Source organism: Bacillus sp. NMCC46 (genome assembly GCF_002998465.1).
GTDB lineage: Bacteria > Bacillota > Bacilli > Bacillales > Bacillaceae > Bacillus.
This window is the reverse complement of sequence record NZ_PVQZ01000004.1, coordinates 345,288-389,911: the sequence shown is the minus strand read 5'-3', so window position 1 is coordinate 389,911 and position 44,624 is coordinate 345,288. Positions and strand designations below refer to the sequence as shown.

Sequence of the window (44,624 nt, the reverse complement as noted above, 5' to 3'; positions counted from 1 at the left end):
CTCAAGCCACATCAGCCGCAGTCAGGGCAGTCGACGTCTACAAGACGTCACAAAAGTCCTTTGACGCCTTAAAAACATCACAAAAAGGCTTATATGGCCTCACCGCCACCAACGGTTTCAGTGAAGCAATTACAGGTAGAGACATGTTTGGAAATAAGGTCTCGAAAGAACAGCAGGAAGCGAGTATGAATGCGGCGCTGGGGATGTTTTTGCCGTTTGGGACGAAAGAGTTTCATGGTAAAATAGGTTTTAAGAGTGCTGATAGAATTCAAACTGGTGGTAGGGAACTTTCAATAGATGCATATCTAAAACAACTTGATAAGGCAGAAGAAATGTATGAATCTTTTAGAAAGACAAAAGCTGATATTAAGCCTATAGCTAAAAATACTGGAATGCCCGAACACAGGATACAAAGAATAAAGGATCATTTATTTATAAAAGAACATATAAAAGAACATGGGGTCGGGCGTTTTGACTCAGATTATCAAATTGCACAAGCGTGGGATAGGTTGCAAAAAGGTACTTATAAAAAGAATGATATTGATTTATTAAATCATGAACTTTTTGAATCAAAGTTTGAAGGGATATTCAAGACTGATTACAGGACTGCACATGATAAAACAGTTGAATCTGGGCGTCCTTGGTACCCACCAAAGGAGGAATAAAATTGGCTGCGTATGTTTTATTATTGAAGGAATATGAAGATGAAAAAACTGTAGTTTACAAATTTGGGCCTAATGAAGAGACAATGGGGAAAATTGAGTTAAGTAAAATTACAAGGAAGTTTAGAGAGTTAGAAAGCTTACCAGATTTAAATCTCCCCAATGAATTTTATTTTGATCGAGCGGCTCAAAGATTGGCAGTATGCTTAGTAAGAGAAGGTGGCATATTTCCTGAAAGAACAGCTTTTGAATCTTAGAATTTATAAAAAAACTTGATTGGTAGAATCCTTTCAAGTTTTTTATTTAGATAAGCAAAATTAGCTTGGTTACAGTGGTAAGTGCTGCTTTGACCAGATTTTTGGTAAAATTCTTAATTGTATACATTAAGAAGAAAGGTAAATTTATGAATAATAACCAAAAACCAAAAATCGAAACCTTAAAAAGAAAAAGCAGAAGAAAACACTTAATGATCGAATTAAGCTATATGACACTGCCAGAAAATCCATTTTTAGTATAGAAGAAAATCAATTATATTGTCAGAAGGTATTTACTTTCCTTCAATCGAGAGAAGATAAAATTCAAATACACGGAAACCACTATCGAGAGCATATTGAGAAGTCTGCACACATGTTAAAGGAAATGGTCAGCCAGGTGAAAGTAACTCCTACACAAGGTAGATTAATATTTTTTCGAGAGCATGAAATTGAAGCGGTTTTATTGAACTTGAATGAAGTTTTCAGCCATTTAAACCAGCTTCTTGAGCAAACGAAATTTTTAAGTGGATACGGAGATTTTATTTTAGTCGCAGAGGATTTTCGTTTTGGTTTATGCATAGAGAGAACGGAATATTATTACGAGTTTAGTACGTGGGGGCTAATATCATGAATTTATTTATGATGCCTCCAAAACGACAATGATTAAAAACTATATCCATTATTAATAATCCCTCTGCATTTCCCAGGGAATATTCGCTACAGCATTCCCCTCAAATTTAAGCAATTCACTATCTTTACCTTTCGCATTCGTATAAAATAAGAGAGTGAAAAATTGAAGAAATGCTTGATACATGAAGGGCATGTAAGCTGTGAGCTGCATGACATGATGAGATGTATGAACGTGAAGGCTGCAAAGCTGTTCTTCCTCACATATGAGATCTTGTAAGCGTAACCATTATTTGTCACTTCATTGCGATGGTGTTGAGGGGTGTGTCAGGATGAGAAATCCGTATGTGAGAACGGCTTCTAGTCTTTATATCAATTATTTTTTATTAGGTATGGTCAATATTATTTTGGCTTCAAATATGCCATTTTTAATCAAACAGTTAGATACCAATAGTGCGGGAATTAGTTATATGATTTCGGCGCTCGGCATTGGCAGGGTGCTCACGTATGGTCTATCGGGCGTGCTGTCAGATCGTTTTGGGCGAAAGCCGGTCATTTTGGTTTCGGGTGTGCTGATGGCGGTGTTTCTCATCGGAATCCCATTGTCTCCGAATTATCAAATTGCGTTTGCGTTTGCGATTTTGGCAGGAGTGGCGAATTCGGCGATGGATGCAGGAACGTATCCAGCGTTAATGGAGGCTTTTCCTCAAAACTCGGGATCTGCGAATGTGATGGTGAAGGCCTTTATCTCGATTGGGGCAACCATTTTACCACTGGCGATTTTCTTTTTAGCAGAGCATGATTTGTTTTATGGAATGGCATTTTTTGTTCCTGCTCTGATCTATCTTGTGAATGTCTTGATGCTGTGGAGCTTGCCATTTCCGAATCATCGCAAGGTGGAGCAAGTCCAGGTAACGGAGCATGACGGACTTCCGCGCTTCTCGACAGAGCCTACGTTTTGGAGAGAAGGGATTGCACTCATTGTGATCAGCTTTACGTCAAATGGGCTGTATGCGTTGCCACAAATTTGGCTGCCTACTTACGGTGAGACCATATTGGGGATGGCTTCAGGGAGTGCTGTGAAGCTGCTTAGTTACTATAGCATGGGCGGGCTGCTGTCTGTCTTATTGCTCGCATTTCTTTTGCGACGTTTTGTCCGTCCAGTCACTGTGCTGCTGATCTATCCAATCATTACACTTGTCTCCATCTGTGTACTATTGGTCGTGAAATCCCCAGTCATCGGAACTGTCAATGCCTTTGTATTGGGATTCTCAACAGCCGGTGTTTTTCAGCTGACGTTAACGGTGATGGCTGAATTCTTCTGGAAGAACAAAGGAACGATGACAGGGATTATCTCCACAGCCGGCGGGGTGTCGGCTATTGTCATTCCGGTCGTAACAGGTTTAATTGAAAGTCACTCGACCATTTTACAAATCTTTCTGTTCGATGCGGTGGTGGCAGTTGCCGCTATTATCGGTGCACTGTATATTCTGTATCGATACCGCCAAATCATGGTCCATGAATAAAAAAGACGACCTCCGCTCAGGAAGTCGTCTTTCTTTTGTTTAGAAACGGTCATTTTCAAAAAGAATTTGTTTCACTTGATCAACTGGCATATCTTCACCAGTAAAGAGTTTGTAAGCAAGTGCACCTTGCCATAGCATCATGCCAAGACCGTTAATGGTTTTGGCACCAGCTTCCTGTGCTTGCGCAAGGAGCTTTGTTTTTTGCGGGTTATATACGACGTCTGTCACGATTAAATCTTCACGCAGGACATCAAGCGTATCATCGATGATGCTGAGCTGATCTAGTGGTTTCATGCCAAGGCTTGTCCCATTTGCTAAGATTGCACTTTCAGCTACTTCACGGCGGAAAGCGTCTTTGTCTTCAAGTGGGAAAATGTTCGCTTTGACACCAAATGATGTCATTTCGTTGTTGATGTAATTTACATTTTCTTCTGCTTGAACAAAGTATTGATCATTACGAGCAAAAATACTAATTTCACGAATACCTGATTGTGCAAGCTGAATGGCAATCGGTGTTGCAGCTCCGCCAGATCCGACTAGTGTAACCTTTTGTCCAGCTAATTCAACGCCATGTTCAATCAAGTTTCTCACGTAACCAAGACCATCTGTGTTGTAGCCAATCAGTTTGCCATCTTTGTTTACGACGGTGTTACTTGCACGTGTGTATTTTGCAGAATCATCTAGTTCATCTAAGTAGTCTAGCACTTTCATTTTGTTCGGCATAGAAACGTTAAACCCAGCTGCACCCATTGCTTTCATACCGTTGACAGCTGCTTCTAGTTCCTCATTCCCTACTTCAAATGCGAGGTAAGCGTAGTTGATTCCTGTTAGTGTATAGCCAAGGTTATGCATACGTGGTGACAGGCTGTGTCCGATTGGTGTAGCAAGAAGGCCTACTAATTTTGTTTTTCCATCAATATTACGTTCATGTATGTTTGTCATGATTGACATCTCCTTTAATTATCTAAACAATTTTTTCATGCGTCCAAGAACAAAGACCGCTAACAATACGCTAATAACCGCAATGATCATATCGAAAAATAACGTCATTTTAATATCGTACGTGCTGACCAAACCGCTTGTAATGAGCGGCACAAGAATAAACGCTGAGCTTGCCGCAATGTTGACGTATGATGAAGCCGTTGCTTTGTTTGTAGGGAATAATTTCATCATAATACTCATCGCCAGCTGGAAGATCCCTGCTGTAAATAATCCTAAGAAAAAGGTGCTGACAATGACAATGCTATACGTTTCAATTTGAAATAGTGAAAGCATGGCAAGAAATGCTCCAACTGGATAAATGATTGCGACCATAATCGGCGAAATGAATTTATCTAATACAATTGAGAGCAGTAGAACTGACACAAGGGCACCAATACTAAAATAAGAAAGAAGCTGTGTCGCTTGTCCTGCGCCAAGCCCAATCAATTTCAATCCGAGCTGTGGAAGCCACGTTTGCCATACGACAAACAATGCAGTAGACGTGAATCCCATGAGCACGACGGCTAAGCCTTCACCCAACATTTTAGGTTCTTCCTTCATTTGTTCCTGCACTGGAAGGTCATCTTGTGTAGAGACTTGCTTATGGTTCGGGAACGGCATAAAGATCAAGTAAATCCCTACAAGTAAATAAAGAAGTCCTAGCCCAAAGAACGCCCAGCCCCAGAAGATGTCATGTGCAATAAGGAACGCCAAGATAAATGGAAGAACAGTCGCTCCAATTGAAACGGACGCCTTCACTAAAACAGAAGCTGAACTTGCCTTTTTAGGAAACGATTCTGTCAAAGCAGGATATGTTCCCGAATCAAGTAATGAGTTTGCAATCCCGGCTGAAATCGCAAAGATAAATGCCAATGTATAATTCGTTGTCGTTGGAATACCGATTAAGAATAATAAGTAAAGAAAGTTCCCTGTAATAATGACAGGCTTACGTCCCCAGCGGTCTGCTAACCGGCCAGAGAAAAAGAGAGCAATCAGTTTACCAATTCCGATCGCCGATACAAGCAAGCTGATTTTCGTAATATCTACATGGTAGCGTTCAGATAAGCTATCCATATTGGACGCTACAATGATATTGATCATGCCGAGCATGAAGTAATTTAAATACATGCCGAGTGACGATTTAATATAAGGATTTTTCATGTTCCCACTCCTATATTTGCAACCCTTTTAGGGTTAAATCTTTTTATGTCGGTTGTTCTTTTTATGAATGTACATAAAGCCCATCACAACACCCCTTATGTGATTGATGAAAAAATAATGAATATTCATCTGTTCTTCAATTAAGTATATCGTTCTACTAAAATAAAAAAATAAAAACAGCCTTGATTAGAAAGTGAATCTTCATAATTTGATCAGAATCAGAAAAGTCCACTTTTAACTGATGTTGATAAAAACAACGATACACAGAAATAGGTATAACGATATACTAAAAGAAGCAACGAGATAAATATACTCCTGTGTTTAAAATGTGTCAAGTTTATGACTTTGTGATTTAAAAAAAGAAAAATGAAACAAAGAAATGATTGACTTGCTCAATAAAAAAAGAGAATTGCTATACACAATTCTCCTTTTCACGATGAGGTAGAGCTTTCTCTGATATGAAGTTGAGGCTTTAAGATCAATCGCTGCAGCTCTTCATCCTGCTCGTTCATTTTATGATATAAAAGGTTCGCTGCTTTTACCCCGATGGACCGTGGGAATGAAGAGACAGTGGTGAGCGGCGGGTGATACATTTCCGCTTCAGGGATGTTATCGAATCCAACTACATCGATATCTTCACCAGGCTTGATGTCACGTGATGTCAGTCCTTGAATGACCCCAAACGCAACTAAGTCACTAAAACAAAAAATAGCGGTAGGAGGATCGGGCTGATCGATGACTTGGGCGAGTGCTTCTTTCCCGCCTTCACGAGTCGGTTCCATATCAATAATAAGAGATTCATCAATTGTTAGGTTTGCCTCGTCGTGGGCTCTTTTGAACCCTTTCATTCGGTCAATCCAAGTCGAGGAGGACTTGATGCCGCCTAAAAAGGCAATGCGCCGATGTCCCTTTTGAAGAAGATGATGGACCGCCATCCAAGCGCCTTGTTCATAATCAGCACCGACATAGTCACAATGCACATCTGCTAATTCACGATTTGCCAGTACTTTTGGGGTGCGAATTTGATTTAATTGTTTGACCGTCCGAGCAGAGCTTTTCGAAGCTGGGTTTAAAATGATCCCGCCAACTCGGTGCTCTACCATGGTGGAAATGAGCCGTTCCTGCTTATCGACACTGTCAAAGGTTGTCCCAAGTAAAACGGTATAGCCCAGTGATTCAAGTGTGGTTTGCACGCCGATTAAAAACTCAGAAATAAACGTGTTTGAAATATCCGTGACAATCACACCTACAATATTTGAACTTTTTGACCGCATGTTAGCAGCGACGCGGTCATACACGTATCCTAATTCCTCCATAGATTGCAGGACCTTTTTTCGAGTGGCTTCAGAGATTCTTGGGTTGTTTCGAACAACGAGTGAGGCCGTTGAAGTCGATACACCGGCATGACGGGCGACTTCCTGTAATGTGACACGCTGTTTGTTCATTTTTTTCATTTATCTTCACCAACTTCAATGGATTGCCTAACTTGGTTCATGGTCAGGATGGATTTCTCCATCAAACGAGCCGAACATCTTTTGATTTATTATACCTTAATGAGGGGTGTTGATGAAGTGATGTCAGGTAGAGTGACAGAAATCATAAAAGATTTCCATTGACAGCTTTCTTCTAGAGGCGTAAAATATGAAATTATTCAGAAATAGCATCATTTTAAGTAAATAACGAAGGCTATGATTGCTGTGGGTCACACTATGGCAGGAGCAGCTTCTGGAGAGACCGCATGTATGTGCGGCGCCGAAGGGTTCACAATCTCAGGCAAAAGGACAGAAGAGTACGAAATATTGTATTTGTAATGCATGGATGACGCCGTGTATTGCTTTTCTCTATTTTGCTATTCTTTTATGACCGTGAGATTGGAGCGCATCCAATCTCTTTTTTTATGGACTTTTTGAGGGTTCATTATTTCAGTATAAGATCGTGTCGTAGGAGGGCGTTAGCATTGGAACAACAAGAATTAAAACGAGATTTATCAAACCGCCATGTTCAGTTGATTGCAATTGGCGGAACCATTGGAACTGGGCTGTTTTTAGGCTCTGGAAAGGCCATTCAATTGGCAGGTCCATCGATCATTTTTGCTTATTTAATTGTCGGAATGGCGATCTTTTTTGTCATGAGGGCACTTGGTGAATTACTCTTATCGAAGGCGGGCTATCAGTCATTAACCGATATTGCAGAGGACTATCTCGGTCCTTGGGCTTCCTTTGTGACAGGGTGGACGTATTGGTTTTGCTGGATTATGACAGCGATGGCGGATGTCATTGCTGTCGGAGTGTATGTGCAGTACTGGTTTGACATCCCGCAATGGATTCCTGCCATCATTTGTTTGTTGATTTTACTAGGGTTTAATTTATTAACGGTGAAGCTTTTCGGAGAAATGGAATTTTGGTTTGCGTTGATTAAGGTCATTACGATTCTATTACTGATCGGCGTTGGAATTGTCCTTTTAATCATGGGTTTTCAAACAGATGCAGGTCCGGTGACGGTGACGAATCTTTGGTCACACGGCGGATTATTCCCGCATGGTGTCACAGGCTTCTTACTGTCATTCCAGATGGTAATCTTTGCGTATGTGGGAGTGGAACTAGTCGGTGTGTCCGCAGCAGAAACAGCCAATCCGCAAAAAAACATCCCGTCTGCGATTAATAAAATTCCTTTAAGAATTCTATTTTTCTATGTGGGTGCCATCTTTGTTTTACTATGTATCAACCCATGGACTGAGCTCAGTGCATCAGAAAGTCCTTTTGTGAAAACTTTTGGGCTGATTGGGATACCAGTAGCAGCGGGACTTATTAATTTTGTTGTCTTGACGTCTGCGGCTTCAGCTTGTAATAGCGGTATGTTCTCAACAAGCCGAATTTTGTATAATCTCAGTCATCAAAAACAGGGCCCGGCTTCCTTTGGACGTCTGAACAAGCACGCTGTTCCAAGTAATGCACTATTCGTTTCAACGATTGTGGTATCGGTCGGTGCTCTTTTAAGCAAGCTGATTCCCGAACAAGCCTTTGGTATTGTCACAACCATCAGCGCCATTTGTTTCATTTGGGTATGGAGTATTATTTTAATTTGCCATTTGAAATATAAAAAAACACGGCCTGAACTGCATGCGGCATCTACTTTTAAAGCACCGTTCACACCTTTTGTGAACATTTGTGTTCTTGTGCTCTTTGCTGCCATTCTTGTAATCATGCTGTTTGCGGATGCAACACGTCCGGCGCTCTTATTAACACCGGTTTGGTTTGGTTTCTTATTATTGATTTATGCACGAAAGAAACGCCGTGCGTCATAATGGACGGAAAAAAGCACAGCCTTTGCATTAGGCTGTGCTTTTGTTCATTTAACGATTTCTAATCCTGAACATATAATTTGCATTCAAAATGATTAAAACAAGTCCAATCACCATGATTGAGAAGAGCTGAGAGTGATTGGCCCCAAGGGAATACACAATCAAAATAAACATGGCACCGATCAACAGGATATTCATCAATTGATATGTGTGAAACAGTCCGCCAAGCATCACATGCTTTTCACCTTCGTCAGAAATAGCGAGCAGCTTTTTACTATAATCTTTGTCAGATGGGCTTGGTAGGTTGCGATTAGGGTAGACAAGCTTTAGAACGGATATCGCTACATAAGAACTGATAATGGTGACGATAAATAAAGTAACATTGACCAGAATCAGCCAAATAGGCTGCTCGGTTACGATGGCCATACCGATGGCAATAATGGACAAAATGGTACTCACCGTATTGGCTAACGTCAAATCAGTAAAGGTTCGATACTGTTTTGCTTCCAGTTCATCCTCCTCATCACCAGATACCGAAAGTGATACTCTTTTTTTCATACGTGAAATCCCTGAAAAACAATAAATAATCAATAGAATCGTCAATCCGCTGATGACAAGAGTCGCTTCGAATGCAACATCAAGAAGTGTCATCTCAAATTCGGCTGCCAGCAGACAGTAAGCGCCGAGAAAGCCAAGGAGAGCACCTAAGAGCATTTTGTATACAGTTTTCATGTGAGTTCATCCTCCTCGAATAGAAAAATACGTTCAATGGGTTCCTGAAAAATTCGTGAAAGCTTAACAGCGAGCAAGAGAGACGGCATTAATTCATCTCGTTCCATCAAGCTGATGGTCTGACGAGAAACCTTTGCACGCTTTGCAAGCTCAGTTTGGTTCAACCCATCACGCGCACGAAGCTCTTTTAGCCGATTTTTCATTCTGTCACCTCAACTTTGATCGAAATCTTTCTTTGATTGTAAAGTATTGTATTCAATTTGACAAGTATAGTTGTCAAATTGATAAAAATAATTGTCAGAAAGATCATCTTTAATCAAAAGGTGAACCATGATACGCTAAAGGAAAGAGAAACAGAAAACAGGTGATGTCCGTGTTCATTGACCAATTAAAAAATGACTTACATCAATCACAACCGTTATTTATTGGAGAAGAGACAGCGTTCAAAGCTGCGGTCCTTGTCCCTTTGGTGCAAGTAAACGGGGAATGGCATATATTATTTGAGGTGCGATCGCTGACCATGAGAAAACAGCCGGGTGATATTAGCTTCCCTGGTGGCAAACTCGACGGCAGCGAAACAGCACAGGAAGCTGCATTGCGGGAAACATATGAGGAGCTGGGCATTCCGCCAGAATCGGTGGAGATTCTTGGACAGCTCAGTCCTTACATTGCTTCTCCATCCTTCGTGGTCTACCCATATGTCGGGATCATTGATGAACAAAAAGTGAAACACTCCTTCAATCAAGAAGAAGTAGAAGAGACCTTTACCGTGCCTCTATCATGGCTCAGCCAATATGAGCCGTACTTACATCATGTATCCGTTCAGCCAACACCAGGTGAGGATTTCCCTTATGAAAAAATCATGAATGGTGAGAAGTACCGCTGGGGGAGCCGATCGATAGAGGAATGGTTTTATGATTATGAAAACTACACCATTTGGGGATTAACAGCCCGCATATTAAAGCATTTTGTGACCGTTGCAAAAAGAAATTCCTAGAGATTCGCTCTCTAGGAATTTGTTGTTTTCAGCCGTTCTTTCACTGTTTGTTTTCCTTTACCAATTGGAATAGGAGCTCTCGCTTGGCTCAGTCCGTAGGAAGGCATGTTCATATAGACGGATTCATACGAGCCGGCTTGAATTTGATAGGTTTCATGATAAATGCCCACTGCGTCATTGTTCTGAGCCTTCTGATGGAAGTTCTTCCAAGCCGCCAAATGTTTTTCCATCTTCGCATAGGCAAGGAGGTCATCTGTTGATTTCCAATATTGGATCATCGCTGTCGTGCGTAAGCCAAAGTAATTCTCTGTCCCGAGGAAACCAAGCTCATCTTGATGGGTATACAGCTCTTTGATCATGCCAGGCATCGCCATGAACACAGGCAGCCATTGATGAACTGCCCAGCGTTTGTTGATCCGCATGCCGATAATGAACACAACAATCGAGTCAGAATTCTCTGTTGTAAACCTGCCAGCACGTATGTCTTTTTTCATTCATTTACCCTTCCTTCTTCATCAAATGGGATGTTTCCACGCACCAATCAATTCCCGCTTGAGCCACTCTTTTTCCGTAATCTAAAGTAAACAGCCAATACTTCGCATCCGCTTCATCTGGATAAAGCTCTTGAATGTTTTTTTCAATCGAAACATAGGTCTCATAACGGATACGAAGCTGCCTTTCATAATCCTGTAGAAGCACCAGCTTTTTCTCAAACGAAAGATATTGACCGAAGAATAACTTTAATAACACTTCATTTCGTTCTGCTGGTAACTGATCGAGCGGCTGCGCTAACCACTGCCTTAACGTCTTCAGCCCTTTTTCAGTCAAATGATATTCCCGCTTGTCTGAGCGGCCAGACGTAGAAGCGGGTGAAACCTCAGCAAGACCTTCCTCGACTATAAACTTTAAAGCTGGATAAATTTGTCCATAACTAATTTTCCAAAAATGATGCAAGCTCTTATCAATTAATTGCTTCACTTCGTACCCTGACTTACAATCTGTCGTTAAAATACCTAAAATTGCATACGTCGTATCATTGTATTTTTTCATATCAGCACACCTATCTAAAAGATATATCAATTAGATATACAATAAATTTGAAATGAATAAAAAGCAAGAAAATAATAATTGATAGATTTATATTTTTGAAATACAGGAGATAAATCATAAATATGGTAATATATACTTGATGTGTAAAGTGCTTGCGCATCTATTCATAAAAGAATGGAGGGTGTACAAATGAAGTTGAGGAACATAGGAATATTGTTCATGATTGTTGCACTATTGATTGGTGTTGGAAGTTTTGGAGGAAACAAAGCATCTGCTAAAAAAGAATCACTGAATCAATCTTATGCATATGCTTATAAAACAAAGGACAATGTCAGTTGGCTGAAGGTGACTGAAAAGAAAGGCAAGGTCACGGGTTACCTAAACGGTAAGGGTGTTAAGATTGATCCAATTGAACCTTTTATGGTGAAAACAAAATACAAACTAACCGGGAAAACCACCAAAAAAGGATACAAACTTAAAGTCCAACAAAAGAAGAAAACAATCGTATATGACATCTATTTTTCTGGAAAAGATCTCATGGTCAAAAAGCAAGGAGCAAAGAAAAGTAAACGCTATCAAGCTGTTGATGAGAAGAAATTAAAAGAATACAAAAAAGCCATAGATAAGCGCTATGATGAGTACGTCGATACAGCAGAAGACCGTTACTATGAGATCATAGGGAAATACACAGATAATTTAAATAAAGCCTACGGCTATCTGTATACAGCAAAAAACAATTCATATCAAATTTTCCTTGATATCGAAGAAGCCGTTTTTGAAGGGGATTTTTCAGGAGCTATTACAATCTCCAAAGCCACAGGGAAGAAAAGTAAGCCATTGAAAAAAGAAAAATATCAAGCAGTTGGAACCACAGGTTTTAAAAACTTTTGGGTATATCCCACACCAAAAATAAAGTGTGGCTTGTCTAAGATGATAGGGTCATCTGATGTAGAGGCTTCCTATATTGAGTTACCGATTTGGAAAAAGAATGAAAAAATGAAACTGAAAGCTGTGAATAAGAAACAATATCAAAAGCAAGAAGAAGCATTTAAAAATGCCGCAAAGAAAAAAGCAAAGAAAAAATAATGATAATAATTAAGTCAGATAGGACATTTGAGACTATCTGACTTTTTCGATTTAAATTTCCTCTAAAGTAAAATGAGGTCGTTTTGATGACATTAGACTTGTAAAAAAATATTTTTTAAATTCAAAAATATATGTTGACGCTTACATTAACTCAATATATACTAAAATCAAATCCAATATTGATAAATTAGACATGTGACTGGTCATGCAGGCAGGATCTAAAAACGATGAATTTCTTTAATTTGTCGTTTTAGGTCCTTTTTTTATTGCTGAAATATAGGTCTCATGTATGAGAAAAGGGGGAGAAAAAATGGATTACACACAGGTTGCCAAAGACGTTTTACAGCATGTAGGTGGCAAAGAAAACATTGCGCACCTTGAGCACTGTTCAACAAGACTTCGCTTCACACTGATTGATCAGAAGAAGGCAGATGTACCGGCTCTAGAAAAAACGCCAGGTGTCATAGCTGTCAGAATGTCAGGTCAATGCCAAGTGGTCATTGGGAATGACGTCATCGAAGTGTATCAAAAGTTAACAAGTTTAATAGGTAGCAGCTCATCAGGGAAAGACGCGCCTTCCAATCAGCCAAAAGAAAAAAGAAAAGCAGGCACAGTTCTGTTAGATTTCATTGTAGGTGTCTTCCAGCCGCTTGTTCCAGCTATCGCAGGCGGAGGGATTTTAAAATCATTTCTTCTCCTTTTCTCTTTATTAGGCTGGATGGATGCAAAGGGCCAAACCTATCAAATATTGAACATGGTAGGGGACGCACCTCTTTACTTCCTCCCTTTACTAGTCGCTGTAACGACTGCCAATAAACTAAAAGTAAACCCACTGGTCGCATTATCAGCAGTCGGTGCGCTCCTTCTTCCGAACATGACGGCTATGCTTACTGAAGGTGCGCAATTGATGACATTCGACGTAAAAAATATAGCTTATGCGTATCAAGTGTTCCCAGCAATCCTTTCTGTATTGCTTTACGCTCAAATGGAAAAATTCTTTACACGATTTTCACCAAAACCAATTCGGATTTTCTTTGTCCCAATGATGTCATTGGTCATTACTGTACCAGTTACGTTACTTCTATTAGGACCGATTGGTTTTACAGCAGGACAAGGTTTTTCATCCATCATTCTTGCAATGTTTAATACAGTAGGCTGGGTAGCTGTCGCAATTTTAGCAGCAGTCCTCCCATTCATGGTCGCATCAGGTATGCACAAAGCAATGGTCCCTTATGCAGTCACAACAATGGGGACCCTTGGGAAAGAAGCGCTTTATTTACCTGCATCACTTGCACATAATATTGCTGAAAGTGGAGCGTGTTTCGCTGTGGCACTACGCACAAAAGACAAGGTACTCAGATCAACAGCCATTTCGGCAGGGATTTCAGCATTTTTTGGCATCACAGAGCCTGCTTTGTATGGTGTGACACTTCAAAATAAGCGGGTCCTTGGAAGTGTCATGATTGGTTCGTTTGTTGGCGGAATCTTCATTGGATTAGTTGGTATACAAGCCTTTGTACTTGTTGGCCCTGGATTAGCAAGTATGTCGATGTTTATCTCAGATGAGCTCCCGCGAAATCTGATGTTTGCTGTCATTGGAGCAGTCATTTCGTTTATTGTCGCCTTTATCGCTGCTTTTGTATTAGGTAAGGATAAAACAGTAGAAGAAAAGACAAATGATCAAGCTGCATTTGCTGAACAAATTGGAGCAGGTGAAACATTCAAAAGCCCTGTGATTGGTCAAATGATCTCTCTATCTGAAGTAAAAGATGATATTTTCTCTTCAAAGGTCATGGGTGAAGGAATTGCCATAGTACCTTCAAAAGGAGCGCTTTATGCACCAGTAGATGGCGAGGTGACCTTGCTGTTCGAAACAAATCACGCACTTGGTATGAAAACGGACCAAGGGGTTGAAGTATTATTCCACATTGGCATCGATACCGTTCAGCTGGAAGGACAGTATTTTCATCCAAAAGTGCAGGCAGGAGAACGTGTTCAAGCAGGAGATTTACTGATTGAATTTGATGTAGAAAAAATCATAGCAGCAGGATATGATCCAGTTACACTTGCTGTAATCACAAATACAGATCAATATGATATAAAGGTACAGCCATTACAAGAGGTCAATCGTCAAGATACATTGATGGTTGTCACACAATTAGGAGGCTAATCATATGACAACAATTAAAGGTTTTCCAAAAGGATTTTTATGGGGCGGCGCCATTGCCGCCAACCAGGCAGAAGGCGCCTGGAATATAGATGGAAAGGGACCATCAGTTGCAGATATTGCAATGTATCGTTCCAATTTAAGTGTAGAAGATTATGAAGGACATCTTGCTGTTACTTCTGAAAATATAGATCGTGCAATAAAGGATCCAGACGATAAAAAGTACCCAAAACGCAGAGGTGTTGATTTCTATCATCACTATAAAGAGGATTTGGCTCTATTTGCTGAAATGGGCTTTAAAACACTTCGCATTTCTATTGCATGGAGCCGGATCTTTCCTACTGGAGAAGAAGCTGAACCGAATGAAAAAGGGCTGCAATTTTATGATCGTGTATTTGCCGAAATGAAAAAACTCAACATAGAACCGATTGTGACACTCTCTCATTATGAAATGCCTTTAGCCCTTAGTGTGAAATATAACGGCTGGGTTGAAAGAAAAGTGGTCGATCTCTTTGTGAAGTTCGCCAATGTTTGTTTCGAACGTTATCAACATGATGTGAAATATTGGCTCACTTTTAATGAAATTGATAGTATACACCGCCACTCATTCATTACTGCAGGAATTATTCCTGATCGTTGCCCCGAAGGAAAAGTAGAAGAGGCGGTGTATCAAGCGCTTCATCATCAATTTGTCGCATCTGCTCTTGTAACAGCAGATTGCCATCGTATTATCCCAGGCAGCCAGGTTGGGTGTATGCTGACAAAATTGACAACGTATCCGCATACATGTCATCCGAATGATGTGGAACAAGCCTTGAAACAAAACTTAGAAAACTACTTCTATGCAGATGTTCAGGTGTTTGGCGAATATCCGCCACTGATTACACGTATGCTTGAGAGAAAAAATATTCATATTCATATGAAAGCAGATGATCTAACCATTCTAAAAGAAAACACAGTAGATTTTATCTCATTTAGCTACTATATGTCTTTAACTGAATCAGCCCAAGAAGGATTAGAACAGACAGAAGGGAATACGATTCGTGGAGTCAAAAACCCTTATCTTCCTTCAACTGACTGGGGCTGGCAAATTGATCCGGTTGGTCTGAAAATTTCTTTAATCGAATTGTATGATCGCTATCAAAAACCTCTTATCATTGTCGAGAACGGAATGGGTGCAAAGGATGTAGTTGAAAGTGATGGCTCTATCCATGACGACTATCGTATTAACTATTTTAAAGAGCATTTCCGTCAGATGAGAGAAGCGATTGAAGAAGGCGTCGATCTCTTTGGATATACGAGCTGGGGCTCAATTGATATTATTAGTGCAGGTACATCACAAATGTCAAAACGCTATGGCTTCATTCACGTAGATCAAGATGATGATGGCAACGGAACCTTAAAACGATCTCGAAAAGACTCATTTTATTGGTACCAAAAAGTCATTGAGACAAATGGTGAATCGCTTGATTGAACACCACAATCATGAAAACAGGTGATGACGATGTTTAAAATCAAAAAAGTTTTAAACTCGAGTGTGGTCCTGGCTGAAGATCAGAACCAACAGGAGATGGTTTTGTTTGGCCGAGGGATTGGCTATGGACAGAAACCGGGTCAAATGATAGAAGAGAAAAAAGCGGACCAAGTCTTTATGTCAGTCGATAACATGAGAGCAAAAGAATTTCTTCAACTGTTAGATTCAATGCCTCAAGAGTTTATCGATTTAACTCAGCACATCGTCCAATATGCAGAAAAACGGTTAAATTCAAATCTAAATTCAGGTGTTTATTTTACCTTAATGGATCATTTGAATTTTGCTGTCGAACGACATAAAAAGAATATTAATATTACGAATCGCGTGTACTGGGAAATCAAAAATTACTATACTGAAGAATTTGAAGTAGGGAAGTACGCACTTGAGTTAGTCAATGATACATTGGGCATACAATTACCAAAAGAAGAAGCCGCCAATATCGCCTTTCACTTAATTAATGCATTAGGTGAAGAATCTGATTCGAAAGATGGCATGAAATATGCCAAAATGATCGGGAGTATTGTCAATCTTGTGCGCTATACATTGAATATGAAGATGGACCAAGAGAATATTCATTACAGTCGGTTCATTACACATGTGAAGTTCTTTGTAGAAAGATTTTATGCAAATAAATTACTCTCAGATCAAGAAAATGAGTTGTTTGAACAAATTGCACACTTGTATCCTCAAGCGATGGATGTTGCTTTTAAAATCAAAGATTATATTAAACAGGTGCATAGTATCGTCATTCCTAATGATGAGCTTACTTATCTTGCGGTACATATACACCGCCTCATATCTTATCAGCAATTAAAATAATGGTGGAACCACTTGCCTTGTGATCAGGCAAGTGGTTCTTTGCTATGACCAATTTTTATATTAAGTTCCGATAGGTCGTTCTGTTGTACCAGCATTCGTCTCATTTAACGAATTGAAAGACGCTGTTTGTCCGAAAACAACGATGGTTAAAGCGATGATCAATAAACTCATTTTTTTCATTAGAATTCCTCCAGTCAAGTATAGGATGGTTCCCGTGATAGGCTTCCTTTAAAAAGAGATAGGCTTGATGAATGTCACCCAATTCCTCAAAGTGTTTTGCAGCTAGAGCACTTAATTCACAGGCACCTTCAGCATCCTTTAATTCTTTTAGAATGCTGATTTCATCGAAACAGGCTTGAGCTTTTTGAGCCATATCTTCAGTAAAATATAGATGGTAAAGCAAATTCATTTTTGCTGTATAGATGGGGCATTTCTCTGATTCATGTTTTTGGTTGACCAATTCGAAGTAATAGAGAGCTTGTGTTCTTTCATCAATAGAGAGCAGCTCTTTGATTAACATAAACATGGAGTGATGGAAATAGCACGATGAGAGGTAGTTTTCATCACTTAGAGCCTTTTCTAGGGCATCGATACATTTTTTCGATTCTCCAGCTTCGGCATACAGAATACTGATATTATGAAAAAGCTGTGAAGTTAGAAAATGATCATTTAGACTGTCAGCGATGTGTATTGCTTTTTTGTAGTAGTTTTCTGCTCTTATGAAGTCGCCAATGTCCATATAATTAGCAGCGGCGATGACAAAGGCTGTCGCTAGTCTTCTTTCATATCCTTCATGACTTTTGAAAATATCTATAGCATTCTGAATATAGTGAAGAGAAATTAGGCTTTGACGAAGTAGCATATATAAGTTTGCGATTTTCGTATGAAATTCTGCTACTTCTATTTCATCCGGAATGTTTTGCAGTTTTTTCTCGGCAATTTTAAACAGTCCAATGGCTGATGCATAGTCCCTGTTATATGAAGCGTAAAGGGCTTTGTATAGGTAAAAATAGTATTCAATTAAATCGTTTGTTTTAGAGGGGCAATCTAGCTCTGTCTGTTCATTCAGTTTTTTACCTCTCCGTTCATATAACATGAGTTTATACTTGCCTTCTAGCAATGAATAATAAGTCAAGACCTCCTGATTCTCTTCCATTTCTTGAAGTAATTGCTTTAATTCTGTGTACATTGCGTTAGCACTGTGTACATCATGCTTGCGAATCGCAATTCGCCAATCATTTAAACGGTTCCCCACCTGTTCAGCAGAAATGATAGCCATGAAATTTCACCTCTTTAAGATCCTTTCACCTGTTTCACTAAAAAACGATATCACAATTTTTGGAAGAATATAATCATTTCTGCGAGGTGATTGCCAAGAGGTAATAAAAAGGACCTAAGGTCATGTGATGTACGAAATTGTAATGGTGATTGAATGTTTTTACAAATGATTAAAATCTTTTTTTAGTCGTCTAAAAAAGGGATATATACATTGGGTTTTATGATTATGTTCGAAAATATCACTGGTATATTACAAATAAAGTGATTTTAGGTAAACGACGGGTCGGTTGGAAGGTCGATCTATTAAAGAAAATCAGTTATGATGATGCTAGATCAAATTTGGAATAGAAACTAATAGAAGCAGACAAAAGTAAATGCCAATCACAAACACTAGTCTATTAGAAAGGACGTTGATATGAAAAAAAGATTTCAAATCTTAAACTGGCAAATCACAGTGATCATGACGACGCTGTTACTCGTTTTAGTGACTCTGTATATGTCAAAGAGATACTTTTATAGCAAAGAAATAGAGTTGCTGACAGAATCTTGTCAACAAGTAGGCGGCAAAATCATATTAGAAACAACTCGTTTTTCGATGGATTATTCGTTTGAGTGCCAGAAAAAATAGAACAGGCAGCTTTCTGCCTGTTTTTACTCCAATTAAAAACCTAAATTTTGCAGCCATTGATTTAATCTAAATTCTCGATTCTCGGCAGTTGAGTCATCATATCTCCCTAAATGTAAGCTGGCTGTTATTTCTCCGTCATTCATAAACATGATTCTTTCAGAACGAAGAGCAACCTTTGGGTCATGTGTGACAAGCAGTAGTGTTGCTCCTTCAGAATGGATTTCCGAAAATATATTCATCACTTCCTTCGTTGCATTAGAGTTAAGAGCACCTGTTGGTTCATCAGCGAAAAGAATGTCTGGTTCATTCATAAGCGCTCGACAGATAGAGGCTCTCTGAAGCTGACCTCCTGATACTTCTGACAAATATCGATCTGCTAAATGATCAATATCAAGTTTTTCCATTAAATATTTAGCTCGTTCATTCATTTCTTTTCTTGGCTTTTTCTTTGTTAAGTAAGCGGCAGCAATGATGTTGTCAAATAGATTAAGATTTTTTAGTAAGTGGCTGTGTTGAAAGACAAATCCCATATCTGTTAAGCGCAGAGCAGTTAACTGTTTGTCTGTCATTTCTGATAGTAAACGGCCTTTATATTTGATCTCTCCTGTTGAGGCTGTCTCTATCCCGCTAAGCTGATAAAGCAAGGAAGTTTTCCCGCATCCGGAAGGCCCCATAATGGTCACAAATTCCCCAGGCTTTATCGATAAATGGATATCTTTAAGAATGATTTGTTTCTGTCCTTTTAAAGAATCGATTTGCAAAGACAATCGCTTTGTTTCAATCAAGTGTTCCATGTGAAACATCTCCTTATGAAAGTGTATGACGTGTAGTTTGATTAGTAAAAAACGTCTTCAATAACGAAGCGGTTAAAGCTAAGCTGACAATCAACAGTGTGATTGGGTACACAACTGACACCCATTGTGGTGCCAGCCACTGCAGGCTTGATGCCCCTAAGGATGCTCCACCTACACTCATCAAAGCTGGTCCAATCGTATGGGCAGCGATCGTACCAATAAAGGTGCCCAAAGAGATAACGACGATAAAACTTGTGATATATTGTGCTGTTACATCTTTTTTAGAAAATCCAATCATTCTTAACATGTGGTTTCGACTTGAATCTTTCGTTTTTAACATGTGCAGAAACATGAATAGCATCAAACTGGCGGTTCCAAAAGCAGCTAATGTAGACAAAAGTGCAACGATTTTTACTAAAGAGGCTGTGCTGCCGATTGTTTGATGAACGTATTCTTTCATATCTGTCACTTTTGCAGGAGATATCCCTTTTTCAAATACTGTCTTTTTCTCCGCAATTTCTACTCCTTGTTTTAGTTGGATTTGAATGGTTTTCCAAAGGGCTGATTGAGAAAATGGCTGTGATATTGCTTTTGCTGTTTTGCCGCCGTTGGTGACATCCTGATAAATGCCAGTCACTGTTTTTTGAATTTCATGCCCGTTTGTTACGAGAGTAATTTTTTCTCCTACCTTTTTCTGGAGTGAATCTGAACTGAGCACTGATAAGGCAATTTCTTTATTCTTTAAAGGCTGTCGCCCTTGTAAATAGGTGAGAGGAAATGCTGAGAGATTACCTGTTTCTAAATAGAGTGTTTCTAATGTATTATCCTTTGATTTTGCCTGAAGAGAAGTTGTTTCATATATAGCTGATGTATGAATGTCCGGATCTTCACGAATCATTGATTCTATTTCATTTGTATTTTCCTCTAGATGATTTCCTTGTCGTATATCAATTCGAAGGTCACTTTGACCAGAGCCAAGATATGTGATGAAATCCGGCGATTGTAAGGTGTGCCATAGCTGAATAGGCAGCAGCATCAAAAATGTACAAAGCGCGATAATACAAGTAATCGTTGTGTACAACTTCTTTCGTGATAACAGATCTTTTAAACCAAGCCAAATATTGACCGGTATGAACCTGTTTTTCTTGAGATGTAGGGGTATTTGTTTTTTATCATTCGTTGAAATGGCGCCGCCTTGAAGTGCTTGAGCGGCTGATACTCGGCCAAACTTTCTTAGGACAGCATAGCTGCAAGAAATGACGATCATTGCTATCACTATAGAAACACAAAGCGGGATGAACCAAGAAGTAAAAGAAGGCTGATTCCCCATGTAGCGCTGAATATTGGTCGTAAACAAATCACCAAATAAAAGCGTTAACCCATAACCTGCTATACACCCTACACAAGCAAGCACGGCATACTTTCCAACGTATAATTGCTTGATTCTTGTTAAAGGAATCCCAAGCACCTTCAGTATTCCAATTTCACGTTCATCCTCTTCTATAGAAGCTGTCATAGCAAGATGGAGAGAGAGAAGGGCTATACCAATGAGCAGCATGCAAATAAGCAGGAGAATGGCAATCACCATTCCATCTGTCAATGCATTCAGCATACGCAGCAAAGGTAATGTGACAGCTGGACCTTGTTGTGGAAGCTGTGATGACTGGTAGATTGCTTGAAAGGCATCTGCCTTCACGGCATCATGCAGTAAAAATTCAATTAAATATTCCTTTTTATGAAACACTTGATTCATTGCGTCCCAATCCTTGTGATGAAGAAGGAATCTTTTCGAACTAACAAGACTGGGGTTCATTTGTGCATCTCGCAAGAACGCTTTGATGCGGAAAGAGAATTGATTAGACCCTTTCCCAATTACTAACGTTTCTCCTATCTTGAGATGATACTTTTGTTGAAAATAGATAGGGATAGCCACTTCACCTTTATTGACAGTGAGCTTTTCATTTTGTTCATTTAAAAGAAAATCAAAATGACGATTTTGTTTTACAAATAAATGATCCATCACACCTGCTTTGGCGGGTTTGTTTCCGAACTTGATGTTTGCATGTTCAATTGGAATCATTGGAACGATTTGATGTGCTTTTACCATGGACTGCTTGTTTGAAAATGCTTCAATGTCTTTTTCATTTAGGCTGCCGTCATGCATTTGGACAAAATCTGGTGCCTTGGCTGAATGGAGCAGATTAGAAATGGAACCATTCAGCTGTACTGTCATTTGAGCGGCGTTTGTTGCGAGAAATGATGTCAACATAATACAAATGGTTAAACCGATGGAAATGAGACGGTGGCGGGTTAAGTCTTTCTTTATAAACGTCAGTCTCATGAGGCTGATTCTCCTTCATGTTGAAGCATATTTTTTGTTAAGTAGGCAAGGGCAAACATGAAAGTGCTGACTATTAGCACCGTCACATACATGTTGGCTGAAAACGTATTGAACAAGAATCCATACATCATTTGACCAAGCGGGGCAGCACATTGAGAAACCATTGTCAGGTTTGCCATCACTTTTCCTAATTGACTATTTGGCGTTTTCTTTTGAACATGTGAAATCACAACGATTGAGATCATTGTAAGCAGCATAGCAATTGGAAGACATCCTGCTAGAAAGAGAAAATAAGCTGGATAAGTGCCAAATTGAAGAGCTGTGTTGGATGTTGAGAATGCGACAGGTAGCAAGATGATCGCGATGACGATCAGCCAGCGATATAAAATAGGTATCTGCCAATGCTTTGCTACAAGTCCAACTAGCAGAGCCCCTGCGATCACAGCGAACTCAATCAAGCCCATGCCTATTCCATACATGATGTCACTGCTTTTCATTGTGACCCTTAAAATGATTGGACCACCCACGATAAAAAATGGCGTGAGGATGAAATTTAACATTGCAGCAAGCAGCATGGCTCTTTTTAAAAATGGCTGACTGCCAATATAGGAAAATCCTTGTTTCATATCTTTTACGAGCACTTTGCCCATAGTTTCCGTTAGCGGGCTAGGTGAGAAGGATATGTTTAACCGTAAAAGCATGCATGCTGATAGAAAAAACACGATAGCACTGGCACCTATGATGGATTGACTTCCAATCAGTCCGTACAGAACCCCGCCGATAATAGGAGCGAGAACACCTGAAAGTGCCTGCACGCCATTGACGATTCCGTTTGCTTGTTCTAATTGTTCCTGTTTTACTAACTGTGGAATGCTGGACATCACAGCAGGAGCATAGAACGTACTCATCACACCAAGAAGCACCATGACTGCTCCGATCATATAGAGTGAATCATTTCCTGAGAATAACCAAAAATAAAAAGCCAGAATCATGATGCCGGTGAGAACATCAAATAAAATCATCAAGTTCCTTCTGTTAAACCGGTCAGCGATTGCGCCTGCTAAGGGAGAAAGAAGGAGTGGGACATTGGATAAAGCGAATAGTAAGGCATATAAGTCAACACGCTGGGTCATATCCAGCACGTGTAAAGATAGAACAAACCGAATTAAGGAAGAACCAAAAACGGAAATAATTTGTCCGAGAACGAGGTACATAAAGTGGGATGAACCTCTTTTGGATAACAAAGACATGAGTATCACTCTCCTTTTAGACCGACCGTCAGTCTATAATGTATGCAGGATTGGTATTGAAGTGACCAATCACTGATTCTTTTCATCCAGCTCTCCAGTTAATCGCTTTAGAAGAAAGGAGAAGCTTCCCTTTTCTGCATGTAATGAGGATTCGAGGATATCGATAAAAGCTAAAGCGTGTCGTATACTTTCTTCGGCTGTCCATTGAAAAAGGCCCTCATCAAATATGACCTGTGCAGAAGCAAGAAGGAATTCAACCGTTTCTTGCGGGAACTTTGTTTTGAATGTTCCTTCTTCCACCCCTTGCTGAATGACGTCTGCCAATACGGGTGATAGTTCTTTAATCGCTTTGATTAAGCTTTTTTGGTGCATCTCCGCATTAGAAGGCTGATGGAATTGTTCAATCATCCCCTGTTTATTGCTTCCTTGCTGAGGCGATTGTGCCATGATGATACGAAATAGTTTGTCGACGACTGGAAGGTCTGGCTCAGCCGCAATACGCTTTGCCACGATGATATCTGCTTTGATGATCCTGTCAATAATGGCATCCATCACTTCTTCTTTGGATGAAAAGTAATAATAAAAAGTGCCTTTTGCAATGCCAACAGCTCTCAGAATGTCGATAATCGTTGTTTGCTGATAGCCTTTGGTAGAAAAAAGCTCTTCTGCTGCATTTAAGATGTCATTTTTACGTTCTTCAGGATGTTTAACGGTTCTCATAAAACCATCCTTTCTTTTGACTAGACTATCGGTCGGTCTCTTGATTTGATTAAACACTTTTCAATGTACCTTTGTCAATGCCTCATTTTTAAACATATTGCATTTATTGTGCAATGACACTATGATACATTGAATGAAAACACTTTCAGGAGAGATGCCTCATGCAATTTTTAACCACTGAATTGGCACAAGAAATGGTTGAACGTACGATGCGTATTTTAGATAAAAACATCAATGTGATGAATGCGGATGGTGTCATAATTGGTTCTGGTGAACGAAACAGGATTGGTCAGAAACATGATGGTGCACGACTTGTGCTGACAAGCGGAAACAGTATGGAAATTGACCATGAGGCGTCCTTACGCTTAGAAGGAGTGAGACCTGGAATCAATTTGCCTATTTGCTTTCGTGAACAAGTAGTTGGTGTGATTGGAATTACTGGTGAGCCAGAGGACATTCGGCATCATGCCGAGCTGGTGAAAATGGCAGCTGAGCTTGTGTTAGAGCAGTCTTTTCTGCTTGAACGAATTCAGTGGCGGCAAAGAATAGAGAGTGAAATTGTCAATCAGTTAATTTCTGATTCGGACGTTGGTGATCATCAGCTAAAGAACCGAGCTGCATGGCTGGGAATGGATTTAGATAAGCGCCGAATGGTCATCGTTTTTCAGCCAGTTCCATCCTCGGAAGACGCTGTGCATAAAATGATGCATGCGATTCAATACGATAAGAATGCGGATGATTTGCTTGGCATGACCTTTCGTCATGAATTGGTTCTTTTAAGGCAGCCAATCCCTGATCATCGTTTAAAGCATGTGGCAGGGCAGCTGCAAAGAACAATGGAAAAAGCAGTAGGAGGTCAGGTGCTGGTGGGGATAGGGACTGTCGCCGACGACATAAGCCGACTGCCATTGTCCTTTGAGCACGCAAGAGATTCCTTGCGGTTGGGGAAGGCTCTTCATCCGGAGGAAAGTATTTATTTTTTTAAATCTTATCAGTTGGAAAGGCTATTCCTCACTGCAGGAGCTGTTGAAGAGGAGATTAGATGGACTGACTTTTACAACCCATTAACACAGGAAGCGGAGCTCGCCCAAACATTAAGGATTTACATTGAAGAGGGCGGTGATTTACAAAGAATTGTTGATCGTTTATTTATTCACCGGAATACTTTGCGATATCGTTTAGATAAAATTCAAGCATTGACCGGAAAAAATCCCCGTCATGTGAAACAGTTGATGGAGCTTTATATGGCGCAGTTGATGAGTCAACTATCTTGATTGTGCATATGCACAATGGAATGAAGGGATAAATTAAAAAAATTCATCTAGATTCACAACCCGATTCCCACTAGTAAACGCTTACAATTGGAGAAAGACATTTTGGGGGAGATCGAGGATGAGTGGAGATGTGACAGTAAGTACACTGGGAGCCGTGACGGCGCTTGTGATAGCGATTGTTCTTATTCTAAAAAAAGTATCACCTGCATATGGCATGCTGGCAGGTGCCTTCATAGGCGGCTTGGTAGGCGGTGTAGATATTGTTCAGACCGTCAACGTCATGATGGAAGGCGCTAAGGATATGATTCCGGCTGTCCTCAGAATTATGGCGGCAGGTGTACTAGCTGGCGTTTTGATTGAGTCGGGTGCAGCTTTAACTATCGCCGAGGCTATCGTGAAAAAGCTTGGAGAGGCGAGGGCGTTATTAGCACTCGCACTGGCAACCATGATTTTAACAACAGTGGGCGTTTTTGTAGATGTAGCTGTTATCACGGTAGCACCCATTGCACTTGCCATTGCCAAACGGGCAAAGCTGTCGAAAACGGGGATTCTACTTGCCATGATTGGAGGCGGGAAGGCAGGGAATATCATGTCACCGAATCCGAATGCCATTGCCGCTTCTGATGCTTTTGGTGTACCGCTTACTTCAATGATGGCTGCGGGTGTCATCCCGGCTGTGTTTGGATTGGCTGTTACATATGTGTTAGCCAAAAAGCTTGCAAAAAAAGGGACACCTGTTCTTGAAGAGGAAACTGCGCAAAGCAAAGTTCAAGTGCCAGCTTTTTTTCAAGCACTTGCGGGTCCGCTTGTCACCATTTTATTGTTGGCTTTAAGACCGCTTTTTCAAATCAATATAGACCCAATGATCGCCTTACCGATCGGAGGCATTGTAGGCGCTCTTTTCATGAAAAAAGGGAAGTTTCTCAATGATTATGCGATGTCGGGGCTTCATAAAATGTCGGGTGTAGCGATTATGTTATTGGGGACAGGCACACTAGCAGGAATTGTATCGAATTCTTCCTTAAAAGATGTGTTTATTCAAGCACTCGAAGCATCGGGATTACCTCCGTATTTACTTGCACCAGCTTCAGGGATATTTATGTCAGCCGCCACCGCTTCGACAACAGCAGGAACGGCGGTAGCGAGTGGCGTATTTAGCGGTACATTAATTGGCCTTGGCGTATCTGCTCTTTCAGGAGCAGCCATGATTCATGCTGGGGCAACAGTGCTAGATCATATGCCGCACGGGAGCTTTTTCCATGCCACAGCAGGAAGTGTTCAAATGGACATCAAAGAGCGGTTGAAACTCATGCCTTTTGAATCGTTAATTGGTTTGACATTAACCGTCGTATCGACCATTATATTCGGCGTTTTCCAGTTGTTTGGCTGATGACATTTGATAAGAAACGAGGGGCTTTAGGATGAAAATTGTTATTGCACCAGATTCATTTAAAGAAAGTTTATCTGCATATGAGACAGCATGTGCCATTGAACGAGGATTTCATGCGATTTTGCCAAACGCTGAATATATCAAACTTCCAATGGCAGATGGAGGAGAGGGAACTGTTCAATCGCTAGTTGATGCGACGGGCGGGCACATTGTCAATCAAGTGGTCACAGGCCCGCTTGGGGAGCCTGTTGATGCCTTTTTTGGCATGTTAGGGGACGGTCAGACTGCCGTCATAGAGATGGCCGCAGCCTCTGGGTTACACCTTGTTCCGCAAGAAAAACGCAATCCCTTATTCACGACATCGAGAGGAACAGGGGAATTAATGCTTGCGGCACTGGATCAAGGAGCGAAGCATGTCATCATTGGGCTTGGCGGAAGTGCAACAAATGATGGCGGCGTTGGGATGATGCAAGGATTAGGTGCGGCTTTTCTTGATAATGCAGGACAGGATCTGTCGCCAGGCGGTGGAGCCCTTCATCAATTAGCTTCTATTGATCTATCTGGACTTGACCCAAGACTGCAATCCGTTCGGCTGGAGGCAGCTTGTGATGTGGACAATCCTTTAACGGGTGAAAGAGGAGCATCTGCTGTATTTGGTCCTCAAAAGGGTGCTGATAAAGAAACGGTTCAAGTGTTAGATAAAAACTTAGCTCATTTTGCACAAGTAGCAGAAAAACAGTTCAATGTATTTTTTGAAGGTGTAGCAGGGGCAGGAGCGGCAGGAGGACTTGGTGCGAGTTTATTAGGCTTTTTACACGCCGATTTGCAAAGAGGAATTGATATTGTGCTGAAGGCAGTTCATTTTGATGATGTCATCAAGGAGGCAGACCTTGTCATTACTGGGGAAGGCCGGATTGACCAGCAGACCATTTATGGAAAAACGCCAATTGGTGTAGCCAAAGCAGCAAAGCAGTATAACCTGCCTGTGATTGGTATTGCGGGCTCCCTCTCAAAAGACAGTGCAGTTGTACATGAGCATGGAATTGATGCACTTTTTAGTATCGTTCCAGGTGTAACTTCTCTTTCTGAGGCGATGAGAGATGGGGCTCTTCATGTAGAGAGAACCGCTCGGAATATTGCGGCTGCTATATCAATTGGAAGAAATAAGTAAACGTTGAAAAATGTTTCCTTTTCTATCACAATCCTTTCTATAGAAATGTGGTAAAATTGTATGAAATAAAATAGAAAGTTGGAGGAAACACAAATGTCTAATCTACCGAATTGTCCTACATGCAGTTCAACGTATACTTATGAGGATGGCAGTCTGCTGGTTTGTCCTGAATGTGCGCATGAATGGTCGCTAGAACAAGAAGAAGCGGCAGAGGAGCAGCTTGTTGTCAAAGATGCAAATGGAAATCTGTTAAGTGACGGGGACACGGTCTCTGTCATTAAAGATTTAAAAGTAAAAGGTTCTTCTTCCGTTTTAAAAATAGGGACGAAGGTCAAAGGCATTCGTTTAGTGGAAGGCGATCATAACATTGATTGTAAAATTCCTAGCTTTGGCGCAATGAAGTTAAAATCAGAGTTTGTGAAAAAAGTATAATAACGAAAGGAGGCTGTCAGTAAGAGGCCTCTTTTTATTTCTTTATTTATAGGTGAAAGGAATAATCTTAAACAGAATTCCATACATATATACCTGTTGAAAAAGGTTCATTTTTTAAAAAAATCAAGCCTCTTTTCACATAAAAAATTGCTGTTTTCTTAACCCTACCTTAAAAAAGGCAGATGATTCGCTAAATTTTGCCTAATCCCCTTCACAACTTTTGGGCATTGCTGTACCATATGGAAGTGTTCTTCTATTTTTAACGGATCATGGTGTTTATCAGGAAATAGATGATAGATGATACTTAGACAAAGAAGGAGAGGTAACGTGACGAACGTTTTAGAACTGCATAATGTATCTAGGCATATTCACGGGAAAAAGATCGTTCAAGACTTGAGCTTTTCTGTCCAAGCGGGCGAAGTCTTTGGCTTCTTAGGACCAAACGGCGCAGGGAAAACAACAACCATTCGCATGATGGTCGGTCTTTCTCCAATTACATCTGGCGACATTCTGATTAATGGTCATAGTATTCAATCCTCATATCAGCATGCCATCCAAGATGTTGGTGCCATTATTGAAAACCCAGAAATGTATAATCACTTAACAGCCAGACAAAATCTTGTTCACTTTGCCAGAATGAATGGGAAAGTGGATGAAGGGCGAATTGATGAGCTGCTAGAGCTGGTCAGCTTACAGCACGTGAAACATAAGCGTGTCCGTACGTTTTCATTAGGAATGAAGCAGCGTTTAGGCATTGCGCAGGCTCTTATACATAGACCGAAACTGCTGATATTAGATGAGCCGACCAATGGACTTGATCCAGAGGGAATTCGCATGATACGAGATTACTTGAGAAGGCTGGCAAAGGAAGAAGGGCTGGCTGTTATTGTTTCAAGTCACCTCATGTCAGAAATGGAATTGATGTGTGATCGTTTTGCGATTATCCAAAAAGGAAAGCTGATTGCGATTGAGGATCAGCGTACAGAGACGAATCAAGACGAACTGGTCAATTATCGAATGAAGGTCGCATCCGGTGAGCTGGAAGAAGCGCAGAAGCTCATTGGTGTATTTGAGGAAGGCACGACTGTAAGAGAAGAGGAGCAGTATTTATTCTTCTCCTTGCCAGAAGAGAAAATGCCGGAATTGATTCGTCATTTGAGTGACGCGTCCATTCATTTGTACGAAATCAAAATAGAAAAACAAACCTTAGAAGATAAGTTCTTAAGCTTAACAGGTAAAAAGGAGGCAGACGTATGATTCGCCTCATTCAAAACGAGTGGATGAAGATCAGTTATCGTGTTGGAACTTGGATTATGGTTGGACTTCTTGTTTTAGGTATGATTGCTACACTGATCTTTGCACTTAAAACAAATGACGAAGATCAATCATCCGGAGCTTGGAAAGACCAACTAGAAATGATGAATACTGAGAACAAGAAGGAACTCAAAGAAACAGAAAATGGTTTCTTTAAAAGAAGCCTTGAAAAAGAGATCGCTATTAATGATTATCGAATCAAGCATAACTTACCGCCAGCTAATCAGTTTAGTGACAGTGTATGGGATTATGTGAAAACAAACGCCAATTTACTTCAGCTTGTAGGTGTGTTTGTGATCATTATTGCTTCCACCATTGTCTCGGCTGAATACAAGCATGGTACAATTAAATTATTATTGATTCGCCCACCATCAAGGCTAAAGATCCTAATATCTAAATATATTACGGTGCAGCTATATGCTCTTTTACTTGTTGTGGTACTGTTTATCTTGTCATTTATATTGGGTGCCATTTTCTTCGGCCTCAACACTGATTATGTGAATTTGGTCTATCAAAATGGTGAAGTGATTGAACGTTCGCAGTTTGCAAATATGGTCTTTTATTATCTTGCTCATTGTGCAATGTTTGTCGTACTGGGAACACTTTCGTTCGCCATTTCTACAGTATTTAGAAGTGAAGCTATCTCCATCGCTATTAGTGTGTTAGCTTATATTGTGGGTGGATCAATTACAGGTATTTTAATGCTCTTCTTTGATTGGGCAAAATATTTGTTATTTGCAAATGATCCATCTCAATATTTTATGGAAGAGGTTACTCTTATCGAAGGTATGTCTCTAGGATTCTCATTAACAGTCCTAGTCATCTATTGGGCTATTTTCTTGGCGATTGCCTTAATTGTCTTCCAAAAGCGAGAAGTGAAAACAGGCAGTTAATTTAACTTTTTAGGAGGTTTACACATGATTAGACGGAAAGGTGAAAAAATTATGGGGATTATTAGTATTGTCCTCAATGCCATTGGTGTTGGATTTGGAGCATTAATTCTCTCCTTAGGTCCATCATTTTATGATCAAATCAATGAAGTGTTACAAGAGGAAGGAGAAACATTGCCGATTGAAACGCTTCAGGCTTCGGTTAATGCATTTGGTACTCAGTTCATGGTCGTTTCCGCAATTGCGGCTGTGCTATCGATTGTCGGTGTGATTTTCTTGAAAACAGACCGCCGTGCCGTGCTTTCAGGTATTCTTTTCTTGGTGTCTGCTGTGACTCTTTTGATTGGAACAGTCGGCCTTGCATTTGCTCCAATGGTTCTATTGTTTATCATTGGATTGATGTCTCTTATTAGAAAGCCGAAAACAGACATTCACACGAGTGAATATCCTTCATAAATACAAAGAAAAAGACATGCGTCGTTGTACGCATGTCTTTCTTTTTTAAATGATACCGATCAGCATCGCCACGAACAGAAGGATAATACTGAATCCCCACATCCAAAAGAAGGAGTAGCGGATATGTTTCCCCATATCGACTCCCGCAAGACCTATCGCAAGCCAAACGGCTGGAGCGAGTGGACTGACAAAGGTTCCGATGATGTTTCCAATCATCATGGCATACGCAGCGGAAGTGCCCGACACGCCAACCTCAGATGTAATCGATTCGACAATTGGAAGTAGAGCATAATAATAGGCGTCTGTGCTTGTCAGCATATCCAGCGGTACCCCAAACATCCCAACAATGATATGTAAAAATGGAAGCAGGAAAGCAGGTAGAATCTGAATGCTGTCCACAGCAATAGCTTTTAGCATGCCCGTTCCTTCGAGAATTCCTAAAAATGAACCTGCGGAGAAAATAACGGCAGCCATCATGAGTGCACTAGGTGCATGCGCCTTGATTCTCTCCATTTGTACATCCACTTTCGGATAGTTAATTAATAGTGCGAGAGAAAGACCAATCATAAACATATAACTAGCCGGAATCACGTTGAGCACAAGAAGGACAACAACGGCTACAAACAGAATGAAATTCACCCAAATCAAGTGATAACGTTTTAAAGCGGCATCACCTGTCTCGCTAATGGATTGAATAGCCCGGTCCCAATCTGCGCCTTCTAATTGAACAGCAGCGATTTCATTTGCGGCGATTTTGACCCGAATGCGTTTTTCTTCTCTTTTTCCTAAAATAAATGCCATTCCTAATACGAGAACGACCCCAATGAGCTGAATGGGAATGAGCGGCACCCAAAGTTCAGATGGGTCCATATTAAGGACACTCGCTGCCCGTCCTGTGGGGCCAGCCCACGGCACCATATTCGTTAAGCCGGCACTTGTCCCGATCAATAACAGCAATAAGTACGGACTCATATGTAATTTTTTATAAAGTGGAAGCAGTGCAGGTACAGTTAATAAAAATGTAGTCGCTCCTGCTCCGTCTAAATGAGCGATGACTCCTATTAGAGCTGTTCCCATCGCAACCGTGACAACATTTCCCTTTGTCAGTTTAATCAGTGTTTTTATTACAGGTTCAAAGAACCCTGTATCTTGTAAAATACCAAAAAATAAAATGGCGAAGATGAACATGGTCGCCACTGGCAGTACTTTGATAATCCCCTCTTCAAAGAAAGATTGAATGTCATTGATTCCAAATCCTGCGATGAATGCCCCGATTAAAGGCACCATGACCATGGCAACAATTGGACTTGCTTTCCCCCAAATCAGCAATACAACAATCGTTAAAATAATCAATAATCCAACAAACGTTAACATAAGTCCCTCCCCCTACAATAAACCGTTTACATTTTCTTGCTCTTTTTATGACAATGCAGTCCCATATCTGCATTGAAAAAAAGGGTATCAAAAATATGAGTATTAGGCAACCGCTTTCATACCTATACAATGGTAAAAAAGGATGGTGAATCCATTCACGGCGCGGTATCAAACATGTCAAAAAATTTAGATAAAATATAACGATTCAAGGGCATTTCTACAAGCAAATATATTTATATAGGTATTTGGAATCGTTAAAATAAAAGAAGCGTCCAATGAATGAACGCTTCTTTCAAATTATTTTTTCAAGATGACGTACTCGTAAGGGTCAAGCTGAAGCTGGTCTGGCACCTGCTCTTCAGACAGCATATTTTCATAGCTTTCCGCTGAATCTAGTGATATGTTCTGCTGCTCTTCTGTAAAATTCATCATAAATACATAGTCCTGCGACCCATCTGTTCGTTTTTGTACACTAACTCCCTCTGGAATCACAGATGATAGGACGGGCTGTATACCCATTCCTGCGATGAGATCCTCGTAGAACTCATCATAAAAAATCTGCTCATTTTCGGAAGCCATATAGTATGCTTTTCCATCTCCAAAAGGATGGACAGTAAGGGCTGGCTGTCCTTCGTAGCAGCCATTCTCAAAATGCCCTAACACAGAGGCCGTTTCAGGATGAATGGATTCGCAATATTGCCCGACATGGTAGGTGCGTCCATTCCCTGTGGTTATTAACACATGTTCATCTGGCATCAATGTGTTGATTTCCTCAGCCCATATGCCAAGTACATGACGGAGAGGGCCGGGGAAACCACCGAGGAAACATAGGTCATTTTCGTCGACCAGGCCGCTCCAATATGTCGCGATAAAAATACCGCCCTTTTTGACAAAGGCTTCGATTTTTTCTGCGACGCCTGGTTTGATCATGTAGAGCATTGGAGCAACCAGCACACGATAGGATGAGAAATCCTTTTCCATGCCGACAATGTCAACAGGGATGCCTTTTTTCCAAAAGCTTCGATAGTGAGTTTGACAAGCCTCTACATAGCGTTTGTTTGTATTATTTAAGCCTTGTGCATCATCAATGGCCCAGTGGTTTTCCCAATCGTATATGATGGCGACTTCTGGTTGTACGGACGTGCCCGCAATGGGCTGCAGCTGCTCCAATTGTTTCCCTAGATCAGCGACTTCTTGAAACACGCGCGTATGTTCGTGCCCGGAATGATCGACTACGGCGCCATGGAATTTCTCGGAGGCACCTCGGCCTTGGCGCCACTGGAAGTAAAGCACGGAGTCTGATCCGTGGGCAATCGCCTGTATGGCAGAAAGGTGTGCCATTCCTTTGTGTTTGACCTTATTCACTTCATGCCAGTTCACAAGGCTCGGTGTACTCTCCATAACGAGAAATGGCTGACCGTCCTTTAATGAACGATATAAATCGTGAACGAAGGCGACGTTTGACGCTAATTCGGAGGTTGTTTCCCTGCCGCTATGCCATGCTGGATAGCTATCCCATGAAATCACGTCGACCTCTTTTGCAAATTGATGATAATCCAGCCCAAGGAATGGGCGCATATGCGGGTAGTCGCCCATAAAGTTGGTGGTCACTGGGATATGAGGCGTCAATTCCCGCAGCGGTTCAATTTCATTTTGATAAAAATTGATCGTTTGCGCTGTGACAAAGCGTTTCCAGTCTAGGTTCATCCCGTGAATCATGTGCTCCCCGTGCGGTGCAGGTGATTCGATTTGTGACCAGTCACTATACGTGTGGCTCCAAAAACCCGTCCACCATGCTTGATTCAAAACTTCAAGGTCATGATTGTATTTGTCTTTCAAATAGTCCCGAAATGCTTCCTGGCAAAGATCACAATGACATTCGCCGCCGTACTCATTCGAAATGTGCCACATAATCAGTGCTGGATGATCCTTGTAGCGTTCAGCCAGCAGCCGGTTGAGTGTATTCGTTTTTTCTCGATAAACCGGAGAGGTGAAGCAATGATTATGGCGCAGTCCATGTAAATTACGCTGACGGTTCGCTTCGACGCGCAATACCTCTGGATATGCTTGTGACAGCCAAGCAGGTCTTGCCCCGCTTGGCGTTGCGAGAATGGCGTGAGCCCCCTGAGCTGCCAAGCGGTCCATGATGTCATCCAGCCATGCAAAATCATACTGCCCTTCTTTTGGCTCTAGCTTACTCCATGCGAAAATGTTGATGGAGAATGTTTGACAGTGTGCAAGCTTCATTAATCGAAAATCTTCGTCAATGATCTCCGGCATATGGAGCCATTGATCTGGATTATAATCGCCACCATGCAAAAAGCCTTTCACATTTGGGTGAACGAGTGGGTAACGCTTTCCCATTTTGTCACGTCCTATCCTTTTAATTACGGTGTCATTTGTTTAAATACATCAAGAGAAGGCAGTGCTTTTCCGTTGAAATCAAACATCGCTTGATTTTCCCAAGCATTTCCGACTGTACCGGTTGTTTGGATATAAGCCAGCCCGTATTGACTAGACCACGGAGCGCCTTTCGCTGGAATCCAAAGCGGCTCCCAATAAAAGAACCCTTTTCCGCGATTGTTTTTTACTTGTGAAATTTTCTCTGATAGATCTCGTATAAAAGATGCCTGACCTTGAGGTGAAGCCGGGTAGCCGGCTGTTTTGACAGAGTCTTGATTAAATGAATTCTCTAGGTTGTCGCCATTTGCTGTCGTAAACCCATAGGCGGTTTCCACAACAATCACGTCTTTGTGATAGCGGGCACTAATATCATTCATATTAGACGTCAGACCATTAAATCCACCGTCCCAATACGGGTAATAAGATAGACCGATCGTATCGAATGAGATGCCTCGTTTTGTGATTTCATCAAACCACCAGCGGGACGCACCATTGTCCCCTCCGTGTGCAAGGTGAAGCATGATTTTGATGTTAGAATCGACAGAGCGGACAGCATTTGTGCCAGCCTTTAGCAAAGCGGCGAGCCGGTCAAATTCCCCGCCGCCTTCACCCCAGCTCTTTCCATTTGGCCACAGCATGCCTGAGTTCAGTTCATTCCCAACCTGAACCATGTTCGGAAGGGCATTTTGTGCTCTCATCGCTTTGAGTACATCCCCTGTGTAAGTGCCGACCGCTTTTTCTAAATCGCTTTGTGAAAGAGGTGCCCAAGCTTTCGGTTTGAACTGTTTACCAGGATCAGTCCAGAAATCACTGTAGTGAAAATCAAGCAGCACTTTCATATTTTGTGCTTTTGCACGTTTCGATAGAGCGATGGCTGTGTTTAAATCATTTGTCCCGCCGTTATAGGCACGGCCTTGGTTGTCGTATGGATGGTTCCACAGTCTAATGCGCACATAGTTGACGCCTTTTTCCTTTAATAGCTTGAGCGGGTCCACCTGTTTTCCGTTCTGGTCGAAGTATCTGCCGCCGCTTCTCTCTACTTCTGCAAGCATAGAGATATCGGCTCCTTTGATGAAATCACCTTGCAGTCCATTGATCGGCTGAACAGAAATCGTATCGGCTTTTGCTTCAGGCAAAATACCTAACCCCATAAAAAAGAAAACGACAACCGTGACGAGCATCCACTTTTTCATCAAATATCTCCCCTTATCCTTTTGTCCCGCCTTGTGTGAGGCCGGATACAAATTGTTTTTGTAAAACAAGAAACAATAAAGCGACTGGAATCGCAATGAGTAAAGCCCCGGCTGCAAAGGTCGTGTAGCTGGCCCCCATTTTGTCTGACACAAGATTGTACAGACCGATCGGGAGCGTATACATTTCGGGTGAGCGGACAATGACACTGGAGATGATGAAATCACCCAGTGGTCCTGTAAAAGAGTTGATGGCGACAACCGCCAAAATCGGCTTAGCAAGCGGCATGATAATCTGGATGAAAATCCGGAAATGCCCTGCGCCGTCCATTCTGGCTGATTCATCGAGATCCTTCGGAATCGCATCAAGATAGCCTTTCATTAAATACGTATTCATCGGAATTTGCCCGCCTGCATAAATCAAAATCAGTGCAAGGTGGCTGTTAATCAGTCCAAGCATTTGAGCCAAAACAAAAATCGCAATCAGCGCTGAAAATTGCGGAATCATTTGCAGCAGCAAAAAGAGCATCAGCCCATTTTTCCGTCCTTTGAAACGGAATCTGGAAAAGGCATAGCCTGTAAAACTGACAAGAATTAACGTTAAGAGCATAGTCGCAATACTGATCTTCATTGAATTCCAATACCATTTTGCATAAAGTGCCCCCTGACCGAAGAAGAGCTCGGTAAAGTGGCTGAACGTTGGATTCATCGGAAACATACTTGTACTCATGAGGCTGTTTCCAGGATTAAAGGAAGCACCGATTGTCCAAAGCAGTGGATATAGAATACAAATGGAGGCAATGAAAAGGATAAAATAAGTAATGCTCAGGCGAATGAGCTTGTTTTGTTTTGATCCCATATCACATCATGTCCTCCTCTTTGAATGAATTCGTTCTCTTAAACTGCCAGAGTGCAATGGCGATGACAAAGATTGAAAGTAAAATCGTGACAGCCGCAGCGAGCGCATATTGAGAAGACTGCATCGTAAGTTTATAAATCCAAGAAACCAAGATGTCCGTTCCTCCAGCGGTTGACCCCGCAACAGGCGGTCCCCCGCCATTAAATAAGTAGATAATATTAAAGTTGTTAAAGTTAAACGTATATTGTGTGATAAGGATGGGTGCAATGGAATAGAGAACAAGCGGTAACGTGATGGACCGGAATTTCTGAAAAAAATTGGCTCCATCGATGGTCGCAGCCTCATATAAATCCTCGGGAATCGCCTGCAAAACGCCTGTTGTCATAATGAAAACAAAAGGGAATCCAAGCCAAGCCTGCATCGCAATAAGGGCAATTTTGCTCCAAAATGGATCTGTCAGCCATGGTTTTGGATCAATCCCTATCGATGCAAAAAGTGTATTGTTAATGGCACCAAAGGTATCATTGAACAGTCCAGCAAACACCAAAATGGTCACAAAGCCCGGAACAGCCCAAGGGAGAATCAAAATGGTTCTAAAAAACCGTTTTCCCTTTAAATCCTTCTGATTGAGCAGAACCGCTAAAAAGATGCCGATGGCACATTGAAGGGTCGACGCAGCCAAAGTCCATACGACGGTCCAGCCAAGTACATCAATGAAGGTGTCTCTCCAAATATCAATGGAAAAGATATTTTGAAAGTTCTTGATTCCTACCCAGTCGATCAGGTTGGCAGGAGGCGAGTGGTATAAATCGTAGTTCGTAAAGGCTAGCGCAAAGCTGAACATAATAGGAAAGACAACAGAAAATAGAAGTAAAAAGAAAGCAGGAGTGCTCATTAAGTAAGGGAAGCCTTGATGGATGAGCTGATGATATTGAGCACGGATGGAATGAAGCGGAACCCCTTGATCCCGTTTCTTTCCGTTCATAAAAGCATCACGCATCATGAGTACATAAAAGCCGATACCAAAACCAGCTGTTAACAGCGCAATAATCCCTTTGGCTAAAAGAAAAACAGAGTTGTCACGAGGCAGCATCGTCCCAAGTGTGAACAGCCCCCAGAAGCCAATATTGAATAAATCATAAAATACAATCAAAAAAGAGACGCCGAACAGGAAAAAGAGTGCCCCTTTGCCGTACTGTTTGTTGTATATCTGCCCCATCCCGGGTATAAAGGAGAACATTAGCGCCCGTCTCCGGTGTGTCTTTGATTCCACTGTGTGTGTGCGGTCTAGTTCAAGGTTACCCGTCACGTCTAACACCTACTTCATATGAAATTAGATCAACTACGGGCAGCTTGATAGACTACCCGCATTTGATGGTTATTTGGAGTGATTTGCTTTAATTTGAGAGTCGATTTGATTGACCGCATCATCAAATGCCTTTTTCACATCTGTACGCCCAGTTGCAATCAGCCCTAATGCGCTGTCAATCGGCTTCCACACCTCTGCCATTTCAGGATTGTTCGGTGTCAGCGTGGCATATTTCGTTTGTTTTGAAACAGCATCCGCATTAGCGTTTTCCGTAATGATTGGATCTTTCATCAGTTTTTTCACTGGTGGAATTTCCTCTGTCAATTCAAAGCGCTTCTTCGAATTTTTTTCGTTCGTGATAAACTCAACAAATTTCTCAGCAAGTTCTTTATTTTTAGAATAAGAGGAGACGTTGTAGCTCTTTACACCTAAGAAGGAGCTCATATGTTTTCCGTTAGGGAGTGTTGGCAGTTCAGCCACGCCATAGTCAATACCCGCCTTTTTAAATGGACCAAATGACCATGGACCAGAAATGACAGCTGCTGCTTTTTTCTCTGTGAATAAGGAGTTGAGGACATTGATTCCTTGTTCCCCAATGATGCCTTTCGGGAAAAGTCCTTCGCTAAAGAATTTTTGAATGTATTCTCCGCCTTGGATGGCGCCATCGTTGTTCAGACCAATGTCATTAACATCATAAGAGCCATCGCTTTTCTGCTTGAAAATATAGCCCCCAGATCCGCCTAAAACACTTTGCGCATAGTAAATTTCATCCCATTTCGCAACAAAGCCGTACTTTCCGTCTTTTGTCAGCTTTTTCGATAGATCATACCAGCCATCAAGTGTCGTTGGTGCCTTTTTGACAAGGTCTTTATTATAGAAAAGCACCGTCGTTTCAACGGATTTAGGAAGACCATACAGCTTGCCGTCTACCGTTTGTGATTGAATCGATTCGTCTGTGAAGGAGTTAATCACTTTTTGATCTGGTTTAATTTCCTGTAATAGCCCCTCAGTGACAGCTGATCCAATTTGATCGTGAGGCATCGTGATGACGTCTGGACCTGTCCCAGCTGCGCCATCTAGACGTAGAGCTTCAATTTGGTCGGCATAAGCTTTTTCGACCACTTTGATTTTCACATCATGTTGTTTTTCGAATTCTTTTACAGCGTCTTGAATCCCATCAGACTTTTTGACATCCTCCCACACTAGCAAGGTCTTTGTACCTGTAGATGCCGGCTGTGTACCGCTTGAATTGTCATCTCCCGGTCCGCAAGCTGAAAGCAGAAGCACAGCAGTACCAACGACTGCTGATAATGTCGCCCATTTTCCCTTTTTCATTGGTAATCCCCTCTCGTTCTATTTTCAGAGATGATAAGAAAACGCTTTCTTAATGTGAGAATATCAACTTAAGTAAAAAAAGTAAACATATTTCATTAAATTTATTAAGTAAAATTTTTTACTCATATAGAGAGAAAAGAAGCCCTCCACATTGGACGGGGCTTCTAGTTGTTTATATCGTACTTTTTCGAAAGACAGGTTCTGAGGCAATCAGCACAGTTTTAGGTAATGTTCTGCCGTCCACAAGTCTTTCTAACAGTAAATCGACAGCTGTTTCACAAAGTAAAGACGTGTGGATATGATACGTGGTGAGCGGTGGTGACACATATTGAGACACATGAATATCGTTGATACTAAAGACGCTCACGCGGTTCGGCAGAGAAAATCCGCGCTCGTTTAATGCTTGTAAGCAGCCGATGGCAAGAGGATCACTAGCGACACAAAAAGCGGTGGGCAGGTCATCACCAAGCTCATCAATCGCCTTCATCATCAGCGAATAGCCTTCATCTACTGAGAAATGGTGACCGACATAGACCAATCGCTCATCAAGGACATTGTGAGCCATCATATATTCACGGAAAGTCGTTTCGCGAATATCTGGAATATGCACATTCGTATTCAGGTCAAGGTCTGTGCCGCCAATGAATCCAATAGATGTGTGCTCTTTTTCAATAAAAGAATCGATGATCTTTTCAACAATTCGTTTCAGGTTTGGCTTTACAGAATCAAAACGGTCTTCATCCGGTGACGTATCAATAAAAACGATATGCTGGGTGATTGCATATAATTGATCAAGCTCTGACGTTTTAAATCGGCCGATGGCGATGATCCCTTCTGTAGAAGGATCAATGGAATGAAGCCCATCAGATGGATTGTAAGCGGTGACATTTAAACTCCGAGTATTGGTCAGTTCCTCAATGCCCAGTCGAATGGATTTAAAATAAATATCTTCAAGCTCTTCCTTTTCGGTCATCCAATAGAGAAAGGCGATTTTTTTTAATGAATGTTTGAATGTTTTCTTTTGATAGGACAAAGCTTCTGCGGCGGCGTATACTTTTTCGCGTGTTTGATCCGTGACAGATAGGTTGGGATCTTGGTTTAGTACACGAGATACAGTCGCAATGGATAATCCAGCTTTTTCAGCAATGTCCTTTATTTTAGCTGCCAAATCAGCACCTCCTATAGAAAATATCTCCTCCTAGTATAGAGTCTTTAAAAAAATTAGTAAATATTTTTATTAAATTGTTTTCAGTTAAGCGCTTCTTTACGCACTGGGAAGGAATTAGTAAGATATATATATGAAAGGTTTTGGATTAAGATTTCTGATAGGAGAGGGACCGATGTATTACGATGCACTGAAGACATTTGTGACAGTTGTGGAAGAGAAAAACTTTACAAAAGCAGCCCAAAAGCTGCGGATTTCTCAGCCGAGTGTCAGTCTTCATATTAAGAACTTGGAGCAGGAATTCCAGACCGTTCTGCTGAATCGTTCGCCAAAGCAATTAACGGTTACACCAACTGGGGATATGCTGTACCATCGATCAAAACAAATCATTCGTTTATATGAACAGGCGAAGCAGGATATTTATGAGCATCATCATCTGGCAAGAGGGAAGCTGACAATCGGGGCGAGTTTCACCATTGGAGAGTACGTGCTGCCGCAAATATTGGCAGAGTTTCATCAGCTCTATCCGCATGTTGATATTGAGGTGGTCATTGATAACACAGAGGCGATCGCCAGACATGTCCGTTTATTCCATGTCGACATCGGTTTGATCGAAGGACAGACCAATGACAAAGAACTAACTGTCGAAACTTTTCTAGAAGACGAGCTCTATATCGTGGCGCCATTAGATCACCCCTTTGCTAAGAAAAAGGATGTCACGATTGATCAATTGCAAAACGAAACATGGATCACAAGAGAAGAGGGATCAGGTACCGGAGAATACTTACAGCACGTCCTGAAATCAAATGGACTGAAAGCACGGACATTTGTGACATTTAGCAGCAATCAAGCGATTAAAGAAGCTGTGATCCACGGAATGGGGCTTTCCGTTTTATCTAAATATGTCCTCCAGCGAGGCAGCATTGGCGGTGAATTGGCTGTCATTTCTGTGAGAGGAATGGATTTCAAACGAAAATTCTCCTATGTCGAGTCACCAATGACAGGGGGAAATAAAAATAAAGAATTGCTCGTTGAATTGTTAAGGAAAGAGAGAAAAGACGCTTCTCCTCAGTAGGAGAAACGTCTTTTTTTATAATCCTTTGATTTTGATTTCATCAACTGGAAGGAAGATTTCACCTGTATCTGTGTATTTCATGGTGACCTGATCGCCTTCTTTTAAATAAATGACAAGAGGTTCTTTTTCAGATGACATGGTGTAGCTTTTCCCATCGTCTAGCAGGAAGGTGACGGTTGTATAATCACCGGTCTTTTCTTTATAGACTCGTTTGACTTTTCCTGTAGCTTCTTTCTTTTCCTGCTTAGATGAACTGTTGACGGTGCCGCCGCCTTTTTGAAGAGCTGTCTTATAGGCTCTCAATGCTTCGTTTGGTGTTGAAGCGTACGCAGCGATTTCAGGATTGGCTGCAGAAACGATAAAGTAGTTTTGCAGGAATCCATTTGAATCGAGAACCGGTGTGAGCCAGCTGGCTTCTCCATAGAAATTATAGAGAATGGGCATGCGCCCTTTCCATTTCTTCTCGATGAATCGTTTTTCAATAATTTGCAGAGCACCTTGAGAATCCATGTAGGACTCTTCAAGATTACCGGTATAGTAAGTCGCTTTTCCTGTCCGGGCATTTGTCAGGGCATACCCAAGCATCGAATCAACGCCCTCTTTCGGACTTGTGAAATCTGTGAAGTAATACATATCTCCTTTTGAATCAAACACTGGACTTACATTGGCTTCTGTTCCTTCATCTGAAGGCAGCTTCACATCTGATTTTCCAAACATACTGTTCCAGAACCCGTGAATATAGTTTCCGAAATAACTGTTTTGCAGACTGACCGATTCTGGTGAAACAGCACCATCAATAAAAGCAGGTACTTGATCTAGAGCATATTTCTTCGTTGCGCCTGTTTTGGCATCAACAACGACTACGCCTGAAGCTTTAAAGCCGTTTCGGGCAGAGATAAAATCGCCATACGTGCGAATGTAATAAGGCTTACCATCATCATTGATTTCCAGCTGGGTGTTGCCGTAGAAAATCAAATCAGGGTACTGAAGCCGGATATGCCGCTCAATTTCTTTGTTGAAATAAGAGGAAGGCGTATAAACCATCTCTGTTTTTACAAACTTTGGATTAGCAGATGAGTCGGTCGCACTTAATGTAAAGTAACCCGGCGTACTGCCCGAACGAATCCATTTAAAGAAGTCCGAGAATTCCACTGGGGCGATGTACACATACTCACCGTTGACCTTCTGGATTTGCAGGCTGCCAAGCTCATAGTAGCTTGTGTTCGGAACCTGTCCAAACGATTTCTTCATTTTGTTCCGAGCGAATTGAGGCGGTACACTTGCAGGTGTTTCCGTCTCATCAAACGCTTTGATTTCCACTTTTTGTTCCATTTTGGAGACATCAAATTTCTCATTCGCATTGAATAGAAAAGCTGTCGCCATATAAACACCGAGCAGTAATAGAATAAGAAACAGCACGCCTTTGATCTTACGCTCCAATCCAACTGACAAAAAGGCACCTGCTGCTGTCACAACAAGTCCAATCAACCATAGGGATGAAGGGTTGCGATCTAAATTGGAGATGTAATAGAAAACAAAAATACCGACCATGAACAGCAAAGCAAGGCCTACAATCCACATAAGCGGAACCTGCTGTTCTGTTCCTTTCTTTCTAACGATCAATCTGAGCGGTGTGAGCAAAAGGGTCAAGACAAGACCGATCACAACCGAAAATAACAAAATATATCCCACAAACAGATCTCCTTTCAAATCAATCACTCTTTTAGTATATACGAGTGAGACGGGGAAAAGATTCATAAGAATCATACAGATAAGGTTTATAAAAAAATGAGTTTAAAAGACACTTATATATCGGAAGGTTAGGTGAAGTTTTCCTTGCGCTATATGATTAGATTATAGTGAATATTTTGTTATGTCATTCAAATATATCATTTTCCTTTTCTAATTATTTTTACTTTAATTGTATCGTTATTCTCACCGTCTGTAACATTCCATATTAATCGAGAGGCTTCTTCAAAAGACAAAAGTGTACAAATTGGTTATAAAGGAGCCGATGCTGTATGGGGTCTTGTCATCCGTACTATTTTTGTAGACTAAAAAAGTTACAGTAAATAATAAAAAATTGTTATCGGAGTTAAAACAGATTGAAGGAGGGACTTGGAAAAAAGTATATAAAGATGGATATAAAGACGGAAAAAAGGTTTCTGTGCATTATTTTCAAAGTAAATCTGGTTTGGTGTATGATGTGAAAAGGTTGGAGTGTGAAATGATTTATGAATAAAATAGAACTAAGATATTCTTCACATGAAGATTTAGATAGGATTATTGTTATAAATATCATTGGTATAATCATATCGCTAAAAGAAGGTTTAATCACTATAGAAGAAGCGGAAAAGCTCATGTTCAGTCCACGAACAATCGATGTTTTAAAAAAGAAAGGGATAAATGAAGAACTGATAAATATACTTCATTTGGGAACAGAACTTGAAGATGTAGAAAGTTTAATACCACATGAATTAAGTGATAGTTTAGAAGAAATAAGGGTAAAATGCTTAAGATTTTTGGAAAGAAATATAGAAAATGAAGTTGAAAATAATGTGGTAGATTGTTGAGCTAAAAGTGTATATTATAAAATTTTGAGTAAATCTTTTTTGATTTATTGATCAAAACGATGAATTCATAAAAAGAGAAGTCTGTGCAAACAGGCTTCTTTTTTATAAGATGGGAACATGAGGAAATGTATGCGTTCACATCAATAAGGGAGGAGTGAAGTCATTTGGCTTCTGTTAGTTTAAGTAGTATTGAAAAAATACGAGCAGCAAGCAGGGGATTGCCGCCAAAGCTGAAAGGAATTGCAGAACATATTACGAGTGAGCCCCGCGACATCATCCATTTGTCTATTGTAGAACTTGCGAAAAAGACAGCGAGCTCAGAGGCAACGATTTTTCGTCTTTGTAAAAGGCTTGGATTTGAGGGCTTTCAAGATTTGAAGATTGCTATTGCCCAGGAAATAGACCAAACAAAGCCTAATTATGTAGATGAAGAAATGAGTCTTGATGATGATACAGCGATTTTTATGCAAAAGGTTTTTCAGGCGAATATATCCGCTTTAAAGGAT

39 protein-coding genes, 1 pseudogene and 1 riboswitch (1 of these 41 only partly in view) are annotated in these 44,624 nt (G+C 40.9%); of the genes and pseudogenes, 20 read left to right on the top strand and 20 right to left on the bottom strand.

What is annotated here, in order from left to right; genetic code table 11:
- The 4 genes and pseudogenes from C6Y01_RS14070 to C6Y01_RS14055 form a co-directional block, all read left to right on the top strand.
- A pseudogene (locus tag C6Y01_RS14070) lies at positions 1 to 665 on the top strand (T7SS effector LXG polymorphic toxin); the annotation flags it as partial.
- Positions 666 to 667: 2 nt separating this feature from the next.
- The gene (locus C6Y01_RS14065) at positions 668 to 919 is read left to right on the top strand and encodes a hypothetical protein (RefSeq protein WP_106038349.1); all 252 of its coding nucleotides are present in this window, start codon (positions 668 to 670) and stop codon (positions 917 to 919) included.
- Between the two features lie 217 nt (positions 920 to 1,136).
- A complete protein-coding gene (locus tag C6Y01_RS19485; RefSeq protein WP_446014160.1) occupies positions 1,137 to 1,547 on the top strand; it encodes a YxiF family protein in 411 nt (136 codons plus the stop codon).
- 328 nt (positions 1,548 to 1,875) lie between these two features.
- The gene (locus tag C6Y01_RS14055; RefSeq protein WP_106038348.1) at positions 1,876 to 3,069 is read left to right on the top strand and encodes an MFS transporter; all 1,194 of its coding nucleotides are present in this window, start codon (positions 1,876 to 1,878) and stop codon (positions 3,067 to 3,069) included.
- Between the two features lie 39 nt (positions 3,070 to 3,108).
- Here C6Y01_RS14055 and C6Y01_RS14050 read toward each other — a convergent pair whose 3' ends face one another.
- The 3 genes from C6Y01_RS14050 to C6Y01_RS14040 form a co-directional block, all read right to left on the bottom strand.
- Positions 3,109 to 4,011 (bottom strand): shikimate dehydrogenase, encoded by a 903-nt coding sequence (locus tag C6Y01_RS14050; protein ID WP_034660559.1) that lies wholly within the window; start codon positions 4,009 to 4,011, stop codon positions 3,109 to 3,111.
- An 18-nt stretch (positions 4,012 to 4,029) separates the two neighbouring features.
- A complete protein-coding gene (locus C6Y01_RS14045) occupies positions 4,030 to 5,211 on the bottom strand; it encodes an MFS transporter (protein ID WP_095285584.1) in 1,182 nt (393 codons plus the stop codon).
- Positions 5,212 to 5,642: 431 nt separating this feature from the next.
- Positions 5,643 to 6,665: a LacI family DNA-binding transcriptional regulator gene (locus C6Y01_RS14040; protein ID WP_034660557.1), complete on the bottom strand. Its 1,023-nt coding sequence runs from the start codon at positions 6,663 to 6,665 to the stop codon at positions 5,643 to 5,645.
- 261 nt (positions 6,666 to 6,926) lie between these two features.
- A riboswitch (glycine riboswitch) is annotated at positions 6,927 to 7,006 on the top strand.
- Positions 7,007 to 7,168: 162 nt separating this feature from the next.
- On the opposite strand from C6Y01_RS14040, the gene C6Y01_RS14035 reads away from it, so the two are divergent.
- A complete protein-coding gene (locus C6Y01_RS14035) occupies positions 7,169 to 8,515 on the top strand; it encodes an amino acid permease (RefSeq protein ID WP_034660556.1) in 1,347 nt (448 codons plus the stop codon).
- A gap of 48 nt (positions 8,516 to 8,563) precedes the next feature.
- Here the strand turns inward: C6Y01_RS14035 and C6Y01_RS14030 are convergent, their stop codons facing one another.
- Together C6Y01_RS14030 and C6Y01_RS14025 are read right to left on the bottom strand one after the other, a co-directional pair.
- Positions 8,564 to 9,244, bottom strand: a complete 681-nt coding sequence (locus C6Y01_RS14030) for a DUF3169 family protein (protein WP_060597653.1) — start codon at positions 9,242 to 9,244, stop codon at positions 8,564 to 8,566.
- Entirely contained in the window at positions 9,241 to 9,447 is a 207-nt protein-coding gene (locus C6Y01_RS14025) for a helix-turn-helix transcriptional regulator (RefSeq protein WP_034323321.1), read from the bottom strand. Before C6Y01_RS14025 ends, C6Y01_RS14030 begins: the two co-directional genes overlap by 4 nt.
- Before the next feature lie 170 nt (positions 9,448 to 9,617).
- Here C6Y01_RS14025 and C6Y01_RS14020 point away from each other — a divergent pair, with 170 nt between their 5' ends.
- Positions 9,618 to 10,241 (top strand): NUDIX hydrolase, encoded by a 624-nt coding sequence (locus tag C6Y01_RS14020; protein ID WP_034660554.1) that lies wholly within the window; start codon positions 9,618 to 9,620, stop codon positions 10,239 to 10,241.
- An 11-nt stretch (positions 10,242 to 10,252) separates the two neighbouring features.
- Here C6Y01_RS14020 and C6Y01_RS14015 read toward each other — a convergent pair whose 3' ends face one another.
- Positions 10,253 to 10,735, bottom strand: a complete 483-nt coding sequence (locus C6Y01_RS14015; protein WP_106038347.1) for a DUF4188 domain-containing protein — start codon at positions 10,733 to 10,735, stop codon at positions 10,253 to 10,255.
- Positions 10,736 to 10,739: 4 nt separating this feature from the next.
- Positions 10,740 to 11,291: a PadR family transcriptional regulator gene (locus C6Y01_RS14010; protein ID WP_106038346.1), complete on the bottom strand. Its 552-nt coding sequence runs from the start codon at positions 11,289 to 11,291 to the stop codon at positions 10,740 to 10,742.
- Between the two features lie 219 nt (positions 11,292 to 11,510).
- On the opposite strand from C6Y01_RS14010, the gene C6Y01_RS14005 reads away from it, so the two are divergent.
- From C6Y01_RS14005 to C6Y01_RS13990, 4 genes are all read left to right on the top strand, one after another.
- Entirely contained in the window at positions 11,511 to 12,377 is an 867-nt protein-coding gene (locus C6Y01_RS14005; protein ID WP_052004378.1) for a hypothetical protein, read from the top strand.
- Between the two features lie 310 nt (positions 12,378 to 12,687).
- Positions 12,688 to 14,547 (top strand): beta-glucoside-specific PTS transporter subunit IIABC, encoded by a 1,860-nt coding sequence (locus C6Y01_RS14000; protein WP_034660550.1) that lies wholly within the window; start codon positions 12,688 to 12,690, stop codon positions 14,545 to 14,547.
- A 4-nt stretch (positions 14,548 to 14,551) separates the two neighbouring features.
- On the top strand, positions 14,552 to 16,018 hold the full coding sequence (locus C6Y01_RS13995; RefSeq protein ID WP_106038345.1) for a glycoside hydrolase family 1 protein: 1,467 nt from the start codon (positions 14,552 to 14,554) through the stop codon (positions 16,016 to 16,018).
- 30 nt (positions 16,019 to 16,048) lie between these two features.
- The gene (locus C6Y01_RS13990; protein ID WP_034660546.1) at positions 16,049 to 16,897 is read left to right on the top strand and encodes a PRD domain-containing protein; all 849 of its coding nucleotides are present in this window, start codon (positions 16,049 to 16,051) and stop codon (positions 16,895 to 16,897) included.
- Positions 16,898 to 16,997: 100 nt separating this feature from the next.
- On the opposite strand, the gene C6Y01_RS13985 is transcribed toward C6Y01_RS13990, so the two are convergent.
- The 5 genes from C6Y01_RS13985 to C6Y01_RS13960 form a co-directional block, all read right to left on the bottom strand.
- Complete coding sequence (locus C6Y01_RS13985) at positions 16,998 to 18,176, bottom strand: Rap family tetratricopeptide repeat protein (RefSeq protein ID WP_095285588.1); 1,179 nt, start codon at positions 18,174 to 18,176, stop codon at positions 16,998 to 17,000.
- Between the two features lie 659 nt (positions 18,177 to 18,835).
- Positions 18,836 to 19,597: an ABC transporter ATP-binding protein gene (locus tag C6Y01_RS13975; RefSeq protein ID WP_106038344.1), complete on the bottom strand. Its 762-nt coding sequence runs from the start codon at positions 19,595 to 19,597 to the stop codon at positions 18,836 to 18,838.
- A gap of 13 nt (positions 19,598 to 19,610) precedes the next feature.
- Positions 19,611 to 21,938, bottom strand: a complete 2,328-nt coding sequence (locus C6Y01_RS13970) for an ABC transporter permease (protein WP_106038343.1) — start codon at positions 21,936 to 21,938, stop codon at positions 19,611 to 19,613.
- Positions 21,935 to 23,188 carry an MFS transporter gene (locus C6Y01_RS13965; RefSeq protein ID WP_034660538.1) on the bottom strand — a complete coding sequence of 418 codons (1,254 nt, stop codon included), beginning with the start codon at positions 23,186 to 23,188 and terminating at the stop codon, positions 21,935 to 21,937. The genes C6Y01_RS13970 and C6Y01_RS13965 overlap by 4 nt, the downstream gene beginning before the upstream one ends.
- 69 nt (positions 23,189 to 23,257) lie before the next feature.
- The gene (locus tag C6Y01_RS13960) at positions 23,258 to 23,908 is read right to left on the bottom strand and encodes a TetR/AcrR family transcriptional regulator (RefSeq protein WP_106038342.1); all 651 of its coding nucleotides are present in this window, start codon (positions 23,906 to 23,908) and stop codon (positions 23,258 to 23,260) included.
- Positions 23,909 to 24,069: 161 nt separating this feature from the next.
- Here C6Y01_RS13960 and C6Y01_RS13955 point away from each other — a divergent pair, with 161 nt between their 5' ends.
- The 7 genes from C6Y01_RS13955 to C6Y01_RS13925 all read left to right on the top strand — a co-directional run bounded on the left by C6Y01_RS13955 (position 24,070) and on the right by C6Y01_RS13925 (position 30,835).
- Positions 24,070 to 25,182: a CdaR family transcriptional regulator gene (locus C6Y01_RS13955; RefSeq protein ID WP_106038341.1), complete on the top strand. Its 1,113-nt coding sequence runs from the start codon at positions 24,070 to 24,072 to the stop codon at positions 25,180 to 25,182.
- 118 nt (positions 25,183 to 25,300) lie between these two features.
- Positions 25,301 to 26,572 carry a GntP family permease gene (locus C6Y01_RS13950; protein WP_106038340.1) on the top strand — a complete coding sequence of 424 codons (1,272 nt, stop codon included), beginning with the start codon at positions 25,301 to 25,303 and terminating at the stop codon, positions 26,570 to 26,572.
- 31 nt (positions 26,573 to 26,603) lie between these two features.
- Positions 26,604 to 27,743 carry a glycerate kinase gene (locus C6Y01_RS13945; RefSeq protein WP_034660534.1) on the top strand — a complete coding sequence of 380 codons (1,140 nt, stop codon included), beginning with the start codon at positions 26,604 to 26,606 and terminating at the stop codon, positions 27,741 to 27,743.
- Between the two features lie 93 nt (positions 27,744 to 27,836).
- The gene (locus C6Y01_RS13940) at positions 27,837 to 28,175 is read left to right on the top strand and encodes a zinc ribbon domain-containing protein YjdM (protein ID WP_034660533.1); all 339 of its coding nucleotides are present in this window, start codon (positions 27,837 to 27,839) and stop codon (positions 28,173 to 28,175) included.
- Between the two features lie 327 nt (positions 28,176 to 28,502).
- On the top strand, positions 28,503 to 29,432 hold the full coding sequence (locus C6Y01_RS13935) for an ABC transporter ATP-binding protein (protein WP_034660532.1): 930 nt from the start codon (positions 28,503 to 28,505) through the stop codon (positions 29,430 to 29,432).
- Positions 29,429 to 30,382, top strand: a complete 954-nt coding sequence (locus C6Y01_RS13930; RefSeq protein WP_034660531.1) for an ABC transporter permease — start codon at positions 29,429 to 29,431, stop codon at positions 30,380 to 30,382. The genes C6Y01_RS13935 and C6Y01_RS13930 overlap by 4 nt, the downstream gene beginning before the upstream one ends.
- Before the next feature lie 24 nt (positions 30,383 to 30,406).
- The gene (locus C6Y01_RS13925; protein WP_034660529.1) at positions 30,407 to 30,835 is read left to right on the top strand and encodes a DUF4064 domain-containing protein; all 429 of its coding nucleotides are present in this window, start codon (positions 30,407 to 30,409) and stop codon (positions 30,833 to 30,835) included.
- Between the two features lie 45 nt (positions 30,836 to 30,880).
- Here the strand turns inward: C6Y01_RS13925 and C6Y01_RS13920 are convergent, their stop codons facing one another.
- The 7 genes from C6Y01_RS13920 to C6Y01_RS13890 form a co-directional block, all read right to left on the bottom strand.
- On the bottom strand, positions 30,881 to 32,209 hold the full coding sequence (locus tag C6Y01_RS13920) for a CitMHS family transporter (RefSeq protein ID WP_034660528.1): 1,329 nt from the start codon (positions 32,207 to 32,209) through the stop codon (positions 30,881 to 30,883).
- A 297-nt stretch (positions 32,210 to 32,506) separates the two neighbouring features.
- A complete protein-coding gene (locus C6Y01_RS13915; protein WP_106038339.1) occupies positions 32,507 to 34,573 on the bottom strand; it encodes a beta-galactosidase in 2,067 nt (688 codons plus the stop codon).
- A 23-nt stretch (positions 34,574 to 34,596) separates the two neighbouring features.
- Positions 34,597 to 35,805, bottom strand: a complete 1,209-nt coding sequence (locus C6Y01_RS13910) for a glycoside hydrolase family 53 protein (protein WP_106038338.1) — start codon at positions 35,803 to 35,805, stop codon at positions 34,597 to 34,599.
- Positions 35,806 to 35,818: 13 nt separating this feature from the next.
- Positions 35,819 to 36,661: a sugar ABC transporter permease gene (locus C6Y01_RS13905; RefSeq protein WP_034660525.1), complete on the bottom strand. Its 843-nt coding sequence runs from the start codon at positions 36,659 to 36,661 to the stop codon at positions 35,819 to 35,821.
- Position 36,662: 1 nt separating this feature from the next.
- Positions 36,663 to 37,901, bottom strand: coding sequence for a carbohydrate ABC transporter permease (locus C6Y01_RS13900; RefSeq protein WP_095285591.1), 1,239 nt, complete (start codon positions 37,899 to 37,901; stop codon positions 36,663 to 36,665).
- Between the two features lie 138 nt (positions 37,902 to 38,039).
- Positions 38,040 to 39,305 (bottom strand): galactooligosaccharide ABC transporter substrate-binding protein GanS, encoded by a 1,266-nt coding sequence (ganS, locus tag C6Y01_RS13895; protein ID WP_106038337.1) that lies wholly within the window; start codon positions 39,303 to 39,305, stop codon positions 38,040 to 38,042.
- A gap of 172 nt (positions 39,306 to 39,477) precedes the next feature.
- Positions 39,478 to 40,473: a LacI family DNA-binding transcriptional regulator gene (locus C6Y01_RS13890; protein ID WP_095285593.1), complete on the bottom strand. Its 996-nt coding sequence runs from the start codon at positions 40,471 to 40,473 to the stop codon at positions 39,478 to 39,480.
- Positions 40,474 to 40,645: 172 nt separating this feature from the next.
- Here C6Y01_RS13890 and C6Y01_RS13885 point away from each other — a divergent pair, with 172 nt between their 5' ends.
- Positions 40,646 to 41,545: a LysR family transcriptional regulator gene (locus C6Y01_RS13885; RefSeq protein WP_034660520.1), complete on the top strand. Its 900-nt coding sequence runs from the start codon at positions 40,646 to 40,648 to the stop codon at positions 41,543 to 41,545.
- 15 nt (positions 41,546 to 41,560) lie between these two features.
- Here the strand turns inward: C6Y01_RS13885 and C6Y01_RS13880 are convergent, their stop codons facing one another.
- Positions 41,561 to 43,237 carry a hypothetical protein gene (locus C6Y01_RS13880; protein WP_106038336.1) on the bottom strand — a complete coding sequence of 559 codons (1,677 nt, stop codon included), beginning with the start codon at positions 43,235 to 43,237 and terminating at the stop codon, positions 41,561 to 41,563.
- 542 nt (positions 43,238 to 43,779) lie between these two features.
- Between C6Y01_RS13880 and C6Y01_RS13875 the strand changes: the two genes are divergently transcribed.
- Complete coding sequence (locus C6Y01_RS13875; RefSeq protein ID WP_045210169.1) at positions 43,780 to 44,118, top strand: DUF3969 family protein; 339 nt, start codon at positions 43,780 to 43,782, stop codon at positions 44,116 to 44,118.
- Between the two features lie 164 nt (positions 44,119 to 44,282).
- Positions 44,283 to 44,624 carry the 5' portion of a MurR/RpiR family transcriptional regulator gene (locus C6Y01_RS13870; protein WP_034660518.1) on the top strand. The gene runs 516 nt beyond the window's last position, so the window shows 342 of its 858 coding nt (coding positions 1–342); it begins with the start codon at positions 44,283 to 44,285; the stop codon falls past the right edge of the window.

Excerpts from the sequence above, each read along its gene's own strand:
- C6Y01_RS13940 (WP_034660533.1), top strand. The coding sequence starts at position 27,837 with ATGTCTAATCTACCGAATTGTCCTACATGCAGTTCAACGTATACTTAT.
- C6Y01_RS14025 (WP_034323321.1), bottom strand. The coding sequence starts at position 9,447 with ATGAAAAATCGGCTAAAAGAGCTTCGTGCGCGTGATGGGTTGAACCAA.
- C6Y01_RS14015 (WP_106038347.1), bottom strand. The coding sequence starts at position 10,735 with ATGAAAAAAGACATACGTGCTGGCAGGTTTACAACAGAGAATTCTGAC.
- C6Y01_RS14040 (WP_034660557.1), bottom strand. The coding sequence starts at position 6,665 with ATGAAAAAAATGAACAAACAGCGTGTCACATTACAGGAAGTCGCCCGT.
- C6Y01_RS13905 (WP_034660525.1), bottom strand. The coding sequence starts at position 36,661 with ATGGGATCAAAACAAAACAAGCTCATTCGCCTGAGCATTACTTATTTT.
- C6Y01_RS13995 (WP_106038345.1), top strand. The coding sequence starts at position 14,552 with ATGACAACAATTAAAGGTTTTCCAAAAGGATTTTTATGGGGCGGCGCC.
- C6Y01_RS14010 (WP_106038346.1), bottom strand. The coding sequence starts at position 11,291 with ATGAAAAAATACAATGATACGACGTATGCAATTTTAGGTATTTTAACG.
- C6Y01_RS13885 (WP_034660520.1), top strand. The coding sequence starts at position 40,646 with ATGTATTACGATGCACTGAAGACATTTGTGACAGTTGTGGAAGAGAAA.
- C6Y01_RS13970 (WP_106038343.1), bottom strand. The coding sequence starts at position 21,938 with ATGAGACTGACGTTTATAAAGAAAGACTTAACCCGCCACCGTCTCATT.
- C6Y01_RS13985 (WP_095285588.1), bottom strand. The coding sequence starts at position 18,176 with ATGGCTATCATTTCTGCTGAACAGGTGGGGAACCGTTTAAATGATTGG.
- C6Y01_RS13930 (WP_034660531.1), top strand. The coding sequence starts at position 29,429 with ATGATTCGCCTCATTCAAAACGAGTGGATGAAGATCAGTTATCGTGTT.
- ganS (WP_106038337.1), bottom strand. The coding sequence starts at position 39,305 with ATGAAAAAGGGAAAATGGGCGACATTATCAGCAGTCGTTGGTACTGCT.
- C6Y01_RS13960 (WP_106038342.1), bottom strand. The coding sequence starts at position 23,908 with ATGAGAACCGTTAAACATCCTGAAGAACGTAAAAATGACATCTTAAAT.
- C6Y01_RS13900 (WP_095285591.1), bottom strand. The coding sequence starts at position 37,901 with ATGTTCTCCTTTATACCCGGGATGGGGCAGATATACAACAAACAGTAC.
- C6Y01_RS13945 (WP_034660534.1), top strand. The coding sequence starts at position 26,604 with ATGAAAATTGTTATTGCACCAGATTCATTTAAAGAAAGTTTATCTGCA.
- C6Y01_RS13925 (WP_034660529.1), top strand. The coding sequence starts at position 30,407 with ATGATTAGACGGAAAGGTGAAAAAATTATGGGGATTATTAGTATTGTC.
- C6Y01_RS14045 (WP_095285584.1), bottom strand. The coding sequence starts at position 5,211 with ATGAAAAATCCTTATATTAAATCGTCACTCGGCATGTATTTAAATTAC.
- C6Y01_RS13955 (WP_106038341.1), top strand. The coding sequence starts at position 24,070 with ATGCAATTTTTAACCACTGAATTGGCACAAGAAATGGTTGAACGTACG.
- C6Y01_RS13950 (WP_106038340.1), top strand. The coding sequence starts at position 25,301 with ATGAGTGGAGATGTGACAGTAAGTACACTGGGAGCCGTGACGGCGCTT.
- C6Y01_RS13910 (WP_106038338.1), bottom strand. The coding sequence starts at position 35,805 with ATGAAAAAGTGGATGCTCGTCACGGTTGTCGTTTTCTTTTTTATGGGG.
- C6Y01_RS14005 (WP_052004378.1), top strand. The coding sequence starts at position 11,511 with ATGATTGTTGCACTATTGATTGGTGTTGGAAGTTTTGGAGGAAACAAA.
- C6Y01_RS13965 (WP_034660538.1), bottom strand. The coding sequence starts at position 23,188 with ATGTCTTTGTTATCCAAAAGAGGTTCATCCCACTTTATGTACCTCGTT.
- C6Y01_RS14055 (WP_106038348.1), top strand. The coding sequence starts at position 1,876 with ATGAGAAATCCGTATGTGAGAACGGCTTCTAGTCTTTATATCAATTAT.
- C6Y01_RS14050 (WP_034660559.1), bottom strand. The coding sequence starts at position 4,011 with ATGACAAACATACATGAACGTAATATTGATGGAAAAACAAAATTAGTA.
- C6Y01_RS13975 (WP_106038344.1), bottom strand. The coding sequence starts at position 19,597 with ATGGAACACTTGATTGAAACAAAGCGATTGTCTTTGCAAATCGATTCT.
- C6Y01_RS13920 (WP_034660528.1), bottom strand. The coding sequence starts at position 32,209 with ATGTTAACGTTTGTTGGATTATTGATTATTTTAACGATTGTTGTATTG.
- C6Y01_RS14000 (WP_034660550.1), top strand. The coding sequence starts at position 12,688 with ATGGATTACACACAGGTTGCCAAAGACGTTTTACAGCATGTAGGTGGC.
- C6Y01_RS14030 (WP_060597653.1), bottom strand. The coding sequence starts at position 9,244 with ATGAAAACTGTATACAAAATGCTCTTAGGTGCTCTCCTTGGCTTTCTC.
- C6Y01_RS13915 (WP_106038339.1), bottom strand. The coding sequence starts at position 34,573 with ATGGGAAAGCGTTACCCACTCGTTCACCCAAATGTGAAAGGCTTTTTG.
- C6Y01_RS13875 (WP_045210169.1), top strand. The coding sequence starts at position 43,780 with ATGAATAAAATAGAACTAAGATATTCTTCACATGAAGATTTAGATAGG.
- C6Y01_RS13990 (WP_034660546.1), top strand. The coding sequence starts at position 16,049 with ATGTTTAAAATCAAAAAAGTTTTAAACTCGAGTGTGGTCCTGGCTGAA.